Origin of the sequence: Streptomyces curacoi (assembly GCF_001513975.1) — a bacterium.
Classification (GTDB): domain Bacteria; phylum Actinomycetota; class Actinomycetes; order Streptomycetales; family Streptomycetaceae; genus Streptomyces; species Streptomyces curacoi.
In genome coordinates, this window is sequence record NZ_KQ947986.1 from 858957 (window position 1) to 906880 (window position 47924).

Genomic DNA, 47924 nt, shown 5'->3' on the forward strand with positions numbered 1-47924 from the left:
ACGGCTCTGGTGCCGTGGGCTGTGGGGCCGGGCAACCCCGCCGACAGACGCGGCACCGCGTGCTGAGAGGACATGCTTCTTCCTCAGGAATAGAAGGGGATGAGGGTCTCCGCGGAATTCGACACAAGCAGGGGCGATCAACCTGTTTCGCATTTGCTTCACAGCCCGACGGCCGGCGGGGGATCCCTCACCCCGGCACACCGCGGCCTCGTCGACGCAGTCGCGGACGAGGCACCGACGACGAAGGCATCGGCACTCCAGAAGGTCCCCTCTGGGCCCAGCGCTGTGTGCGGTTTCCGCGTCCGGTCGGATTGGCACGCTCGGGGACAGGACCTGAGGCTGCCCTGGTCGCTTCCGCCGCCTGGGTCGCTCGCGCCGGGAAGGGGCCTGGAGACAACCCCCGACGTCCATGTCTGTCCCGACGCCCGGCCCGCTGCTGTCCGGGTCGGCCTCTCCCCCGTCACTGGAGACCCCACGCGCCCCTGCACGACCTCAGTCCGTGCCACGCCGGTCGAGGGCAAACCACGTACTGGTCCCCTGCGCGGAGCGTCGGCTGCCCCATTCGGAAGCCAGGCTCTGCACCAGCAGCAGCCCCCGGCCGCCCTCCGCCAGGTCACCTGGCCTGGCCGACGCCTCGACCTGGGCGTTCGCGCATCCGCCGTCACAAACGACCACGACGAGCGACTCGTGCCCGTGAGTGATCCGCACGCCGATCGGCCGCGCCTCACGGTTGTTGCTGGTGGCGTGTTTGAGGGCGTTCGAGAGCAGCTCGCAAAGAAGCAGTTCCACGGTGTCCGCCTCGTCGCCCCAGCCCCACGCCGTCACGGCGCTCCGTACGCGGTGCCGTGCGCCGGGCACAGCACGCAGGGCGGCAGGCAGTTTGAGATGCAGAGCCCGGAAGCCGTCCGACTCTCCGCCTTCGTGGTGCTGGGACCCAGGCCCCGGCCCGTTCAGCGGCTTGCGCTCGACCGCTCTCGCCGGGTGCCGCATGCGTTGCGGCCCTGGCGCGGTTCCCCCGCCGTCGCAAGCATCGGTCCTGGGCCTCTCCGTCGCTGCGGAGCTGACGTGGTCGAGGAAGGGAGTCATGGTCTGCCTCCTGGGTCAGCTGGGGCGAGGCCTCTCGGGATGCCGCCTTCCGATGACCAGAGGACCGCACGTTTTATTACGGGTTCAATGCGGGGCAACCCCTATTAATCGAGGGATGAGAGAGCCCGCATTCATCAGGCGGGAGGGGTGTGCACCCTGCCGCCACGTACGGGCATGGGCATGGCATGGGGACGCGGCGCAGGTCCGCGGTGAGACTTGTGACGGGTGCGAGGGGCGCCGGTAGGGGCACCGACTACCTCCTCCGCGCACACCGGCCGGCCACCTGCGATTACCGGGTGAAACCAATGTCCTGGTACACGATGGATGAGAATCCCTGAGCTCCGAGGTTGGCGAGGGTGCCCCTCGACGCCACGAGGTCCGGCATCTGGAAGAGCGGGATGACCGCAGCATGCTGCCAAAGCAGGCGATCGGCCTGGTTGAGCTTCTCGACCGCCCGCGTTTCCTCCGTCTCGGCCACTGCCGCGTTGAGCGCGGCGTCGATCTGGTCCGTTCCGGTGCGGGAGAAGTTCAACTGGATGCCGCCCTCCTCCGGCTGCATATATCGGTCGCGGCTCCATGTCGCCGGGAAGTCGATACCGGACCACTCGAAGACAGTCATGTCGAAGTTCCCGGGAATGATGAACTTCTCGAAGAGCTGGTTGACCGGTACGAATCTGAGGTTGACGCGCACGCCCACCTCCTTGAGCATGGCCTGAATAATTCTCCCTCGGTTCCGTCCCTGGAGCGCATCGGAGGAAGCGAGGAAATCGATTTCCAGACGCACACCTCTCTTTGTGCGATATTCACCCCTGAGGAACCAGCCGGCTGCGTCGAGCTCTTTCCGGGCCGCCTGCGGGTCGCATTTTCCCACCTCTCCGGAGTTGTCCTGGTACCCTTTCTGTTGAGGCAGGAGAAAATGGTTTCCGAGCAGGTTCCCACTCCATCCGATTCCGCGGAGGTCGGCCTCCAAAATTTTTCGGCGGTCGATCGCACGCGCCAAGGCCCTGCGGACCCGTGCGTCACGGAGCACGTCACTCGCTCCGTTCATGGTGATGTGCCGGTACCCCGTCGCGCCGGCGCGCCGGATCTGCGCATCCGGATTCCTCTGTACGAGCCGGTAGGCAGGTTCCTCCGTGCCGATCGGGAAGAAGTCGATCTCGCCGTTGCCGAAGGCTCCGGGCTGCGCGGCCACGTCGAGCGCCCTGAACACGATCTTGTCGAGGAGGGCAGGCCTCCCCCACCACTGTTCGTCGCGGACCACGGTGAGCGTCTTCGTCGCCCGATCGAGGCCGGCGAACTTGAACGGCCCGCCCGTCACCGGAACCTTCCCTTTATATCCGTCATCGAATCCGTCCGGGGTGCCGATTACGGATGAAGGATAGAGAGGCGTGAACAGTGAGCGCCATTCCCCGAAAGGGCTGGCGAAATCAACGATCACATCGCGACCAGTAGCCCCCCTGGATACCCGAGAAAGCAGATCATACCCCGTCCGTCGAGCCGGACGATACCCTTCTGACTTCCCGTTCTGCGCCTTCCAGTTGGCCTGGAAATCACGGTACGTGATGGGCGACCCATCAGACCAACGAGCTTCCGGGTTGATCCGATAGGTGACGCGCTGATGCCCGTTGGCCATGGATACTTCGGCAGCTTCGAGGTAGTCGGGGTCAGGTCTTGCATTTCCTTGCGCGTCGCTTTTCATGATGACCGGCATCATGGATTTCATAATGCGTCCGGTGTCGGCGCCCGCACCATCCACATGCAAGAAGTTGAGATTCTCCTGGATGACGTAAACAGGCCAAGTGAGTATCCCTCCCTCGCGCAGCTCGGCTCGGTTGACCGGATTGACGTCACTCGCGGCCGGCACGCCCCGGGGCGAGTCGGTCCCCGCCGAGCACGACGGCAGGAGCAACGCGCATGTGACCATCATGATCACGCCGAAATAGGGAGGGAGCTTACGCATGAAACCTCCTGAGGTGCCGGCTTCGGTGAGCGACCATTGCACCTCCCTGACGCGGTGAAAGCACGGAACGCGCTGGGGACCTACGCTGGAAGTGTGCGATGACCACCAGGCGGCCGATCAACGCCGGAGACGGACGGGCGGGTGACAGGCGCATGGTCTCAATCGACGTCGGGCAGGTGCGCAGCTCCGGCTTCGCGCTGGTGGGCCGAGGCCGGGAGCTCGACGCACTTGTGGCAGCCCTGACCGATCTCCCAGCGGTCGTCCTGCTGGAGGGGGAGGCCGGCGCGGGCAAGTCGCGTCTGATACGTGAGGCGGGGGCTCTGCTGTCGGTGAAGGGCGGGCCCCGCGTGGCGACCGGGTTGTGCCATCCGCTGCGTGAGCCCTTGCCGTTCGGACCTGTCCTGCAGGCACTGGGAGCGGCGGTCCGCTGGCTGCCCGCGAACACCACTTTGCCGTCCCAAGCAATTCCGTTGGTGCTGCTCCTGCCGGGCCTGGAGCAGTTCATGGGCGACTACCGGCCGTCGGAGGACGGCTCGTTCCACCGGGCTCGGCTCGCGCTCGCCGTGCGTACCGTGCTGGAAGCCGTCCCGGGAGACATCGTATTGGTGATAGAGGACATGCACTGGGCCGACGATGCGACACGTGAGCTCCTCTTCCTGATCGCACGCGACCCTCCCGAGAACGTCGGGCTCGTGTTCACTTACCGTCCTCAGGACCTGCCTCGTGCCCAGCCTTTGCTGGGCAAGGCCTATAGACGCCCGCTCGGCGTCTCGGGAACCGACATCGCACTCACCCCCCTGACAGAAGCCGACATCGCCCAGCTGGTCGAGGGGGTCGTCGGTCCAGTCTTCTCGCAGAGGCTCCCCCGGGCCCTGCACCGGCGCAGCGGTGGACTGCCTCTCGTCGTGGAGGAGGACCTGCTCACTCTCTGTGAACGCCATGCACAGCCTGGTCCGCACCCCGTCGAGCAGGACCTCGCGGCCTTGGCGGCGTCCCCCGCTCCCCGTTCGCTCCAGGAGGCCGTGCACGAACGTCTGGCCGGTCTTCCGGCCGCCGCGATCCGGGTGGTGGAGGCGGCTGCAGTGCTGGGACTCCCCGCAGAGGAAGAAGTGCTGGCTCGGATCGCCGAAGTCGACGAGGAGGAGTCCGCGTCCGCGGTCACCGACGCTTTGCGGGTGTCGCTTCTACACGAGGCGGAGCCCGGGGCATACGCCTTCCGCCACGTCCTGGCCCAGCAAGCGATCTATGATCAACTTCCGGGTCCCAGACGCAGGGCGCTCCACAAGCGCGCCCATCGGGTGCTGCGAGAACAAGCTCACCCGCCTCTGGTACACCTGGCCCACCACAGCAAGGCTCTCGGGGCCACGGAGACGTGGTTGCGCGAGGCAGAGGAGGCCGCGCGCGAGGCCGCCGCAGTCGGGGACGACGGAGTTGCCACCCAGCTCTTCACGGCCATCCTCAAGGAACCGAAGGCCGACCCTGGGTTGCGGTCCCGGACAGTCCTCGCCTTGGCCGAGATCGCTCACAAGGCAACCGACTACCTCGCGAGCCTGGAGCTACTGCGACGTTTCATCGAGGACCCCGCACTCGACACCGAGTCCCGTGGCCGGGTGCGACTCAGGCTGTCCGGAATTCTGATGAACCACGCGGGAGACCCCCGCGGCATCGACGAGCTGAGAACCGCGGTGCAGGAGCTGGAGCCTTGGCCGCACCTGCGTATCCACGCGATGGTCCCATTGATCATCGACGAGCGCACACAGACGCCTCGCGAAATCGATCAGTGGATAGAGCGGGCCGAGCACATCACCCGGGGCACCGATGACGAAGTCGTCCAGGCGACACTCGAAGGCGCGAGGCTGCTCCTGCTGTCCAGGAGAGGCGACCCGTCCGTCTACGAACGGCTGGAGGCCATGGACGGCCACTCACCGGACCCGGAGGTTCGCCGGCAGCGGTGGGTCGCCCTGTACAACGTGGCGGTGCACGCCATCCACCGTGGCGAGGATGCTCGCGGTGAGGCCCTCATGAAGGAGCTCGTACGCCACACCGAGAACGGCGTGAACCCGTCCCTGGAATGCTATGCCCGCTGCCAACTGCTCCAGCTCGCCTGGCACAGAGGTCAGTGGGAAGGGCTCGAAGACCGCTTCAAGCGCTTGGAGGCCGCATTCCCCAACATCTGCGCGGTCGAGGTGGTGCAGGCTCTCGTACTCGGCAGCCTCGCGTGTTCCCGCGGCCAGTGGACCGCCGCCATGGAACATCTGACCACGGCTGTGACGGCCGCAGAGCGCAACTCTGAAGTGGCCCAGTCGCTCCGCGCAGCAGCCGCACTCACCGAGCTCCAGCTGGCACGGGACGAGACGCAAGCGGCATGGAAGACCGCCGAACCAGCGGTCGGGCTCCTGCGTCACGCTGCCACGTGGCCACGGACGTTGGGCCTGCTGTCCGCGGCGGTAGAGGCAGCGCTCGCCTGCGGCCTGAACGAGGAGGCCGAGCGGCTCACCGGTGAGGCCGAGGACAACCGGCACGACCGCGTCGCACCAGCCGCTGACGCCGAACTTCTCACCAGCCAGGGCCTTGTCCTCCGAGAACGAGCGCCCGACCTCGCGGTCGAGCGTTTCCTTGCATCCCGGGATGCCTACCAGCTCATCCGCCGACCGTACCCAGCCGCCCGCGCGGTCGAACTCGCCGCTCTGGCCACGGCCGCCAGTCAGCCGGATACTTCGCGGGCTTTCCTACGCCAGGCATGCGACACCTACAGCACGCTCGGCGCCACCTTCGACCTCGCACGTTGCGAGCGGACACTGCGGCGTTACGGACCTGCTCGCTCCTCGCGTGGGCGGCGGGGCTACGGGGACGCGCTTTCCCCACGGGAGATGGACGTCGCCACCCTTCTGGCGGCCCAGGCCACCAATCGGGACATCGCGCACGCGCTCTGCCTGTCGGTGCGTACCGTCGAGCACCATGTGTCTCGCACACTGCAGAAACTTCGTGTCTCCCAGCGCGAGGCCGTTGCGGCCGCCCTCGCCGCTTACAAGGAGAACAACCCGGCGGGCTCCGGCCGGACCTGAAGCCGGCGCCGCGCAACGGCGGCGGTGCGCGGCTCAGGCGTTGCCCCGAGGCGGGCCCGCGAAGTGACAGGCCGCTGCATGGTCCTCGGCCACCCCCAGGAGGTCCGGATCCTGGTCCTCGCACCGGCGCCGCTCGCCCGGGGACAACTCCAGGTAGCGGGGGCATCGGCTGCGGAACCGGCATCCCGTCGGCACGGCCGCGGGGTCGAGTGGTTCGCCCAACAGCGGTACGTGCTGTCTGGCGCGTTCTCGCTGCGGTTCGGGCAGCGGGGCGGCGGAGAGCAGGACATGGGTGTAGGGGTGGCTGGGCTGGGCGAACACCGAAGTCGCGGGGGCAAGTTCGACGATGCGTCCGAGATGCATGACGGCGACACGGTCGGCGAGATACCGGGCAACTGCGAGGTCGTGGGTCACCAGGAGGCAGCTGAGGGACAGCTCGGCCTTGAGTGTTCGCAGCAGGTTCAGCACCGATGCCTGGACAGAGACGTCAAGCGCCGAGACCGGCTCGTCGAGCAGCAGGAGGCGGGGTTTGAGGGCCAGAGCCCTGGCGATGTTGACCCGCTGGGCCTGACCGCCGGAGAGCTCTCGCGGGAAGCGGTCGGCGTGGGCGGCGTCGAGGCCGACGAGGTCGAGGAGTTCGCTGATTCTGAGGCCGATGTGGTCCCGCGGCCAGCCGTGTGTGAGCAGCGGCTCACCGAGGATGTCCCCGATGGGCAGGCGGGGGTCGAGTGAGGCGACAGGGTCCTGGAGCACCAGTTGGACGTCTCGGCACAGTCGCCGGCGCTGTCGGTGGGTGATGCGGTGGATGTCCCGGCCGGCGATCAGCACTCGTCCGGCACCAGGGTCCAATGTCTTCCGGGGGTCCGCGATCTCGTTCAGCAGGGTGCTCTTGCCGCTTCCTGATTCGCCGACGAGGGCGAGCGTTTCTTTCTCCCTGACGTCCAGGCTGACGTCGTCGACGGCCGTGACGGTGCCGACTCGCCTTCTCAGCACGGTGCCGCGGTACACGGGAAAATGCCGAACGAGGTGGTCGACCTCCAGCAGCACGGGCCGCTCGGCGCGCTTCCGGCGCTCGGTCTCCGTCCTCCGGCCGGTCCGGGGAACGGAAAACACCCGCGCCGGATCCAGTCCGTCCTCCCGTTCGAATTCATCGCTGCGGACACACGCCGTCGGGTGGGTGACGTTGCCCCGCGTCCGCAGGGCTGGTTCACCGTCCCGGCACACGTCGGCGGCCAGGGGGCAGCGGAGAACGAAGGGACAGCCGTCGGGCAGGAGCAATGGGCTCGGCGGAGTTCCTTCAACGGGTGTCAAGGCGCTCTGGTCGAGATCCGCGCGGGGCACGGCACCCAGGAGCCCGATCGTGTAGGGCATCCGGGGGCGAGCAAAGACGTCGTCCACCGGCCCTTCTTCGACGAATCGGCCTGCGTACATCACATGGACGCGGTCCGCGACGCCTGCGACCAGGGCCAGGTCGTGCGTGATGATGACGAGAGCGGCGCCGGTGAGGGTCCGGGCCGTCTTGAGTACGTCCAGGATCTGGGCCTGAGTGGTCACGTCCAGGGCTGTAGTGGGTTCGTCGGCGATGATCACCTTCGGGTCGTTCGCGATGGCCATGGCGATGGCGACCCGTTGCCGCATTCCGCCGGAGCATTCGTGCGGGAAGGCGTGAATCGTGCGGGTGGGTTCGGGGATGCCCACGGCGGTCAGCAGTTCGACGGCACGCTGCCGGGCGGTGGCCCTGTCGAGGCGCCGGTGGGCCCGAAGTGCCTCTGTGATCTGGTACCCGACGGAGTAGACAGGGGTCAGTGAGGTCAGCGAATGCTGGAAGACCATGGACAGGGCGTCGCCACGCACCCGGCACAGGTGGCTCTCTTCGAGGCCGATGAGTTCCCTTCCGGCCAACCGCACCGAACCTGCGACCTCGGCAGTCTCGGGGAGCAGCCCCATAATCGCGGCGGCGGAAACCGACTTGCCCGCCCCGGACTCACCGACAATGGCAACCACCTCGCCGGGCAGCACCTCGTAGGAGATGCCCCTCACCGCGTGAACCGTGCCGCCCTCGCCCGGCAGGGACACGCGGAGATCGCGGACCGCCAGTGCCGGCGGCGCGCCGGAGGCCGGCTGCAGCGCCGTGCGGGGCACGTCTGCGGCGACGGCAGCGCGCGAGGCTCTCCTTGTCCGGCCAGGACGGTTGCGCGCAGAGGCCGGATCGAGTGCGGCGCGTAGCCCGTCCCCGATCAGGAACAGGGACAGGCACAGCGACAGCAAGCAGCCGGCCGGGAAGTAGAAGAGCCACGGGTAAACCGTCGCGTACGGCGTACCGGAGGCGATCACCCCGCCGAGTGAGACGTCGGGGGGCTGGAACCCGAAGCCGAAGTACGCGAGCCCTGCTTCCGCGATGACGGCCGACCCGACCTGCAACGTCGCGTCGATGATGAGGAACGAGGCCAGGGCCGGGACCACGTGGCGGCGGACAACGGTGTGCCCCGGCACGCCCAGGCAGACGGCCGCGCGTACGAAGTCGTGCTGCTTGAGTGAACGGGTGGTATTGCGCACTGCCCGGCCGGTGATCATCCAGCTGAGTGCCGCAAGCAGCACGACGAGGAGCAGCCAGGTCGTTTCGTCGACCAGGGTCGACATGACCGCCACCAGGAGGAATCCGGGCAGCACGAGGAAGAGGCCGATAAGGGCGAGCGCCACGCGGTCCGTCCAGCCTCCCGCGTAGCCGGCCACGGTGCCGACGACGGTGGCGACCGTCGTACAGGCGAGCGCGGTGAGCAGTCCGACGAGAAGCGACTTCTGCAGTCCGCGCATCGTCACGGCGAAGAGGTCCGCTCCCGCAGCGTCGGTGCCGAACCAGTGGGTGCCGCCGGGCGGTTGCTGCAAGGCGGTGTAGTCGAGGTCGGTGTGGTCCCAGGGGTAGAGCAGAGGTCCGGCGTTGGCCAGGAGGGTGAGAAACGCCAGTACCGCGAAGCCGGCTACCGCCCAAGGGTTGCGCCGCAGGCGCATCAGCACGACCTTGCCGCGCCTCGCCGTCCTCTGGCCGGATCCGTCGGCCGCCAGCCCGTCACCGGCGGGCGACAACAGGGCCCCCGGATCGGGGACGGTGCTCATGAGGCCCTGCTCCTCGGGTCGAGTACGACGTGCAGCACATCCGCGAGGAGCCCGGCCACGAGGACGAGAGCAGCGGTGAAGAGTCCAACGGCCGCGACGACATTCACGTCGTCGGTGAGGACGGAGTCCACGAGCCACTCGCCCATGCCGTGCCATCCGAAGATTTTCTCGACGAAGGCGGTGCCCGTGAACATGAGCACCGCGTTGTAGGCCAGGAGCGGCAGGAGGGGAAGGACGGCCACCCGCAGACCGTGCCGCAGCAGAGCAGTCCGCCGGGGCAGGCCCTTGGCGCGGGCAGTGCGCACGAAGTCGCTGTGCAGCACGTCGAGCATCGTGTTGCGTTGGTAGAGGCCGAAGAGGGCCGCCTGGAACGCGACCAGCGCGATACTCGGCAGGACGAGGTGTTGTGCCCTGCTGAGCAGTCTGTCCCATGTGCCAGTTGCCCCGGGCGAGTACTCGCCGGTGTACTCGAAGACGGTGCTGCCGATCGCCTCGTTGAGGTTTCTCGCCCAGAGTTGCAGGGCGACGGCGGTGACGAACACCGGCGTGGCCAGGACGGCGAAGGAGAGCAGGGTGGCCACGCGGTCCGTCCAGCGCTCGTGTCGTACAGCGTTCCACGATCCGAGCAGGACCCCGCCGACCGAGCCCACGACGGTGGCCAGCAACAGGAGCCGGGTACTGGTCAAGGCGCGGCGGCCGAACTCCTCGGTCACCTCTTCGCCCGCCACCGTCCTGCCCAGGTCACCCGTCAGGACGTCCCCCGCCCAGCGCAGGAACCGGGAGACGACGGGGGTGTCCGGGTTGAGGTTGTAGGCGTCGAGCGTCGCCGTGATCTCGGCGGGCGACGGAGGCGGATTGCGGTTCACGTAGTTCGATCGCGGGTCCAGAGTCAGCGCCGCCAGGACGTAGGTGACGGCACCGGCGATCACGACCAGCATCAGGTTGGCTGCCAGTCCCCGGGCGAAATGGCGCACCACGATGGGGCCTCCTCATGGATGGAGCCGCACCCGGAACGCAAGGGCTACCTGTACCGCAGTCTGCCTCCGGACGGGAATGAGAGAGAATACCCCCAAAACCCCCCATACCATCTCAACACCATGCAGATAGCATCCGTTGAAGTGCGCCGTCGTGGAGTACGCGCCTGGTCGTGAGCGGCCCACCGGTGGCATTATCTGCGCGATGCCCCCTTCCCTTCAGATCGGCCCGTATACCGTCATCGCGCTCGCCGACGGCGCGGGCCCCTTCTTCTCCGCCAGGTCGGAGGCGTTCCCCGGCGCCACCACCGAGCAGTGGGCGGCGGCCGACCAGCTCGATCCCGGCGCGCTCGACGCCGACGGGCGCTGGCAACTCCAGTTCCGCGCGTTCGCGATCCGCAGCGACCAGGGCGTGACGCTGGTCGACGCGGGGATCGGCCCGGCCGACAGCCCGGCGGCCTCATGGGCGCCCGTGCCCGGGGTACTCCCGGCTTCGCTGGCCGCCGCGGGTATCGAACCATCCGAAGTGGACACCGTGGTGCTCACACACCTGCACACGGACCACGTGGGCTGGGCCGTCGTCGGCGGCGAGCAGAAGCGGCCGTTCTTCCCGAACGCCGAATACCTGCTGCAGCAGGCCGAACTCGACGCGATCGAGGACATCAACCCGCAACTGCGGTCCGCTGTGATCGACCCACTCCTGAAGACCGATCAGCTACGGCTGCTCCACGGCGACACCCCGCTGCGCAGCGGCGAGCGCGTCCTCGCCACGCCAGGGCACACGCCCGGGCACCAGAGCGTGCTCGTCGCGTCCGGGCGCGAACTGGTCGCCGTCACCGGTGACCTGCTCGTGCACGCGATCCAACTGCTCCACCCCGAACTCGCCTACGCCCACGAGATGGACCCTGAGCAGGCAAGGACCTCAAGGGAACAGGTACTGCACAGCCGGGCCGCCGGCACCCTCCACCTCGCGACCCCGCACCTGACCGAGCCGTTCATCGCCCGCTGACCCACCCGGCGGGGCCGGTCGCTGCGCGAGCGCGCGCAGCGGCTGGGCCCAGACCTGATCGGCCTCCTATGAGGCCGCGTTCTCGTCCGGGGCGGACGCGGCAGCAGAGCTCCTGTGCGACCGTCCCGACTCCAGTCGGTTTTCCCCACCTTCGTCCCGGCTGCCGCTGAACAGGCGGGCCGACTTGTCCTCTTGGGCGAGGCGGCGGAGGGCGAGCAGGGCCGGTTCCAGGAGGACGCAGACCAGAACGGCGCGTTCGGCCGGCTCCAGCAGGCCGGACAGGCCGTTCATCAGTTGGATGTCCAGCTCCGAGATGCGGTCTGTCAGCTGCGCGTAGGGCAGCAGGGACTGCCAGTTGATGTCCGAGTCCATGGCCGACAGGGCGTCCAGGACCTCGGCGAGGGTCTGAACGGCGGTGGTGCTGGGGGAAACCGCCCAGCCCATTTCGGCGATCAGCCTGCGTGCGTCGGCGACGCCGGGAGCCTCGCCCTGTCCGGCAGCTTGTTCCTGCCGCGCCTGTTTCTGATGCCGAGTGGCCGGCCGGGCGTCGATCACGATCCCGCCTGGTTGGTGGCCGTGGCCTGCCCGTGGGGCAGCAAACCGTCCCGGAGGTAGTACTTGATCGTGGGGATGGACACGCCGCTGCGGCGACTGAGTTCCGAGATCTTCATGATGCGACACCCGGCTCTCCGGCGAAGGTGAGAGAAATCCCGGCCTCCTCAGGGAGGCGACCCCTATCCGGCAGGCCGTAGTCACGAAACCTTGAAAGGAGAATGAAAGGAAATCCCCATGCCAACGGGCCGGAACATACTCTCCTCTCGCAGCCGTGACAGAGCCAGGTCCGGCGAGGCACCGTCCAGGAACTTTCTGCTGCATGACAGCAAGGAGAGAAAATGCTCAAGTCCAAGAAGTTTATCAGGCCAGCGGCAGCGGCCGTCGGACTTCTCGCCGCACTGGGTGTCGCTGCGACTTCTCAGGCCCAGGCGGCTCCATCAGAGCTTTCCACGCGAATCAGCGCCGGCGAACAGACGACCGTGCACTTCCTCGGGCGGATCACGGCCGTTGACAACGGCTCCATCACCGTCGCGACGAACGGCACAGTCGTGAAGGTCAGCATCACCGACAGCGCACGCTGGGTCGGCCACCTGGCAGTTGGCGCGCACGCCAGCATCACCGCATCGGTTGTCAATGGCGGCTACGTCGCCAAGGTCATCGCGACCTGGTAAGGAGGGGACATGGCCAAGCGCATGAATTCCGTCAGGCGGGCGTTGGTCTCTGCCGGCTTGGTGGGCATTCTGGGTGTCGCCGCGGCCGCTCCCGGGCAGGCGGCTGAGCCGACGCGGACAGCAACAGCCAGTGCCGTGAGCACACAGGCCCAGACCGCTCGGCAGTTGTTTGCCTGCCAGGGGACGATCAAGGCATTCAAAGACGATTACCTTGAGCTCTCGGTGTCCGGCGAAGTGGTGCGGTTCGACCTCACCAAGGGGACCTGGTATTACGGCCCCATGATGATGGGTGCCAGAGCAACGGTTTACGCCTACAAATCAAATGGCGAAAACGTAGCCGTGTTGATTGTCGCTACTCTCCGGTAGCCCGCAATATCGCAGCGCGCTCCGCTCGCGTCAGGTCACACCTGACGCGAGCGGAGACACCTGCGATCGCCCGCCGGCCGGACGGCGTGGATGAGCAGTTGCGCGGCGCCGGCGGCACCCATGGCGGCGAGCCGGCCGCGGTAGAGGTTGACGGCGTCCCGCGTCTCCCCGGCCGGCGGCAGAGCCGGGTCGTAGAGGACGGACCAGGCGTATCGGCAGCGCTCGACCGCGGCGAAGATTCGCCGCGAGGGTGTCGATGGCGTGACCGGTCGATCCGCTACGCGACCGGGCGGCGGCCACCGAGTCCACCAGGAGGGCGCCGACATGGTGGACGCAGGCGAGGTACAGGCCGTCCTTGGAGCCGAAGTAGCCCGAAGTAGCTGTAGATCAGCGGCTTGGAGTTCCGCGCGCGCCGGGCGACGGCGGCGACGGACACGCCCGCGCAGCCGTGTCTGCCGAACTCCTCCATGGCCACGTCGATGATCTGCCGTTCCCGATCGGCGCGGGAGACGCCCTTGGTCCCTGCCTTGCCCAGCCGCGGTGTCCGAGGCGATCACGGGGTGCGGCGGCACGATCACCCATCACCATGCGGTCGGCCGCGACCACCGGCCCTGGTACGACCGCCAGCGCCCCGCCCCCTTCTCCGCCGCACTCACCGCCGCCAAGTACGCCCTCGATCCGGCCGGCGTCCTCAATCCCGGAGTGCTGCTACCGGCGGGGTGAACACGGGGCGGTCGCGGACCGGCGCCTCGCCCGGTGCCGGGTCGTTGCCGTGGGCGAGCGGCGGACGGTGCTGCGCGATCAGCCCGTCGGTCATGGTGATCAGGTCGGCGCCCTTGAAGTACACGAGCAGGTCGCCTGAACGCCCATAAGTAGCGAAAATCGCATATATAGGCGGGCAAGGGAAACTCGAGCTGAAAACCGTTGATGACGCGCGGAGGAGTTCGATATGAGCCAGGTCAAGACGAGTACGTCGGATCTTCCTCAGCCGTTGCGGACCATCGGTGCCGGGCTTCGCCGCTTGCCCGGAGCCGGGCAGGTGACCAAGGTCGCCGACAGTGCGCTGGACCGGATCGGAGCGGTCTCGCCCCGTGGCCGCCGGATGGCGGTCTACACCGGGGCCGGGGTGCTCGGCGTGGCGGGCGTGGTGGAATGGCCGGTGGCTCTCACCGGCGTGGCCGTCGCGTGGCTCACCCAGCCGCACCGCCACCAAGGCGCGCAGGGAGAGACGGCCCAGGGCGACGCGGCGGCGAAGGACGACACAGCTCAGGACGGCAGGCAGCCCGATGCGGCCGGCTCCGGCGCTGTTCCCACGGGAACCGCGGACGCGCTCCCGGAGGGTCAGGGTCCCGGCGACAGGCTGGCCCCTTCCCCCTTCCAGCACGACCGCGCGGGGAACGCCAGGCACGATCAGCCCGCCAAGGTCGGCGACCCTGTCACGACGTCGGCTCTCAAGAAGGTCGCGGAAGCGTCCACACACCACGAGGAGCGGAACGCATCCACCTAGGGCCTGTCGTTCGGGTCAGGTCGGCTGAGAGAGACAGGGCCCAGCACGGCGGCAGGCCGCAACAGAAGGCTGGTGGCGCCGCGCCTGGCCGTCGGCGGGGTGCGGCGCCGCCGCTGGGCCGCAACAACGCCTGCCCGATGAACCCCATGCCGCCTCAGTAGTCGTTGCGGCGCCGCAGGCTGAAAGGGCGGCCGTCGGGGTCGACGAGGAGGCGGTGCAGAGGCGTGCCGAGCGTCTTCGCCGTACGCGAGAGGCTCGGCGGGCGGTAGGTGCGCAAGCGCCCGGGGGGTCTGGGGCCGCGGCGGCCCTCGTCGTGCCAGGCGTCCAGTGCGGTGGCGCTCGCCGCGAAGGCGTCGAAGGCGTTCAGGGGGTCACACAGCGGGTCCGGCGCGTGCTGGGTCCGGGGCGCTTCCTGGTCCAGGTGCTCCCGCGAGAGTTCCAGGCGCAGTTCCCTGGCGAAGCCGCGCGCGCCGTCACCGAGACCGCCGGGGTCGCGGGGCTCGCGTGGGTCTGGGGTCTCGTCCAGGACGGCGCAGGTGAGTTCGGAATCGTGGGTCCAGGAGCGGAGGTTGATGTTGTCCGATCCGACCGAGGCCCACACGTCGTCGATCACGCACACCTTGGCGTGTACGTACACCGGTGTCCCGGCGTGGTTCTCCAGCCCGTACACCGCGACGCGCCCGCCGCCGGCCCGGCGCAGCCCGTCCAGGGCGGTGACCCGGCCGATCAGGTTCATCGGCCGGGTGAGCCGACCGTCCTGTTCGGGGACGGAGGGGATGACCGCGATCAGGCGCAGGCCGGGGTGGGCGGTCAGCGCCTCGGCGAAGCATTCCACCACGTGCGGAGACCACAGGTACTGGTCCTCCAGGTAGATCAGGGTCCGGGCCCGCCGCAGTGCCTTGCGGTAGCCGCGCGCGATACTGCGCTCGCCGTCGGGGGCGAAGTCGTAGCCGCGCAGCAGCCGGTTGGGGTACGTGCGCAGGGCCTGCACGATGTGTGAACCGCAGGGCGAGGGGTCGGGTGCCTGGGGCGGCAGCGGGTCGGCGCGTGTGTCCTCGCGGTGGGCGAGTTCCCGCAGGCGGACCAGTGGGCTGCGGGTGAGCGGCGCGGGGTCGTCCCAGCGTTCGCGGAAACCGGCCTCGATGTCGCCGACGGCCGGTCCGCGTATCGCGAGCTGGATGTCGTGCCACGGCGGGTGCGGTCCGTATGCGGCGGCGATGGGCAGTGACTGCGGATCGCCGTTGTGCGCCGCGTCGTCATGGCGGTTGTGACACAGGTCGATCCCGCCGACGAACGCTGTGTCGAGTTCCGGGCGGCCGGGATGCCGCAGGACGACGAGTTTCTGGTGATGCGAGCCGCCGGGGCGTACGCGCATGTCGAGCAGGCACTCGCCGCCCGCCGCTTCGACCTCCTCGCCGAGGTGGCGGTTCTCGGCCTCACTGAACTGGAACCGGTCCAGGTGGGAGCGCCAGACGAGTCCTTTGACGATCACACCGCGCGCGGCCGCCTCGCACAGGACGGTGCCGATTTCAGTGCCGGGTCCGCCCAGGCGCTCGTCGGGGTCGCCCCGCCAGTCGGTGAACAGGAGCAGGTCCCCGGCGCGCTGCGCGCGGATCGCGCTGAGGAGCGCGGGGAAGTACGTCGCGCCGTGGACGAGGGGGCGCACCAGGTTCCCGTGCGACCAGGCCGCCCGATCCGGTCGACGGCTGTCCAGACGTGTGGCGCTGTTGCCGCGTTCGTCCGAGGTCAGCAGCCAGTCGGTGAGTTCCACAGCACAGCCTCCAGACAGCACAGACGGGTACCCGGTTCGTGCCTGCTCACCCCCGCAGGGCGGCCGTACGGCTCCGGGCTCTGTGAGAGCGCGCGGAGTCGCCCTGGGTGAGTCCAGTTCTTGTCGTCCGGTCACGGCAGGATGGGGTCGACGTACCCGCCGTCCACGCGCGGCGCGCCACCGGTGGTGGCCGGGGCTTGGCCGGAGCTGAGGTGGACGTGGGCCTCGTCCCAGGGAAAGTCGCGGTCCACGAGTTCGCAGCCGCCTGCTTGGCGAAGCCCCGGCTCACCGCGAGCAGCGCCCTCTTGGACATGCGGCTGCGGCCGTTGACGCACGCCCGAGCCCCGGCGCGGGCCAGTCCGGCAGCGATGGCCGTACCGACCCCCTCAGATGGGCGCCGGGCGAGGGTGCCGTGCCATGAAGTCCTCGGCCACCCGCAGCAGGGAGTCGTCCGCGGTGAACAGGGAGATGTGGTCGCCGTGCGGTTCCACCCTGAGCTGCCCGTGGGGAAGGCCGTCGGCCACCCGCTGGGAGCCGACCGGGTGGGCGATGTCGTCGTCGCGACTGGTGACGACCAGGGTGGGCGGCTCGACCCTGGCGAGGTAGGGCTCCACGGGGGCGCCGGTGATGCCGAGGTTGAGCCGGCAGTAGCGGTAGAGCAGTTCCGGGCTGGCGTAGGGGTACAGCACGAGATGTGCCACGTCGGCGGGCGTGCTGGTGAGGATCGCCTGGCAGAACGCGGCGTGCACGGCCTGGGCGGCGGACCGGCTGCGCGCCGCGGCGGTCATCAGTTCGATCAGCCCCTGCTGGTGCGATGTCTTCGGGTAGTCCTCCGCGAACCCGTAGGCGCCGTGCCACAGGCTGAGCGAACGCATCCTCGACGGCTGTCCGGCCGCGGCGACCAGCGCGATCGCCGCGCCCCCGCACAACCCGATCACGTGCGCGTCGCGCACGTCGTGGTGGTCCATGACCGCGAACAGATCGGCCGCCTGGGCGTGGATGTCCGTGTCGTGCTCCGCGCTGTGCCCGGCAGCGCCGAACAGACCGCGGCTCTCCCAGGTCAGCACGCGGCGGTCACGGGTGAAGAAGCGCACCCAGTTCTCCGCGAGAGCGGCCGGCATACCGCAGGCGGGGACCAGGACCACCGTCTCCTCGCCCTCGCCCGCCGCGTACACGTTCAGCGGCACGCCGTCCGGCGATGTGACGGTCTCCTTGCGGCAGTAGGCCTCGAACGTGTCCGCCAGGGCGTCGGTGACCACCCGGTCCACCTCGCCGAGCCGGTCCACCGGTACCACGCCCACGGAGTCCAGCACGTCCGCGAGCGCCAGCCGTTCGCTCACCACACGTTCGAAGACCCGCAGGTCGTCGAAGCCCTCCCCGCCGGACAGCAGGAGTCCGTCGACCCCGGCCCGGCGGGCGACCCGGTCCAGCAGCGCGCGCAGCGCACGCCACTGGCCGGGGGACCGGTCGACGGGGGACGCGACCGCGGTGCGGGCGACCGGAACCACCCGCACCGGGGCGGCGATCCCCTCGACGAGCGGTTTCACCGACAGCACGGCCGTGGCCAGGCGGGCCACCGCCGCTCTCGTTTCCGGTCCCAGCATGCGTTCGCCTCCTTCGGTCCTACGACGTCACCGCTTGGGGAACTCGTGTCCCTTGGTGGTGCGGGTGACCCGCCGGTTGTGGTCGTAGGTGTCGGTGCCCGCGACCAGGACCGTGCCGTACTCACTGAGGCTCACCCGGCCGCCGTACTCGTCGACTTCGTCGGTGTCCGGGTACACCGCCACGGAGGTCGGCACATAGCGGCCGGCGAAGCCGAGCCTCATCTCCTTGTCCGGCGCGGAGTGCGGCTTGGAGGCGTGCATCATCGTGGACCAGAACATCACCGCCTCGCCGGGACGCATCACCATGGAGACGGCCCGCTCCTGCGGGGGACTCCAGTCGGGGTCCTTCTGCAGCTGTCGGTAGTCGTAGCCGTAGAAGCCGCGGGTGACGCCCTCCTTGTCCTGCTGGTTGATCTTGTCGGGCTGGTAGTGCATCTCCTTCGACTCGTCGTAGTACATGGTGCGCTGGGTGCCGGGGATGAACTGCAGGCAGCCCGTGTCCTCGGCGGCTTCGGTGAAGGCGGTCCACACCGTGATGGTGCCGCCGAAGTCCTTCTCCGACTCGGGCCACACGATCTGCGGCTTGCCCGAGGCGAAGGCGAAGGTGTCGGCCTGGTGCCAGTCGGTGCCCTCGTCGCCCGGGTACTTGGGGAAGAACTCCGAGCGCCAGCACAGCACGTTCGGCCCCAGCACCGCGGTCACCCGGTCGACGATCTCCGGCCGGCATATGTGGTCGGCCAGGAACGTGGAGTCCAGGTGGCGGTCGTAGTTGGCGATGTTGGTGTTGCCCGCCTGCGCGTCGCCCTCGTCGTAGACCGCGCCACTGCGGTCCATCAGCCGCAGCCGCTCGCGGCGCCACAGCCGCCGCATCTCCTCCTCCTCGTACACCTTGAACGGGCCCAGGTAGCCCAGCTCGTGGAACCGGGCGACCTCCTCCGGGGTCGGTGTGAACGTCTGCTGCACCGCGTTCGTCATCGTGAAGGCCTTTCCTGCGTCAGTGGTCTTTCCCGGCGGTCTGCGTGTCGACGAGCGCGGCCAGCGCGTCGATGCTGGCTTCCTCCAGTTCGGCGACGTCGAGTGTGATGGCGTACTTCTCGTTGAGCTGGGCGACGATCCGGATGAACGCCAGCGACGTCACGCCCTGGTCGAACAGGTCGACGGCGGGGTCGACGCCGTCCCGTTCCAGCACCGTGCTGACGATCTCCTCCACCGACCGGCGGATTCCGGTCGCGGACACATCGGGCGACACGGTCATGACGTCGGCTCCTCTCCATGGCTGGACTTATTTGCCGAGGGCATCGCGGTTCACCTTTCCTTGCAGGGTCATGGGGAACTCCGAGACGACGTCGTAGCGGGACGGCCTCAGATGTCTGGGCAGTTGGCTCCTGGCGTGCCGTTCCGCCGCGGCGGTCAGCCGGGCCGCCTCCGGTCCGGCGGGGTCGACCGGACGTACCGGCAGCAGGTAGGCGACCAGCCGGACGTCACCGTCCCCGAAGTCGCGGGGCGCGGCGACGGCCCGTGCGATGTCCGGCAGGCGGACCAGGCATTCCTCGATCTCACCGGGTTCGATCCGGTACCCGCGTATCTTCAACTGGTCGTCCATCCGGCCGAGATAGACCAGTTCGCCGTCGGGCAGCCGCATCGCCCGGTCGCCCGTGCGATAGAGCCGGTCCTCGTCGACCCCGCTCGCCGACGGTACGAACCGTTCGGCGGTGAGTTCGGGCCGGTTGAGGTAGCCGCGGGCGAGCCCTGCTCCGGCGACGTACATCTCCCCCGCCACACCGTCCGGTTGCGGTGTGCCGTGCTCGTCGAGGACGTACACGCGAAGGTCGGGCAGCGGCACGCCGATCGGGCTGGCTCCGGTGCCGCCGGTCACGTCGGCCGCGGTGATCCGGCGGTATGTGCAGTGCACGGTGGTCTCGGTGATGCCGTACATGTTCACCAGTTCGGGCGTGCGGTCGCCGTGCCGGTCGATCCACGGCGCGAGCATCCGCGGGTCCAGGCGCTCGCCGCCGAAGACGACCAGACGCAGGGCGAGACCGGCGGTATCCGGCGCGCCGTCCCGGCCGGAGAACAGCACGCCGAGCAACTGGTGGAAGGCAGACGGCGTCTGGTTCAGCACGGTCACCTTCTCGGCCCGCAGCAGTGCGACCAGGTGTGCGGGCGACCGGGAGACGGTCTCCGGCAGCAGTACCAGCCGGCCGCCGTGCAGCAGGGCGCCCCAGATCTCCCATACCGAGAAGTCGAAGCTGATGGAGTGGAACAGCGACCAGGTGTCGCGGTGGTCGAAGCGGAACCAGGGCCGGGTCTGCTCGAACAGGCGCAGGACGTTGTGGTGAGTGACGGTCACGCCCTTCGGCGCTCCGGTGGATCCTGAGGTGTAGATGACGTACGCCAGGTCGGCCCCCGAGGGCTCCGTCCGCTCCCCCGCCGACGCGGTCGCCGCGCGCTCGGCGAGGACGCCGTCGGGGGCGGTCGGTCCGAAGTCGGCGCATACGTCGTCACCCTCGACCCACACGATGGCGGGGTGGCGCCCGCTGAGCACGTCGGTGGTGTCCCGCGCGGCCACCACGACGGGCACCGCGCTGTCGGCGAGCAGATAGTCGATGCGCGCCGCCGGATAGCCGGGGTCGATCGGCACGTACGCCCCGCCCGCCTTGAGGATGCCCAGCATGCCGACGATGGCTTCCGTGCTCCGGCGCGCGCACAGCCCGACCAGGACGCCCGGCCGCACACCGAGGCGGGCGAGCCGTTCGGCCAGCCGGTCGCTGCGTGCGTCGAGGTCGCCGTAGGAGACCGGTCCTGCCGGGGTGGACAGGGCGACCCGGCCGGGTGCCGCCCGGGCATGTTCGGAGAAAATTGCGTGGAGGCAGTCAGCCGGCATCACGAGTTCCGTTCGTGTGGCGGGAGAGCGACGAATGAGCGACCGATATCCAAGGGGCGGTCGAGAATCGCGAATAATCAGATGCTAGCGACCGGGGGCGGTACACAGAAGCTCGTGCGGGGTGTCCAACCGCCGGTTTTTCGCACTTGGACGGCGCGCGCTCAATCGGTCAATGACGACTTTTGCGCAATGCGTGCGGCGACGTCATTCCACATACGTGCTGATTCGCGTGCCGCCTGCTCGACCAGGTGCGCGCAGTGGGCCGGCACATGGTCGACGATCTTCTGCCACTCCTCATCGCCGAGCGACTGCAGGCGCAGGATGCGCAGCAGGACCCGGCCGGTGTCGGTCTGCCGGACCGCGGGGTCCGCGGTCAGGCGCCGCAGCACCTCGTCCTGGTCCGCGGGCGGCGGTACCTCGTGCCGCACCGGCGGTTTCGGAGTGCGGTCCGGCACTGGTCGCCTGCCGTAGAGCAGGCGGTTGCGGACCGCGCGCACGGTCTCCGGCGATATCCCCGCGACCTGGGCGACCTGCCGCAGCGACAGGTCCGGGTTCTCGGTCAGCAGCGCGGTCGCGAGGCTGCGGCGCCGTGCCGCGTCGACCGGCCGGGCGCGGCCGTCCTGTCCGATGCGGGTCCCGGAGGATTCGTCGACGGACTTTCTCCGACGTATTTCCGCGACGGTGCGGGCAGAAATACCGGCGGCCGACGCGATCATCCGGTCCGCCCATTGCGGGTGTGTCGTGACAATGCGTTCGGCGGCCGAAATCCTGTCCTTGAGGGAAAGCGGAAGTCCGTGTCCGACATTCGCGCGGACAGCCAGGACGAAGGCATCCTCAGCGCTGCCGCGGAAATAGCGTGCCGTGATGTGTTCGCTCCCGCGCAGCCGTGCGGCACGCACCCGGTGGGCCCCGTCGATCACCCGCATCGTCGTCTCGTGCACGATGATCGGCGGCAGTTCCTGCTCCGCGGCGACCAGGGACCGCACATGCTCCTCGTCCTCGCCCTCCGCGCGCGGGGAGCCCTCGATCACCAGCGCCGCGACCGGGAGGCGCACCACCTCGTCGTCCGGTCCGGCGCACCGATCCGGACCGGGGCGGTCGCTCATCCGCCCGCCCGCTGCGTCGGCGGCGGCTCGGCGGGCCGCAGCTCCAGGGTGCAGCACTTCACCCCGCCGCCGGCCTTGAGCAGTTCGGACAGGTCCACCCCGATCGGCTCGAACCCCCGCTCGCGCAGCTGTCCCGGCAGCCGCCGGGTCGCCTGGGCGAGCACCACGTGCCGGCCGTCGGACACCGCGTTCAGGCCGAAGACCGCCGCGTCCTGTTCGGTGGCCAGGATGGCGTCCGGGAACCGTTCGGCGAGCGCCGTGCGGCTCTGCCGGCTGAAGGCCCCCGGGTAGTACATGATCTGCTCGTCGTCGAGCACGGCGAGCGCCGTGTCCAAGTGGTAGAAGCGGGGGTCGACCAGCGTGAGGCCGAGCACGGGCCGTCCGAGGAACTCACCGGCCTCCGCCACCGCGGCCGGCTCGCTGCGGAACCCCGATCCGGCCAGCAGCAGTTCCCCGGCGAGCAGGAAGTCCCCCTCGCCTTCGTTGATCCGGGTCGCCTGCCGGACCTCGGTCCAGCCGCGCGCCCGGAACCACTGGGCGTACGCCTCGGACTCACCTGACCGCTGCGGGTGCCGGAACCGGGCGACCAGGACTTTGCCGTCCACGACTACCGCCCCATTCGCCGTGAACACCATGTCGGGAAGTCCAGGATCCGGCGGTATCAGCTCGATGTCGTGGCCGAGTTCCGCCAGCACGTCGTGCAGTCGCTTCCACTGCGCCAGGCCGGTCTCCGTGCTCGTCGGCACGAGCGGGTCCATCCACGGGTTGATCGAGTAGTTCACCGTGAAATGGGCGGGCCGGCACATCAGGTAGTGCCGAGACCGGACCGCGCCGCCCGACGCGGGAGTCCGCCCGGTTGCTGTTCGCGACACTCCACTCCCCCTTCGTCTCAGGTCCGCGCCGTGCGACGGCCGGTCACGTGGAAGCCATCCGCTCGGCGACGCGGCGGACGAGCGCGGCCTCGTCCTCGACCAGGTAGAAGTGACCGCCGGGGAACGTGCGCACATCGAATCCGCCGGTGGTCAGCTCGCCCCACGACGCCAGCCCGGCGTGGTCGACGTCCGGGTCTGCCACGCCGCCCGTCGCGAGCACCGGCGCGCGCACCGCGGGCGGGTCGCCGGGCTGGTAGATCTCGAACAGCCGGTAGTCATCGCGGATCATGGGCAGCAGTACCTCGACCAGGTCCGGGCTGGCCAACAGGTCCGCGAACGACTCGTTGTCCCGGGCGACCTCGGCGGCGAACTCGGGGTCCGGCAGCCGGTGCACCTCGCCCGGCTGCTTGCGGTGGGGCGCGATCACGCCCGAGACCACGAGAAGATCCACGACCGGGCCGTGCCGGCGCTCCAGTTCCGCGGCGACCTCGTAGGCGACATAGGCGCCCATGCTGTGGCCGAAGACCGTCAGGGGGTCGTCGGTGAACGGCTCGAGGGCCGACGCGATCTCGTCGGCCATCTTCTCGATGCCGTCCGCCGGGGGCTCGCCGTAGCGGTCCTGGCGCCCGGGATACTGCACCGCGTACACGCCGACGTCCGGCGGCAGCAGTGCCGGCCAGGAACCGTAGGTGTTCGCGGTACCGCCGGCGTGGGGCAGACACACGAGCCGTCGACGGGGCCGGGGGACGGCCTCGCCGCACGGGCGCAGCCAGAGATCGGCCTCGGTCGCTTTCCTGGTGTGCATGGGTCTCCCCCTCATCCGAACAGGCCGGCGATCGCTTCCGGATCCAGCGAGACGGGTGTCAGCCGGTACCCGTCCGGCGGTTCGGCGCCCCTCACATGGCGGACCAGGAAGTCCCACCGGCGCCGGTTGACGTAGTGGTCGTAACCGACGAAGGCGTGGTCGGAGCCGGGCACGATCAGCAGCTCGAAGTCCTTGTCCGCCGCGATCAGGCGCTCCACCAGACGCATCGTCAGGTGCGGCGAGAAGCTGTCGTCGAGGCCACCGTGGACGAGCAGCAGCTTCCCGGTGAGCCGGTCCGCGATGTCGACGTTGGAGGCGGCGGCGTAGGCCTCGTCGTCGAACGGGCCGTTGTACATCTCGGCGACGCCCTGTTCGGCGTAGCGCAGGTCATGGACCCCGCACTCGGCGACGCCGGCCTTGAACACGTCGGGGTGGTCGAGCATCGCCCGCACTGCCGCGAACCCGCCGGAGGACATGCCGAACACCCCGACCCGGTCGAGGTCCATCCACGGGCGGCTGCGGCTCAGTTCACGCAGGGCCGCCACATGGTCGTCGAGGCCGGCAGCGTCGCCGACCCGGCCGTAGGAGGCGTCGTGGAAAGCCTTGTCGCGTCCCGGCGAGCCCCGGCCGTCGATCGCCACCACGACGAACCCCAGAGCGGCCAGGGCCTCGGCGTCGTACCCGTAGTAGCCGGGGTCGAAGCAGGGCACGACGCGCGTCGCGCTCGGGAAACCGTACGGGTGGTCCAGGACCGGATACCGGGCAGCCGGATCGAAGCCGTGCGGCCGGTAGAGCATGCCGTGGATCTCGGTGTGCCCGTCGGCCGCCGTCACCCGGAACCGCTCCGGCGGAGTCCACCCCGTCTCCAGCAGGCGCGAGACATCCGCGCGGGCCAGCTCGACGCGTACCCGCCCGTCCCAGCCGCGCACGGTGGTCACCGGCGGGAGGGCGTTGGTGGAGGCCGAGTCGATGAAGTACCCCGCACCGGGCGGCACCGTCACCACGTGGTCGAGGTCGTCGTCGGTGACCTTGGCGAATCCGGAGCCGTCCAGCCCGGCCCGGCACACCGTCCGCCGGTAGGGGTCGTCGGCGACCAGGCCGGACGCCAGGAAGTACACCACCCGCCGGTCCTCGTCGACGTGCAGGATCTCCTGGACGGCCCAGTCCCCCTGGGTCACCCGGGCGCGCAGCTCGCCGTCCCGGGTGCCGTGGAGGTAGAGGTGGCCCCAGTTGTCGCGCTGGGAGTACCACAGCACCTCCGTCCCGTCGGACAGGACCCTGACCATCGGTGCAGCGCCGAGGAGTTGGGTGGGCTCCACCCGGGTCGGCCCCGATTCCGTCAGTACGGTACGCACCTCGCCGGAGGTCGGATCGAGTCGGTGCAGGCTGAGCGTTCCCATGTCCCGCGTCGAGCTGAGGTAGTACACCGCCGAGCTGTCCTCGGCCCACCAGGCCCAGCGGCGGGAGATCGGCGACATCAGCGGCATCGCGACCGGTTCGGCCAGCGCGGGCACCGTCTTCCCGGACTCGACGTCCAGCACCACGAACTCGGCCAGCGGCATCCGCTCGTCGCCGGGGTGAGCGAACCGCTGCGTCCGCAGCTCGGGCGGCCCTCCGTCGGCCGGCAGCGCATCGACGAGATGCGTCTCGCGAACCCCGCGCATATCGGTCCGGTGGGTGAGTACCCGCCGGGAGTCCGGCGACCACAGCGCCGCGGGCGGCAGGTGCGGAATGCCGAGCTTGCCGAGCAGCGTGGAGTACATGAAGTAGTCGGGGTTGGCGCCGTAGTCACGATCCGCCGAACCGTCGTCGGTCAGCGTCCAGTCCCGCCCGTCGGCCAGGGACCGCGCCCGGAGGTTGTAGTCCTGCCGGAACACCGCGAGCCGGCCGTCCGGCGCGACGACATCAAGGAGTTCGCGGGGCGGTGGCCCCTCGACGCCGACGCAGTCGTAGTCGTCCAGCGCGCACCTCCAGCGGGCACCGAACGCGTCGAACTCGATCGCCCCCTCGGTCAGTTCGAAGGCGGCGAAGGGCAGCGCGGTCGCGTCGACGTTCCGGCCCGAGGCGGCCGTGAGCGCGGCGGCGAGCCGCGCGTGGTCGAACGCGGCTTCCCGGGTGCCCTCCGCGGGGTCGACGAGCAGGAAGCGTGGGCCGTCCGGGGCGTCGCTCGGGTACCAGAAGCGTGCGCCGCCGTCGATCCACCGGGGCCGGATCCTTCCGTCGAGCACGAGCTCGCCCCGGTTGTGCCGAAGCAGGCGTTCCGCGGTCCGGTACGTCCGGGCGTCGAGGCTGGTCGGGTTCATGGGAGTGTCCTCCAGACCGGCGGGTCAGCCGACGACGACGGGCAGCCGGGCCGCACCGTTGAGGTTCGGATTGGCCATGAACGTCGGCGGGTTGTCCGGGTCGCAGCGCAGTTCCGGGAAGCGGTCGAACAGCGCGTTCATCGCGATACGGCCCTCCCGCCTGGCCAGCGCCGCCCCGATGCAGAAGTGCACGCCCCGGCCGAAGGCGATGTGCGGGTTGTGCGCGCGGGTGGGGTCGAAGACGTGCGGGTCGGCGAAGACCCGTGGGTCGCGGTTGGCGGTGGAGATCGACAGGCTGACCATCTGGTCGGCCCCGATGGTCACGCCGCCCACCTCAGCCGGGGTGTTGGTCACTCGCACCATGGACGCGATGGGGCTCAGGTAGCGCAGCGACTCCTCCAGCAGGCCGGGGACCTGTGCGCGGTTCTGCCGGACCGTCCGGTCGACGTCCGGGTGGGCGTCGAGGCACAGGACGGTGCTGCTGATGAGGAGGGTGGTGGTGACATGGCCGGCGACGAGCATGACGTTGGCGAAGTTGGCCACCTCGTTCTCGGTCAGCCGTTCACCGTCCACCTCTGCTTCGACGAGCCGGGTGAGCAGGTCCTCGCGCGGGGCGGAACGGCGGTCCCTGACGTGTTCGCGCAGGTAGTCGGTGATGTGACGGACCTGCTCCATCGCGAACTCCACCTCGTTGCCGACGCTCTCGTCCCGCTCGCCGAGCGAGAACTCCGAGGTGATGCTCATCATCTTGTCGACCCACCCGTTGAGCAGGGCGTGGTCGCTCGCGGGGATGCCGAGCAGTTCGGCGATCACGGTGATGGGCAGCGGGTACGCCAGTTCGGTGATGAGGTCGAAGCTCTTGCGGTCGGCCACCTTGGCCAGCAGGTCCTCCACAATGGCGTGGACCCGGGGTTCGAGCTCGTCGATCGCGCGGGGGGTGAACGCGTGGGTGATGAGCTTGCGCAGGGCCGTGTGGCGTGGCGGATCCAGCTGGGTGATGGAGCCTTCGTCGAACTCGCGTCGCTCCGGGATCAGCCGGCCGGTGTCGGACGAGAAGATGTGCGGGTTGTTCGCCACGTGCACCGCCTCGACATGGCCGTACACGGTCCATATGCCGCTCGCCTCGTCGAACACGACCCGCTGCGACGACCTGTCCTCGCCGTACATCCAGAAGTATCGCTGTCGGTCCAGTTTCCATTTTTCGGCCAGCGCAGACATGACACTCCCGTCATCACTGATTCGCTGATACAGGTCATCTAAATTCCGGGGAATTCGTCCAGGGATTTTCCGCACCGGAATCAATACCGGCCCGATTCTTTCAGACCGGCGTTGCGCCTGTCGACGGTACGACAATCCGGCAGGCGTCCTGTCGCCGGGACAAGTCCCGGTCACCAGGACAAGCGGGGGAGCCGCGGCGCCGGGGCGCGGCGTCGACGGGTGGCGCGGCGGATGGCGCAGCGGATGGCGCCACTCGCGAGCCCACGCGGCGTCTCCGCGGAGTCCACGCTTGCGGTGGCGCCACCTAGGCGCCATACTTGCGCCATGGATCTCACACCCTACGTCGACGGCCTCCACCGTGAACTCCTGGCCTCCGCCGGCGCGGGCGACGGCGAAGCCATGGCGCTGGCGGAGCGGCTGGCCGCCTCTGTGGCGTCGGCGACCAGGCTCACCATGCTGGACGTACTGTCGGCCGCCGCGGACGAGATCACCCGGGACCTGGTGCCCGGGTCGGTGGAGGTCCGGCTGCGCGGACGCAACCCGCACTTCGTGGTCACGTCCCCCAGCTTCCACGAGGCACTCGACGACGACGTCGAACACCCTCAGGACGAACCCGCGCCCGAGCAGGTGCCCGCGCCGCCGAGCGGTGCCGAAGGCGCCGTGGGCCGTATCAACTTCCGACCGCCCGAGCAGCTCAAGGCCCGCATCGAAGCAGCGGCCGCCAAGGAGGGGCTCTCGGTGAACGCATGGCTGGTCCGCGTCACCACGGCCGCGCTGGACGCCGGCGCCACCCAGCCCCGCCCAGGCCGCCGCGGCCCCGGACCGACGCGCCACTACGTCGGCTGGGTCGGCTGAGCTCCCGCCAACCACGAGACAGGACGGCTACCCCATGCCCGAGTTCACCACCCCCGAGCCCATCACCGTGGCACTCACCATGAACAGCGGCAAGCTGTCGCTCGTCGCCGGCGACCGTACCGACACGGTCGTACGAGTCCGCCCCCGCGACGAGTCGGCCGCGGCCGACGTCAAGGCGGCCGAGCAGACCGAGGTCGACTACGCCGCGGGCAGGCTGCTGGTGAAGGCGCCCGACCCGCACTGGCTGGGCGGCATCCTGGGGAACTCCCCCTCGATCGACGTGACCATCGAACTGCCGACGGGCTCCAGCCTCCAGGCCGAGGTGGTCAAGGTGCAGATCCATTCCGAGGGCCTGCTGGAGGAGGTCCGCCTCGACAGCGTCTCGGGCCATGTCCATCTCGACAGGGTCGGCACCCTGCACGCCGAGACCGTCTCGGGACACATCACAGTCGACGACGTGTCCGGGTACGCCAATGTCAACGGAGTGTCGGGCAAGGTGCGGGTGCGCCGGGTCCGCGGCAGCGCCGTGGTCAAGGGCGTCAACGGTGACATCTGGATCGGCGACGCCGGCAGCGACCTGCATCTCAGCGCGGCCGGCGGCGACATCTTCGTCGACAGCGCCGGACCCGGCGTCACGGCCAAGACGGCCGGCGGCAGCATCCGCATCGGCCACGTGACGGCCGGCGAGGTCGACTTGCTGACCTCCTCGGGCGAGGTCGAGATCGGCATCGGGGAGGGATCGACGGCCTGGGTCGACGCGCGGAGCGTGACCGGGTCCGTGCGCAACTCCCTGCAGGCCCGGGACGCCCCCACCCAGCACGCGGACATGGTCAAGGTGCGGGCCAGGTCACGACACGGCGACATCATGATCCATCGATCCCCGCAGCCCGGCCCGTCGGCGGACGACTGACCGGCCCGAGACGAGCAAAGCTCCGTCGCCCCAGCGCCGCCCCCTCCCGCGTGGCGGCCTCACACTCCATCGATCGCGGCCCTCGGCCGCGACCTTTTCCACCGGTATCGACCGCGGGCTTCCACACGGCGCCCGCTCACCAGCCGGTCGGCGGCCGCTCACAGTCCGCACGTGCCCGCTCGCAGGCGTCAGCGCCCGCGCATCGGCCCGTAGCGCGCGGCTTGGCCATCTTCCCTGGACAGCGCCCCACGCTGCCGCTCAGTCGTAGACCTGGGCCGCTGTCGACCGCATCGCACATCCACACAGCTGCCGCTGGGCCGGCCTGACGTCGGCGGCCCTTCAGCCGTACCGCCATCACGCACCCCCCCCCGCCACCCCGCCCGCGCATCAAGATGGCGCCAAAGGTCCACCGATGCCACTTGAGATGGCGCCATAGTTGCGCCACACTGGCGTCACCGGAAGGCGACGTGCTCACCGTGTGTCCCGGCGACAGGACACAGTCCCTGATTCCAGTGCATCGGGACAGGCATTTCGTCCGCGCGAGAGAAATTCCCATCGTCGAAAAGGAGAGGGACATGACCCCAACCAGCCCACCCGCCATCACAGCAACCGGACTGCGCAAGTCGTACGGGGACAAGCTGGTTCTCGACGGAATCGACTTCGAGGTTCCAGCAGGCCGCATCTGGTCATTACTCGGGCCGAACGGCGCCGGTAAGACGACCCTGGTACAGATCCTCTCCACGCTCATCCGGCCGGACGCCGGGACCGTGCAGGTGGCCGGCCACGACCTGTTGCGCGAGCCCGAAGCGGTGCGGCGGGCGATCGGGGTCACCGGACAGTTCGCGGCGGTCGACGAACTGCTCACCGGCGAGGAGAACCTGCTGCTGATGTGCGACCTGCACCGGCTGCCCCGGCAGGAGAGCCGGCGGCTGACAGCCGAACTGCTGGACCGGTTCGAGCTGGCGGGCGACGACGCGAAGAAGCTCGCCGGAACCTACTCGGGCGGCATGCGCCGCAAGCTCGACCTGGCGATGACCCTCGTCGGCGGCCCCCGGATCATCTTCCTCGACGAGCCGACCACCGGACTCGACCCACGCAGCCGGCGCACCATGTGGGACATCATCCGGGACCTGGTCGGCGACGGGGTCACGATCTTCCTGACCACGCAGTACCTGGAGGAGGCGGACGAACTCGCGGACCGGATCGCGGTGTTGCACCACGGCAGGTTCGTCGCGGAGGGCACCGCCACCGAGCTCAAACGCCTCGTCCCCGGCGGCGACATCCGTCTCACCTTCGACAGCCCCGAACAACTGGCGACGGCAGCCGAGGCGTTGGGGGCCTCGGACATCGACGAGGAGGCGCTGAGCCTGCGGGTGCCCAGCGAGGGCGACATGGGCTCGATGCGGCGGGTCATCGACCGGCTCGACCGGGTCTCGGTCACCGCGTCCAGCCTCTCGATGCACAGCCCCGACCTCGACGACGTGTTCCTGACCCTGACGTCCCAGCCCGCCACGACGGGCGAAAAGCAGGAGGCGGCCCGATGAGCACCCTCTCCCTCGCCCTGCACGACTCCTCCACGATGCTGCGCCGCAACCTGCGGCACGCCACGCGCAACCCGTCGACGCTGCTCGGGTCGGTGGTCATGCCGTGTGTGCTCATGCTGTTGTTCGTCTTCGCCTTCGGCGGCACGATGGGCAACGGTCTGGGCGGTGCCGCCCAGGGCATCGACTACGTCGACTACCTCGCCCCGGGCATCTTCCTGCTGGCCCTGACCGTGGGAGCGATGGGCACCTCCATCGCGGTCGCGGTCGACATGACCAAGGGAATCATCAACCGGTTCCGCACCATGGCCATCTCCCGCGCGTCGGTCCTGACCGGACACGTCGTGGGCAGCGTGATCCAGTCGATGGTCAGCATCGTCGTGGTGATCGGCATCGCGCTCGCCGTCGGTTTCCGCCCCACGGCGGGGGTGCTGGGCTGGCTCGCCGCCTTCGGCCTGATGGCTCTGGTGAGCTTCGCGCTGACCTGGGTGGCCGTCGGCTTCGGCCTGCTGGCCAAGACCGTCGACTCGGCGAGCAACATGCCGATGATCCTTCAGGTACTGCCGTTTCTGTCCAGCACGTTCGTACCGGCCGAGTCGATGTCCTCCGGTCTGCGCTGGTTCTCCGAGAACGAGCCCTTCACGCCGATCACCGACACGCTGCGCAACCTGCTGCTCGACCGGCCGGTCGGCAACGACTGGATCATCGGCGTCGCCTGGTGCCTCGGCATCGCGCTGGTCGGCTACCTGTGGTCGAAGAAGCTCTACAAGCGCGACCCGAGGCATACCTGACACACCCTCACACACCGCCCCGCCCCAACCAGGAGGCTCCCCATGTCCACGGAAGCACCCGACCTGCCGGACGTCATGTCCGACGCGATGATGACGGACCCCTACCGCGGCGCAGAATTGCTGCGCGAACAGGCACCCGTGGTGCGCGGCCAGCTCATGGGCGCGGTGCCGGTCTGGTACGTGACCCGGTACGAGGAGGTGATGACCGTCCTCGGTGACCGCAGGTTCGTCAGCAACATCGCCTCGGTGTCCGGCTCCCAGGGCAACGACGCCCGCACGCAGATGGCCGAGCGGCTCGGAGTACCCGCCGAGGACTATCCGTACCTCGCCAACGGCATGCTCGGCCAGGACGCGCCGGACCACTCCCGGCTGCGCAAACTGGTGATGCGTGTCTTCACCGTCCGCCGGATCACCGAGTTGCGCCCGCGGCTGGAGGCGATCACCGCATCCCTCATCGACGCGTTCGACGACTCCGGGCGGGTGGACCTGATCGCCGCCTTCGCCTACCCGCTGCCGCTCACGGTGATCTGCGAGCTCATGGGCATCCCGGAGTCCGACCACGCGGACTGGCACGCCTGGAGCAGTGGACTGGCGTCGCTGGAGCCGGGCGTCATGCCGCGCGCGCTGCACGACATGGTGACGGGGGTGCGGGAGCTCGTCGAAAGGCGCCGTGACTCGCCGGCCGACGACCTGCTGACGACGCTGATCAGGACCCACGACGAGGACGGGGACCGGCTGAGCGTCGACGAACTGATCACCTTCGTGATCACCCTGATGACCGCCGGCCACGAACCGTCCGCGCACGCCCTCGGCAACAGCATCGCCGAGCTGCTGACCCATCCCGACCAGCTCGCCCGGCTCAAGCAGGACCCCGAGCTGTGGCAGACGGCGGTCGACGAACTGGTACGCCGGTGTGGCCCGACGCAGGTCTCCGTGCCGCGGTACGCGGCGGTCGACGTCGAACTGGGCGGCGTCCTGATACGAGCCGGAGACGTCGTCCAGCCGATGCTCACGGCCGCCAACTACGATCCGCGCCGCTACGCCGATCCCGACCGATTCGACGTCGGACGCCGCATGAAGGCTCCCGGCCACGGCCACCTCGGTTTCGGGCACGGCCCGCACTACTGCCTCGGTGCCTACCTGGCGAAGCTGCAGCTGGGCACCGCCCTTCCGGCGCTGTTCGGCCGCTTCCCCGGGCTGGCGCTGGCGGTGGCTCCGGCGGACCTCCCGTGGCAGAAGCTGCCGGGTCTGCGGCGGCTGGCCGAACTGCCGGTCGTCCTCGCTCCCGCCGACCGGTGACGCGACACCCCGACATCACGTTCAAGGACGGACTACATGCCCACCTTCTCGACCCCCGGCGGGGTCTCCGTCACCGTCAATCTGCCGATCGGCGACCTTCTGCTCGTCGCGAGCGACCGGACGGACACCGTCGTGCAGCCGCACGCCGGTGAGGACGACTCAGCGGGTCTCCGTGTCTCCTACGCCGACGGCAGACTCGTCGTCGACGGCCCGCAACCGCGCAACGGCTTCGCCAGTTGGCTGGGCTTCGGTGAGTCGATCACAGCGAGGATCGACCTGCCCGAGGGCTCGTGCGTGAGGGGCGTGGCCCTGGAGGGTGGCTTCCGCAGCATGGGCAGGCTGGGCGAGTGCACGTTCCGGACCGACTACGGCGAGATCGTGCTGGACGAGACCGGCCCCCTGACGGTCACCACCGACAGCGGCGACATCGCTGTACGGCACGTCGTCGGTGACGCCGAGGTGACCAGTGACTCCGGCGTGATCCAGATCAAGAAAATCCACGGAAGCGCCACCGTCACCAACGAATACGGCGAGACGGAGATCGGCGAGATCACCGGCGTGCTGCATGTGCACGGCCGCGATTCCGACATCCTCGTCGGCCGCACCCACGGCGACATCGAGGCGTACAGCGAATCCGGTGACATCCGTATCTCGGAAGCCGCCCGCGGGACGGTCAACACGATGTCCGACTCGGGAAGCATCGAAATCTCCGTTCCCCAGGACGCCGCAGTGGCGGTGGACCTCGAATCCCCGAACGGACGCGTGCGCAATCTGCTGGACCGGAGCGAAACCGCCGGGCAGCCGGACCGGAGCATCTCGGTCCGGGCCCGCTCGCACCACGGGGACATCACCATCACCCCGTTCCGGCCCCGGCCGGGTACCTGACGCTCCACCTCCTCGTCATGTGCGCGGGCGCGCGCCGGCCGTAAGGCGTCCGCCCGCGCACGGGTGTCCTGTCGACCGGACAGCGGTCAAGTCACTCGAACGCAAAAACAGCCGCGCCGGGGGAATTGCGCCCGGCAGGAATTCCGCCGTGGACACCGGTCGGCCGACGGACCAAACTGGCAGCCGATTCCGGCGATTTCTTTCCCGGCCCTCCATTTCCCCTCGCGCGGCACCGCGGCAACACGGCGCTTCCTCCCCCGTGCTCTGCCACACCACGAATGCGCCCAGCGAGTGCCGGTCGCCGTGACAGATCCCAATGGCAGGAGGTTGGCATGACACGACTGCTCAAAGCCGCCCGGCCCGTGCGGAGTCCGGAGACACCCGACGAGCCGACAGCACCCGACCAGCGGACGGACATCCCGCCGACGGCCCCGTGGAGCCTCGCCACGCGAGTGGCGTTCCGGTTCTTCCTGGCCTACGTGGCCCTGTTCTTCCTGACCGAGATGCGGATCGTCTACCCGCTGCTCGGTGTCTTCGGAAACGACCTGCCCGCGGGGGCCATGGTCTGGCAGTACCACCTGGTGCGCCCGGTGGTGACCTGGGTCGGCGAGCACCTCCTCGGTGTCGACGCGGCTCTGATCGAGCCCGTCCAGAGCGGCGACCAGAGGTTCTTCTGGGTACTGGCCTTCTGCTGGTTCCTCGGCGCCCTCGTGGTCACCGCGGTCTGGTCCGCGATCGACCGGCAGCGCACCGACCATGTGTGGCTGCACAAGTGGTTCCATGTCGTCGTCCGGCTGTGCCTGGCGGCCCAGTTGTTCTCCTTCGGGTTCGCGAAGGTGTTCCCGCTGCAGATGTCGCTGCCGCTGACCAGGCTGGTGGAGCCGTACGGCGACTTCGGGATGCTGAACGTGCTCTGGTCGCAGGTGGGCAGCTCCCAGCCGTACGAGATCCTCCTCGGCTGCGCCGAGGTCACCGCCGCCGTCCTGCTCGTGATCCCGCGGACCGCGACGCTGGGGGCGCTCCTGGCGTCGGTCGAGCTGACCCAGGTGCTCATCCTCAACGTCACCTACCAGGTACCGTTGAAGATCTTCACCTTCCATCTGCTGCTGCTGAGCCTGATCCTGCTGGCCCCGTACGCTGTCCGGCTGGTCAGGTTCTTCGTGACGGACCAGGGCGTGGATCCGGTCAGGCGTCCGCCACTGTTCCGCACCCGTCGGGCCGTCTCGGTCGCGCTTGCCGCGCAGATCCTCTTCGGGGCGTGGCTGGCCGGCTCCCAGGTGCACGAGGAGTGGAAGCTGTGGGACGCCATCGGCACTTCGGGGCCGAAGCCGCCGCTGTACGGCATCTGGAACGTCGTCGCGTTCTCCGTCGACGGCACCGACCGCCCGCCCCTGACCACGGACGAGGAGCGCTGGAACCGGCTCATCGTTGACACCAGCCACTCCTACCAACCGGGGCCCGTGTCCAGCCAGCGGATGGACGGTTCCATCGTCGACTACGCGGCCACCTTCGATGCGAAGAGCCGGACGATGGCCCTGGCGCGGCTCGACGATCCGACCTGGTCCGCGCGGCTCGCCTTCACCCAGTCCACGCCCGACCGCCTGTCGCTGGACGGCGTGCTGGACGGCCACAAGGTCCGTATGCGGCTGGAGAAGGTCGACCTCTCGTCGTTCCCGATCGCTCAGGACGGTCCGCGTTGGGTGCAGGACGGGCCCTACCAGCCGCGTCTGGAACTGCGGTGACCTGCCGGAGCCCGTCAGCCGGTTGACGCGCGAGAACCTCCGGCCGGCGGACGCCCCGCACCGGACCAGGCCGTCGGCCGGAGCCGCGCCTGAGCCCGGTGGGCGGCGGGCGGCGGGCGGCGGGCGGCGGGCGGCGGGCGGGGCGGGGCGCCTTGTTCAGCCGCGCGCCACCATCGCCTCGATGCCCGCCACCAGCAGCTCCAGCGCGTACCGGAAGTCCCGCTCGCGCATCTCCTCCACCGTGTCGCCGCCCCGGGCCGCCATGATCTCCACCGCCTCCCGTACCACCTCGGCGGCCTCGGGCGCCTGAGTCATCGCGCTCATCGCCTGCCGGTGACCGGCGTCCTGGGTCAGGCCGGCGTCCGCGCACCGGGCGAGGAAGTGCCCCTCGATCGTGCCGAACCCGTACACGAACTGGAAGACGGCGGAGACGGCGGCCATCTGCCGGTAGGCGGGCAGCCCGGTCCTGCGGACGACTCCCTGGACGGCACGCGAGAACGACAGCGCATTGGGGCCGATGTTGAGATACGTGCCGGCCAGAGGCGGCAGCCAGGAGTGGCGCACCAGGAGCACGCGGTACTCGGTGGCAAGCGCACGCAGCTGCTCGCGCCACTCCCCGCCGGCGTCCGCCTCGGGCAGCCGCAGCTCGCCGAAGGCGGTGTCCAGGGCGAGTTCGAGGAGGTCGTCCTTGGTGTCGACGTACCAGTAGAGGGACATGGCCGTGACATTCAGCTCGGCGGCCAGCCGGCGCATGGAGAACCTCGCCAGCCCGTCGGCGTCCAGCAGCCGGACCGTCGCGGCGACGATCCGCCCGCGGTCGAGCCCCGACGGCTGCCGACCCCCTCCGGCCTCCCGGCGCGCCCGCCCCTCAAGCCAGACGCTCCGTACCGCCCGCCCGGCCCGCGGGGCTGCCCTCTCCATGGGGCACCTCCTCTTCTCCCCCACGCCGGTCATGCTAGGCGCCCTGCCGTGGCCCCGCGGCTGTGCCGACGTACCGCCGGCCGCGGTCGGTTCAGCGGCCGGGGTACTCCTCCAGCGCGATGGCCTGCACCGGACAGGACCGGACCGCGTCCCGCGTCAACGGGTCGCCGGCGCCGTCCTCCCGTCCGGGCAGCACGGCGCCGTGTCCGTCGTCGTCCTGGGTGAAGACACCCGGCGCGGTGAGTGCGCACATACCCGCACCCACGCATCGGTCGGTGTCCACCTGGATCCGCATGGTCGTCTCCTCTCGCCCAACGGCGGTTCTCGGCGGCGAGGCGGGGCCGGGGCCTACGGCCCGGCCCCGCCTCGGTCATCGCCGCAGCGCTCGGTCGATCGCCGAGCAGATCTCGGCCGCGTACTCCGGCTGGGACATCTCCCGGTGCTTGCAGGCGATCCTGTGTTCGTCGAAGCGGCCGCTCACGTACGGCGGCCACTGTGCGGCGAAACCGTGGTCGTCGACCGTGGCAGTGAAGAACAGCACGTCACCGTCGAAGACCGGGGTGGCGAACTCGTCGAGGAGCTTCGTGTGACGCACGGTCACGGCCGCCACGGTCTCGACGACGGACTGGTAGTCGGCCTCGCCCGCCGACCTGCCGAGGTAGTCCCTGACGAACGCCTGGGTGCCGGCGTCCTCGATGACGTCGGCCTCCGCGAGGTCGTTCTCCAGCCCCAGACCGCCGGCGACGGCGCTGTCCAGCATGGCCAGCAGACCCACCTCCTTGCCCCGCCGCCGCAGCTCCACGGCGATCGCGTGCGCCAGGGTGCCGCCGCCCGACCAGCCGAACAGCAGGTAAGGCCCGTCCGGTTGGAGGGCAGTGATGTGCTGCAGGTAGTGGCCGACCATGTCGTCGACGGAGATCGCGTGCGGCTGCGTCGGGTCGTACTCGCGTGCCTGGATCCCGTACATCGGCTGGTTCGGCAGATGGCCGGCGAAGCTCATGTACGCCCAGCACAGCCCGCTGCCCGGATGGATCATCCACAACGGCGGCCGGTCGCCCTCCGTCCGGATCGGCAGGACCGCGGCGAACGGGTCCTCGGGGGCACCCGTGGCGACCGTCCGCAACTGGGCGGCGAGGTCGGCCACCACGGAGTGCCGGAACACCGTCCGGACCGGCACGGACACCCCAAGGACGGCGGCGATCCGGTTGACCAGCCGGACCACGAGCATGGAGTGGCCGCCGAGCAGGAAGAAGTCGTCGTCGGCGCCGACCCGTTCGACGCCGAGCACCTCGCCGATCAGGTCGGCCAGGGCCCGTTCGTCGGCCGTACGCGGCGCCAGGTACTCGTCGGCGGCGAAGTCGGGGTCCGGCAGGGCCGTGCGGTCCAGTTTCTGGTGCGAGGTCAGCGGCAGCCGGTCCAGGAAGACGATCGCCGACGGCACCATGTACTCCGGCAGCCTGCTCATCAGGTACGGGCGCAGCTCGTCGGAGGAGGTGCCGTCCGCGACCACATAGGCGAGCAGGTGGGTACCGAGGTCGCGCAGCTCACGGGCGATCACCACGGCCTGCCCCACGGCGGGGTGCTCCGTGAGCACCGCCTCCACCTCACCGGGCTCGATCCGGTATCCGCGGATCTTGACCTGGTGATCCGCTCGGCCGCGGAACTCCAGGATCCCCTGGGAGTTCCACAGGCCCAGGTCGCCGGTCCGGTACATCCGTTGCCCCGGCTCCCCGAACGGGCACGCCACGAACCGGCCCGCGGACAGCCCCGCCCGGTTCAGATAGCCTCGCGCCAGCCCGTCGCCCGCCATGTACAACTCCCCCGGAACGCCCGGCGGGACGGGGCGCAGCCGGTCGTCGAGGACGTAGACGCGCATGTTGTCCATCGGCAGTCCGACGGGCACGTCGGTGCGCACCGGGCCGGGGCCGATCTCGTGCACCGTCGAGTTGCAGGTGATCTCGGTCGGCCCGAAGGCGTTCACGAACGTCGTGTCCGGGCACGCGGCCACCGCTCGGTCGACGGCAGCGGGCGAGAGGCGCTCGCCGCCGATCCACACCTCGTTGAGGCGGGCGAGGCAGCGCGGGTTCTGTTCGACCAGATGGTTGAAGACCGGGGTGATCAGCAACGCGCTGGTGACCCCGTGCCGGGCGACGAAGGACTCGAAGACACCGGCGTCGAGGTCGTCGGGCGGAGCAAGGACGACGCAGTCGCCGCGCAGCAGCGTCGGCCACAGTTCGTACGTCATGGGGTCGAAGGTGTGCCGGGTCCGCAGCAGCACCCGCTCGTTGCCCTCGCGGCGGCACCACTTGTCGACTGCGAACTGCACGACGCCGCGGTGCGAGATGGCCACGCCCTTGGGGCGTCCGGTCGACCCCGAGGTGTAGATCACGTAGGCCAGCTGGTCGCCGGAGACGACCCGCTCGGAGAGGCCCGCGGGCGCGCCTGGGCCGACGAGGTCGCCGTAGGTCACCCGCGGGCAGTCGTCCCGGGTCGGCCGGCTGGTGAACTCGTGGTCGCCCACGATGATTTGGGGCCGGGCGTCATCGAGCACGAACGCCAGCCGCTCGGCCGGGTACTCGGGGTCGACCGGCAGATAGGCGGCGCCGGCCTTCAGTACGGCCAGCAGGGTCACGACCATCTCCGGGGACCGCGGCAGCGCGACGCCCACCAGCGACTCGGCGGTGACACCGCGCTGGACCAGCGCCGCCGCCGCACGGCCGGCCGCCGCGTCCAGGTCCCGGTACGTGAGCGAGGCCCCGTCCCCGGTCACGGCGATCGCGTCCGGTGTGGCCGCGGCCTGCCGCGCGAACAGTTCCGTGATCGTCTCCCCCGGCAGGTCCACGGAGGTGTCGTTGACCTGGTGGACGAACCGGTCGAACTCGCCGGGTTCGAAGACGTCGACCGCGCTGAGCGGCACGGCCGGGTCGGCGACGACCTGGTGGACGACGACGAGCAGGCGGTTGACCAGCTTGCGTACGGTGTCCCGGTCGAACAGGTCGGTGTCGTACTCGGCCAGGCCGAGCGCGCCCGCGCCACGAGGGTCGGGGCCCAGCGAGAAGGCGAGGTCGAACTTGGCGGTGGTCGTCCGGGCGAAGGGCTCGACCTCGATCACCAGGCCGGGCAGGTTCAGCTCCGCCTCGGGGCTGTTCTGCCAGGCGCAGATGACCTGGAACAGCGGATGGTGGGCCGCGGAACGGCCGGGGTTGACCAGTTCGACCAACCGGTCGAAGGGCGCCTCCTGGTTGTCGTACGCGGCGAGCGCCTTCGTCCGGACCTGGTCGAGCACGGTCTCGAAGGTGGGGTCGCCGCCGAGGCCGACCCGCAGCACCCACGTGTTGACGAAGAAGCCGACGAGGTCGGCCATGGCCTCGTCCGTCCGGCCCGCGATCGGCGATCCGATGGTGATGTCGTCGCCGCTGCCCATGCGGTGGAGCAAGGTCGCCAGGGCGGCTTGGAGGACCATCGACACGGTCACACTGCGCCGGCGTGCCAGTTCCTCGACGGCGGCCAGGAGATCAGGTCCGAGGGCGAACTCGATCCGGTCCTCGCGGCGTTCCCCGGCCACCGGCCGCGGGCGGTCCAGCGGCAGCGGCAGTGGTTCCGGAACACCGGCCAGCTCACGGCGCCAGTAGTCGACCTCGGCGGCCATCACGCTGTCCGGGTCGGACTCGTCACCGAGCATGGCCCGCTGCCACAGCGCGTAGTCCGCGTACTGCACGGCAAGCGGCCGCCAGGCCGGCGCACGACCGTCCCGGCGCGCGGTGTACGCCGTCGTGAGGTCCCTGACCAAGGGGGCCGCCGAGCTGCCGTCGCTGGCGATGTGATGGATGACAAGGGCGAGCACATGGTCGTCCGCGGCGCAGCGGAACACCTTGGCACGCAACGGGATCTCCGTCGACAGGTCGAAGCGGTGGGCGGCCTGCGCGGTCAGGGCGTCGCCGAGGGCCGAGCCCGCGATCTCGGTGCAGGGCACGTCGGGCGTGACGTCGTCCGCGGGCAGGATGCGCTGGTACGGGGTACCGTCGCCGTCCTCGACGATCAGGGTGCGCAGGCTCTCGTGCCGGTGGACCACGTCCACCACGGCCGCCCGGAGCGCGGACACGTCCAGCTCGCCGCGCAGTCTGAGCATGGTGGTCGTGTTGTAGGTGGTGGACGGGCCTTCGAACCGGTGCAGGAACCACAGCCGCTGCTGGGCGAAGGACAGCGGCACCCGCTCGGGCCTGTCCCGCGGGGTCAGCGGTGACCGTGCCGTCTGCGCGGCGGCCAGCCGCGCGGCCAGTCCGGCGACCGTACCGGCCTCGAACACGCTGCGGACCGGTGTCTCGACGCCGAGTTCGGCGCGGATGCGGCCGACGAGCCGGGTGGCCAGCAGGGAGTGGCCGCCCAGCCGGAAGAAGTCGTCGTCCACGCCGACCTGGTCGAGGCCGAGCACCTCGGCGAACAGACCGGCCAGGATCTCCTCGTACGGTGTCCGGGGGGCCTGTCCGTCGGACGCCGTGGTGAACTCCGGCGCGGGTAAGGCACGCCGGTCCAGCTTCCCGTTGGGCGACAGCGGGATGCCGCCGACGGCCACCAGGGCCGAAGGCACCATGTACTCGGGCAGTCGCTCCCGGACGTGTCCGCGCAGGGCGGCGAGCAGTCTGCCCAACCCGCGCACCCGGGTGGGGTGGTTGGCGAGCGTCCGGCCGGGCGCCCCGGCGGCGTTGAAGCCGCCGTCGAACACCCCGGCCGGCGCGGGCCCGTCGGGCAGCAGCACGGCGTCGAACCGGTCCACGGCGCCGGACCAGGTCACCAGCGAGCCCCAGCCGCGGTCGGCGGTCCACTCCTGGAACCGGTGCGGATCGACGGCGGCGGAGGGTGCCGGTTCACCGGTCGCGGCTTCCGTGGCCAGGCGCGCGTTGGGGATGCCCGCGATCCGCACGGGGGTGCCCCGGCGGATACGGCCCGGCTGTTCCAGGTCCGTCAGTTCGTCGACGTCAAGGCCCCACACCAGAGTGGGCAGATCGGCGAGCGAGACGACGTCCGCCGGTGCCTTGTGCAGGACCACCTCGTAGCGGTGCCGGGTGAGCTCGTTGTGGGCGCTGCCGGACTTCAGCCGGATGTCGACGGCGGCCTGCGCCCGCTCGCCCCACCGGGTGAACCACTCGGGGTCGAGGACCAGTTCCTTCTCCAGGAAGACGGCGTGTTCCACGGCTGCCCGCAGGACGTCGGGGGCGGCGCCCGGCCGCCGGGCCCGCTGTACGGCGTGGTGCAGCAGGCGCAGTGAACCCGCGTGCCGCACGTCACCGACGACCAGGCGGCCGCCCGGGGCCAGGTGGTCGAAGGCCTGGCGCAGTACGCGGTCGAGGTAGTCCGCGTCCGGGAAGTACTGCGCCACGGAGTTGAGTACGACCGTGTCGAACGGCCGCTCGGGCAGTCCCGAGAGGTCGTCGGCGGGCCGGCAGCGCAGGTGCACGCGGTCCGCCCAGCCCGCCGTCTCGACCTGGTCCCGCAGCCGGTCGACGGTGACGGCGGAGAAGTCCGTGGCCCAGTACTCCTCGACGTGCGGGGCGACCTGAGCGAGCAACAGCCCGGAGCCGACGCCGATTTCGAGGACGCGCCGCGGGGCCCAGCACAGCACCCGCTCGACCGCGGCGTCCCGCCACTCGCGCATCTCGGTGCGGGGTATGGGCTTGCCGGTGCAGCTGGAGTTCCAGCCGGAGAAGTCCTCCCCGAACCCGGCCTCGGGGGTGGCGTACATCCGCTCGTAGACCTGCTGCCACTCGTCGACGTGCGCGTCCGCGGAGCCGGAGCCGGCCTCGCCGGGATCCGGCACCACGTAGGCGACCAGGCGCCGGTCGCCGCCGTGGTCGTCGCGGGCCACCACGACCGCCCGCGCCACGGCGGGGTGCCCGGTCAGCACCGCCTCGACCTCGCCCGGCTCGATCCGGAACCCGCGCACCTTCACCTGGGTGTCCGCCCGGCCGTGGAAGACAAGTTCGCCCGCCCGGTTCCAGGCGGCCAGGTCCCCGGTGCGGTACATCCGCTGCCCCGGCCCGTCGAAGGGACAGGCCACGAAGCGTTCGGCGGTCAGCCCCGCCCGGCCGAGGTAGCCCCGCGCGAGGCCGGCTCCGGCGACGTACAGCTCCCCCACGACGCCGGGTGGCACCGGCCGCAGCTCGCCGTCGAGGACGAAGGCCCGCATGTTGTCCATCGGCCGGCCGATCGGCACCTGCTCCACCGGCTGCCCCGCCGGGACTTCGTGGGCGGTGGCGAACACGGTCGTCTCCGTGGGCCCGTACCCGTCGACGACGTTCAGCCCGGGGCATGCGGCCCGTACCCGCGTCACCGCGTCCGGGGAGACCACGTCGCCGCCCACCCACAGCTCGCGCAGTCCGCTCAGACAGCCGGGGTCCTGGTCGGCGACCACCGTGAACAGCCCGGCGGTCAGCCACATGGCGGTGAGGCGCCGGTCCTTCACCAGGGCGGCCAGGGCCGCGGTGTCCAGGTTTCCCGGTGGGCCGACGACCACACGGCCGCCGCGCAGCAGGGGCACCCACAGTTCGAAGGTGGAGGCGTCGAAGGTGTGGGGCGAGTGCAGCAGCATGCGGTCGTGCGCGTCGCTCCAGCGCCGGTCCAGGGCCAGGCCGGCGACGTTGCGGTGGGTCACGGCGATCCCCTTGGGGACTCCGCTGGACCCGGACGTGTACATGGCGTACGCAAGGTGGTCGGTGTGCCGTACGGCGGGCAGCGGGTCGTCGGCGGCACCTGTCAACTCGGCCAATCCGACGCCGGTCATACCGCCGGGCGGGGTGAACGTGCCGTCCGTGATCACGAGGGCCGGCGCCGCGTCGGACAGCATGAAGGCAAGGCGTTCCACCGGGTAGGCGGTGTCCACGGGGAGGTAGGCGCCGCCCGCCTTGAGGACCGCCAGCAGTGCGACCACCAGGTCCGCCGACCGTGGGAGCGCGACCGCCACCAGGGTCTCCGGGCCCACGCCCCTGCGCACCAGGCCGCGTGCGACGGCTGAGGCCCGGCGGTCGAGCTCGCGGTAGGTGAGGGTCGTCGTCGCGGACTCGACCGCCACGGCGTCGGGGGTGGCCGCCGCCTGCCGTTCGAACAGGGCGTGCAGCGGCCGGTGCGGCAGCGGGGCGTCGGTGTCGTTGAACGCGCGCAGCAGCAGCTCCCGTTCGCCGTGGTCCAGGACGTCAAGGGAGTCGATCCCGGCCTCGGGGTGCGCGACGACCCCGCGCAGCACCGTGCGCAGCCGCGCGGCGAGCCGCTCCACGGTGGCCCGGTCGAACAGGTCGGTCGAGTACTCGATGACGCCGCCGGCGCCGTGGCCCGTCGGGTCCGGGACGATGTTGAAGAACAGGTCGAACTTCGCCGTCCTGGTCGCCACCGGTTCGGCCGTGACCCGCAGCCCGGGCATCTCCAAGTCGAGCCGAGCGCTGTTCTGCCAGGCGAACATCACCTGGAAGAACGGGTGGTAGGCCAACGAGCGGTCGGGGTTCAGCAGTTCGACCAGCCGCTCGAAGGGCGCGTCCTGGTTGTCGTAGGCGGCCAGGGCCTTGTCCCTCACCTGCTGGAGAACCTGGTCGAAGGAAGGGTCGTCGGCCAGCCGCACCCGCAGTACCCAGGTGTTGACGAAGAACCCGACCATGTCGGTCAGGGCTTCGTCCGTGCGACCCGCGATCGGTGAGCCGAGGGTGATGTCGTCACCGCCGCCGAGCCGGCGCAGCAGGACCGTCAGGGCCGCCTGGAGGACCATGGCCACGGTGCAGCCGCGGCTGCGGGCGAGTTCCTCGATCGCGGTCAGCAGCGGCGGATCGATGGCGAAGTCCACGACGTCGCCCCGGTAGCTGGCCATCGTGGGCCGGGGGCGGTCCAGCGGCAGCGGCAGCGGTTGCGGCAGGTCCGCCAGTTCGCTCCGCCAGTACGCCACCTGCCGGGCCAGCAGGCTGTTGTCGGCGGACTCGTCGCCCAGCAGCTCCCGCTGCCACAACGTGTAGTCCACGTACCGCACGGGCAGTGGGGACCAGCTCGGCGCGCGGCCGTTCGTCCGGGCCTCGTAGGCGAGGGCGAGGTCGCGGGTGAACGGGGCGGAGGAACCACCGTCGGCCGCGATGTGATGGACGACCAGCACGAGCACGTACTCGTCCGCGGCACACCGCAGGAGCTGTGCGCGTACCGGGATCTCGACGTACAGGTCGAACGGGTACTCGATCGCCTGAGCGACCGCGGACTCGACGCCGGACCGGTCCACGGGCACCAGCGGCACGTCCAGGGTCGTCTCGTCCGGCGCCAGCACCCGCTGCGCGGGCGAACCGGTGGCGTCGTCGGCGATGAGCGTGCGCAGGCTGTCGTGGCGCAGGACGACGTCCCGCAGCGCCGCGCGGAGCGCTGCGACGTCCAGCCGGCCGTGCAGTCGCAGCACCGCGGGGATGTTGTACGTCGGCGACGGCCCGGTGAACTTGTACAGGAACCACAGCCGGCGCTGGGCGAAGGACAGGGGGACCATGTCTCACTCCTCGGTCATCTTGCGCAGGCGAGGCCGGACGGAGGTGGTCAGTTCCGTCCACCGGGTACTCAGGGCGGCGACCGTCGGGTGGCCGAAGAAGGTCCTGACCGGCACGTCGACGCCCGTCTCGGCACGGATGCGGCCGATCAGGCGGGTCGCGAGCAGCGAGTGGCCGCCGGACTCGAAGAAGTTGTCGTCGATGCCGATCCGTTCGAGGCCGAGAACCTCGGCGAACAGCCGGCACAGTGTCTCTTCCCGCGGTGTGCGCGGCGGGCGTGCGGCGACGGGGGTGTGGTCGGGCGCGGGCAGCGCACGCCGGTCGACCTTGCCGTTGGGCGTCAGGGGGATCTCGGGGAGGACGACGACGGCCGACGGCACCATGTAGTCCGGCAGCCGCGCCGCGACATGCTCGCGCAGTGCGGCGGGCAGCGTCGCCGTGCTGCCCTCCCCGGCCCGGCCGCCCGCCCGGGAGACCACGTAGCCCACCAGCCGGCGGTCGCCCGGGCCCGCGTCCCGGGCGGTCACCACGGCACGCGCCACCTCGGGGTGCGACAGCAGCGCCGCCTCGACCTCGCCGAGTTCGATGCGGTAGCCGCGGACCTTCACCTGGAAGTCTGCCCGGCCGAGATAGTCGAGGGAACCGTCCGGCCGCCATCGCACGAGGTCGCCGGTGCGGTACATCCGCTGCCCCGGCACGAACGGGTCGGCCACGAACCGGCCCGCGCTCAGCCCCGGCCGGCCGACGTATCCGCGGGCGACGCCCGCGCCGGCGATGTAGAGCTCGCCCACGACGCCCGGGGGCACCGGACTCAGGCCCTCGTCCAGGACGTAGACGCGCGTGTTGGCGATGGGCCGGCCGATCGGCGGCGCGCCGTCGGCCGTGGTGACCCGGGCCGCCGTGGACCAGATGGCCGTTTCGGTGGGCCCGTACAGGTTGGTGACCTCGGCCGCGGACCGGCCCAGTGCCTCGGCCAGGTCGGCCGGGAAGGCCTCACCACCGACCAGCGCCCGTACGCCGCGCAGGCAGCCGGGGTCGTGGGACACCAGCGTCTGCCACAGCGACGGCGTGCCCTGCACGAGGGTGACGCCGTGCCGCTCGATCAGGCCGGCCAGGGCGGCCGGCTGGGCCACGTCCTCCTTGGTGGCCATCACCACGGCGCCGCCGGACAGCAACGGCAGGAATACTTCCAGCGCCGCGATGTCGAACGCCATGGTCGTGACCGCCAGCATCCGGTCGTGCGGCCGCAGGGGGAACCGTTCCCCCATCGCGCTGAGGAAGTTGACCAGGGAGGCGTGCGCCACCGCGACGCCCTTCGGCGTCCCCGTCGAGCCCGACGTGTAGATGACGTAGGCGAGTTGGTCCGCCGAGGCGTGCCGGACGTCCGGCGCGGTGTCCGGGTAGCGCGCGAAGTCCCGCGTGAGCGCTTCGGTATCGACCACCAGGGCCGGCTCCGCGTCCCGCAGGACGAACTCGGTCCGGGCCGCGGGGTGGTCGGGGTCGACGGGGACATAGGCGCCGCCGGCCTTCAGTACGGCCAGCACCGCCACCACCAGGTCCGCCGACCGTGGCAGTGCCAGCGCCACCGACTGCTCCGGGCCGACGCCGTGCTCCACCAGCCAGTGCGCGACCTGGTTCGCCCGGGCGTCCAGCTGCCGGTAGGTGAGCGTGACGTCGTCGAAGATCAGCGCGGCCGCGTCCGGTGTGGCCTTCGCCTGGCGTTCGAACAGGTCCGGGATGGTGTCGGCCGGCACCGGCCGCGCGGTGGCGTTGTACTCGCCGAGCAGCAGGTCCCGCTCGGCCGGGCCCAGGATCTGCACCGAGCCGATCGGAGCGTCCGGGTCGGCCGCGATAGCGCTCAGCACCCGGGCGAGCCGGCGGGCGATGTCACGGGCCCGTTCCTCGTCCACGTGCTCGGGCCGGAACTGCAGGCCGACCCGAAGGTGAGGGGCCGCGTCGGCGGCGACGATCAGCGGGTAGTGCGTGCCGGTCGAGGGCCGGATGCCGGTGATGGCGATACCCGCGGCCGTGTTCGCCTCGGTGAGCCCGGTCCGGTCGATGGGGTACGACTCGAACAGCACCAGGGTGTCGAACAGGGTGCCCAGGCCCGCCTGTTGCTGGATCTCGGGCAGACCGCAGTGATGATGGTCCAACAGGGCGGCGTGCCGGTCGTGCAGCGCCGTGAGCAGGCCGGTGAAGGTGTCCCCGGGCGAGTACCGCACCCGTACGGGCAGCGTGTTGACGAACAGCCCCACCATCTCGTCGGCCTCGGCCACCGCGTGCGGCCGGCCGGAGACCGTGGCCCCGAAGACGACGTCGCGTCGGCCGGTCAGCCGCCCGAGCAGGACCGCCCAGGCCGCCTGTACGACGGTGCTCATGGTGACGCCCAGCGCGGCCGCCCGCCTCGACAGCGCACGGGCGACGTCCGGCGGCACCGGCACTTCGAGCTGGGCGAGGCCGCCCCGGGCCGCTTCGGCGTCGGCGCCGGGGACGAGCATCGTCGGCTCCTCCAGCCCGTCGAGCTCCCGCGCCCAGGCCCGCAGCGACTCCGCGCGGTCCCGTCCGGCCAGCCAGGTCAGGAAGTCGGAGTAACCCCGCGTCCGCGGAAGCCTGGAGGCGTCTCCTCCGGTGCCGTACAGCCTCAGCAGGTCCTTCATGAGCAGGGGAAGGGACCAGCCGTCGAACAGCGCGTGGTGCGCGGTGAGGACGAGTTCGGCGCGGTCGGCGCCGGTGTGGACCAGGGTCATCCGCAGCAGCGGCGGTACGTCCGGTCGGAAGTGGCTCGCGTGGTCCTGTGCCAGCAGCCGTTCGAGCGCGTCCTGCGCGTCCCCCGCGTCCGGCGTGCGCAGGTCGTACTCGCGCCACGGCAGCTCGACCCGCTCCAGTACGAGCTGGACCTGCTGTCCGGACGAGTCGGTGACGAATGCCGTACGCAGGGCGGCGTGCCGGTCGAGCAGGGCCTGGCCGGCCGCCCGCATGCGGTCCGCGTCCACGGTTCCCTCCACGTGGAGGACCAGTTGGACGTGGTAGGCGTCGAAGGAGGATCCGGCGAGCAGGCTGTGGAACAGCAGGCCGGACTGCATCGGGGTGGCCGGCCACACGTCGACGAGCGCCGGATGGCGCCGCTCCCACCGGTCGATGTCCTGCTGGCTCACCTTGACCAGCGGCAGGTCGGAGGGGGTCAGGCCGCCCGCCCCAGGGGCACTGACGTGCCGGGCGAGCCCTTCCAGGGCGGCCACCCACAGGTCGGCGAGGTCCCGTACCTCCGCCGGGGACAGCACCCCGGAGGGGAAGCTGAACTCGGCGGACAGCCGAGGCTCCTCCCCGGTGACCGCGGCGGAGATCTCCAGCGCGGCCATCGCGGGCAGGTCGCTGTCCGGGGCAGGGCTGCCGACCGTGGTGATCGCCCGCCAGCCATCGGCGCGTCCGGGCATGTCGGCCTCGGTGAACTGGCCCAGGTAGTTGAAGGTGATCTGCCCGTCCGGCAGCTCCGCCAACTCACTCCCCGTCTCCGCGTTCAGGAACCGCAACAACCCATAACCGATCCCCTTGTCCGGCACCCCGGCCAACTGCTCCTTGACCGACTTCACCAACCCACCAACAACAGACCCA

The 47924-nt window shown here is 70.3% G+C and carries 35 protein-coding genes and 2 pseudogenes (1 of these 37 only partly in view); 13 read left to right on the forward strand and 24 right to left on the reverse strand.

Annotated features, from left to right (window positions below; all coding sequences use genetic code 11):
* The 3 genes from AQI70_RS13470 to AQI70_RS36845 form a co-directional block, all read right to left on the reverse strand.
* Positions 1-74: the beginning of a helix-turn-helix domain-containing protein gene (locus AQI70_RS13470; protein ID WP_079051272.1), read on the reverse strand. The gene continues 529 nt to the left of window position 1, outside the view; the window shows 74 of its 603 coding nt (coding positions 1-74); its start codon is at positions 72-74; the stop codon falls past the left edge of the window.
* A gap of 418 nt (positions 75-492) precedes the next feature.
* A complete protein-coding gene (locus AQI70_RS39120) occupies positions 493-1086 on the reverse strand; it encodes an ATP-binding protein (RefSeq protein WP_079051273.1) in 594 nt (197 codons plus the stop codon).
* A 289-nt stretch (positions 1087-1375) separates the two neighbouring features.
* A complete protein-coding gene (locus AQI70_RS36845) occupies positions 1376-3046 on the reverse strand; it encodes an ABC transporter family substrate-binding protein (protein WP_079051274.1) in 1671 nt (556 codons plus the stop codon).
* Between the two features lie 98 nt (positions 3047-3144).
* Between AQI70_RS36845 and AQI70_RS13485 the strand changes: the two genes are divergently transcribed.
* Positions 3145-6111 (forward strand): ATP-binding protein, encoded by a 2967-nt coding sequence (locus AQI70_RS13485; RefSeq protein WP_062148144.1) that lies wholly within the window; start codon positions 3145-3147, stop codon positions 6109-6111.
* Positions 6112-6144: 33 nt separating this feature from the next.
* Here the strand turns inward: AQI70_RS13485 and AQI70_RS13490 are convergent, their stop codons facing one another.
* Together AQI70_RS13490 and AQI70_RS13495 are read right to left on the reverse strand one after the other, a co-directional pair.
* Complete coding sequence (locus AQI70_RS13490; protein WP_208607353.1) at positions 6145-9225, reverse strand: dipeptide ABC transporter ATP-binding protein; 3081 nt, start codon at positions 9223-9225, stop codon at positions 6145-6147.
* The gene (locus AQI70_RS13495) at positions 9222-10202 is read right to left on the reverse strand and encodes an ABC transporter permease (protein ID WP_244181604.1); all 981 of its coding nucleotides are present in this window, start codon (positions 10200-10202) and stop codon (positions 9222-9224) included. The genes AQI70_RS13490 and AQI70_RS13495 overlap by 4 nt, the downstream gene beginning before the upstream one ends.
* A gap of 202 nt (positions 10203-10404) precedes the next feature.
* On the opposite strand from AQI70_RS13495, the gene AQI70_RS13500 reads away from it, so the two are divergent.
* Complete coding sequence (locus AQI70_RS13500) at positions 10405-11208, forward strand: MBL fold metallo-hydrolase (RefSeq protein ID WP_062148147.1); 804 nt, start codon at positions 10405-10407, stop codon at positions 11206-11208.
* Positions 11209-11274: 66 nt separating this feature from the next.
* Here the strand turns inward: AQI70_RS13500 and AQI70_RS13505 are convergent, their stop codons facing one another.
* On the reverse strand, positions 11275-11763 hold the full coding sequence (locus AQI70_RS13505) for a hypothetical protein (protein WP_062148150.1): 489 nt from the start codon (positions 11761-11763) through the stop codon (positions 11275-11277).
* On the reverse strand, positions 11760-11879 hold the full coding sequence (locus tag AQI70_RS37345) for a MerR family DNA-binding transcriptional regulator (protein ID WP_079051275.1): 120 nt from the start codon (positions 11877-11879) through the stop codon (positions 11760-11762). The genes AQI70_RS13505 and AQI70_RS37345 overlap by 4 nt, the downstream gene beginning before the upstream one ends.
* Positions 11880-12101: 222 nt before the next feature.
* On the opposite strand from AQI70_RS37345, the gene AQI70_RS39125 reads away from it, so the two are divergent.
* Positions 12102-12434, forward strand: a complete 333-nt coding sequence (locus tag AQI70_RS39125; RefSeq protein ID WP_159042656.1) for a hypothetical protein — start codon at positions 12102-12104, stop codon at positions 12432-12434.
* A gap of 9 nt (positions 12435-12443) precedes the next feature.
* Positions 12444-12800 carry a hypothetical protein gene (locus tag AQI70_RS13515; protein ID WP_062148156.1) on the forward strand — a complete coding sequence of 119 codons (357 nt, stop codon included), beginning with the start codon at positions 12444-12446 and terminating at the stop codon, positions 12798-12800.
* A gap of 277 nt (positions 12801-13077) precedes the next feature.
* Here the strand turns inward: AQI70_RS13515 and AQI70_RS40900 are convergent, their stop codons facing one another.
* Positions 13078-13275, reverse strand: a complete 198-nt coding sequence (locus AQI70_RS40900) for a helix-turn-helix domain-containing protein (RefSeq protein WP_079051276.1) — start codon at positions 13273-13275, stop codon at positions 13078-13080.
* Between the two features lie 59 nt (positions 13276-13334).
* On the opposite strand from AQI70_RS40900, the pseudogene AQI70_RS13520 reads away from it, so the two are divergent.
* A pseudogene (locus AQI70_RS13520) lies at positions 13335-13523 on the forward strand (FAD-linked oxidase C-terminal domain-containing protein); the annotation flags it as partial.
* Here the strand turns inward: AQI70_RS13520 and AQI70_RS39135 are convergent.
* Positions 13492-13647, reverse strand: a complete 156-nt coding sequence (locus tag AQI70_RS39135; RefSeq protein WP_159042658.1) for a hypothetical protein — start codon at positions 13645-13647, stop codon at positions 13492-13494. The pseudogene AQI70_RS13520 and the gene AQI70_RS39135 sit on opposite strands and share 32 nt — an antisense overlap.
* A 102-nt stretch (positions 13648-13749) precedes the next feature.
* Here AQI70_RS39135 and AQI70_RS39605 point away from each other — a divergent pair, with 102 nt between their 5' ends.
* Positions 13750-14307 carry a hypothetical protein gene (locus tag AQI70_RS39605; protein WP_062148162.1) on the forward strand — a complete coding sequence of 186 codons (558 nt, stop codon included), beginning with the start codon at positions 13750-13752 and terminating at the stop codon, positions 14305-14307.
* 154 nt (positions 14308-14461) lie between these two features.
* Here the strand turns inward: AQI70_RS39605 and AQI70_RS13530 are convergent, their stop codons facing one another.
* From AQI70_RS13530 to AQI70_RS13570, 11 genes and pseudogenes are all read right to left on the reverse strand, one after another.
* The gene (locus tag AQI70_RS13530) at positions 14462-16078 is read right to left on the reverse strand and encodes a phospholipase D family protein (protein WP_062148165.1); all 1617 of its coding nucleotides are present in this window, start codon (positions 16076-16078) and stop codon (positions 14462-14464) included.
* A 131-nt stretch (positions 16079-16209) separates the two neighbouring features.
* Positions 16210-16469: pseudogene (locus AQI70_RS37355) on the reverse strand (hypothetical protein); the annotation flags it as partial.
* Positions 16465-17682, reverse strand: coding sequence for an alpha/beta fold hydrolase (locus tag AQI70_RS13535; RefSeq protein WP_062148169.1), 1218 nt, complete (start codon positions 17680-17682; stop codon positions 16465-16467). The pseudogene AQI70_RS37355 and the gene AQI70_RS13535, both read right to left, overlap by 5 nt.
* Positions 17683-17709: 27 nt before the next feature.
* Positions 17710-18657 (reverse strand): chlorinating enzyme, encoded by a 948-nt coding sequence (locus AQI70_RS13540; RefSeq protein WP_107116967.1) that lies wholly within the window; start codon positions 18655-18657, stop codon positions 17710-17712.
* A gap of 19 nt (positions 18658-18676) precedes the next feature.
* Entirely contained in the window at positions 18677-18937 is a 261-nt protein-coding gene (locus AQI70_RS39790) for an acyl carrier protein (RefSeq protein WP_208607354.1), read from the reverse strand.
* A gap of 27 nt (positions 18938-18964) precedes the next feature.
* Entirely contained in the window at positions 18965-20566 is a 1602-nt protein-coding gene (locus tag AQI70_RS13545) for an amino acid adenylation domain-containing protein (RefSeq protein WP_208607355.1), read from the reverse strand.
* Positions 20567-20727: 161 nt separating this feature from the next.
* Positions 20728-21672 (reverse strand): ParB/RepB/Spo0J family partition protein, encoded by a 945-nt coding sequence (locus AQI70_RS13550; protein ID WP_062148171.1) that lies wholly within the window; start codon positions 21670-21672, stop codon positions 20728-20730.
* Entirely contained in the window at positions 21669-22544 is an 876-nt protein-coding gene (ddaH, locus tag AQI70_RS13555) for a dimethylargininase (protein WP_341845951.1), read from the reverse strand. The genes AQI70_RS13550 and ddaH overlap by 4 nt, the downstream gene beginning before the upstream one ends.
* Before the next feature lie 43 nt (positions 22545-22587).
* Positions 22588-23349, reverse strand: coding sequence for a thioesterase II family protein (locus AQI70_RS13560; RefSeq protein WP_062148175.1), 762 nt, complete (start codon positions 23347-23349; stop codon positions 22588-22590).
* A gap of 11 nt (positions 23350-23360) precedes the next feature.
* Positions 23361-25652, reverse strand: a complete 2292-nt coding sequence (locus tag AQI70_RS13565) for a S9 family peptidase (RefSeq protein ID WP_062148177.1) — start codon at positions 25650-25652, stop codon at positions 23361-23363.
* Positions 25653-25676: 24 nt separating this feature from the next.
* The gene (locus AQI70_RS13570) at positions 25677-26870 is read right to left on the reverse strand and encodes a cytochrome P450 (RefSeq protein WP_062148179.1); all 1194 of its coding nucleotides are present in this window, start codon (positions 26868-26870) and stop codon (positions 25677-25679) included.
* 324 nt (positions 26871-27194) lie between these two features.
* Between AQI70_RS13570 and AQI70_RS13575 the strand changes: the two genes are divergently transcribed.
* The 7 genes from AQI70_RS13575 (at position 27195) to AQI70_RS13605 (ending at position 34893) form a co-directional block, all read left to right on the forward strand.
* Positions 27195-27725, forward strand: coding sequence for a toxin-antitoxin system HicB family antitoxin (locus AQI70_RS13575; RefSeq protein ID WP_062148181.1), 531 nt, complete (start codon positions 27195-27197; stop codon positions 27723-27725).
* Between the two features lie 34 nt (positions 27726-27759).
* The gene (locus AQI70_RS13580; protein WP_062148183.1) at positions 27760-28635 is read left to right on the forward strand and encodes a DUF4097 family beta strand repeat-containing protein; all 876 of its coding nucleotides are present in this window, start codon (positions 27760-27762) and stop codon (positions 28633-28635) included.
* 575 nt (positions 28636-29210) lie between these two features.
* Positions 29211-30179, forward strand: coding sequence for an ATP-binding cassette domain-containing protein (locus AQI70_RS13585; protein ID WP_062148185.1), 969 nt, complete (start codon positions 29211-29213; stop codon positions 30177-30179).
* Positions 30176-30967 (forward strand): ABC transporter permease, encoded by a 792-nt coding sequence (locus AQI70_RS13590; protein ID WP_062148187.1) that lies wholly within the window; start codon positions 30176-30178, stop codon positions 30965-30967. The genes AQI70_RS13585 and AQI70_RS13590 overlap by 4 nt, the downstream gene beginning before the upstream one ends.
* Before the next feature lie 42 nt (positions 30968-31009).
* Positions 31010-32266 (forward strand): cytochrome P450 family protein, encoded by a 1257-nt coding sequence (locus AQI70_RS13595; RefSeq protein ID WP_062148192.1) that lies wholly within the window; start codon positions 31010-31012, stop codon positions 32264-32266.
* A 36-nt stretch (positions 32267-32302) separates the two neighbouring features.
* Positions 32303-33151 carry a DUF4097 family beta strand repeat-containing protein gene (locus AQI70_RS13600; RefSeq protein ID WP_062148194.1) on the forward strand — a complete coding sequence of 283 codons (849 nt, stop codon included), beginning with the start codon at positions 32303-32305 and terminating at the stop codon, positions 33149-33151.
* Between the two features lie 332 nt (positions 33152-33483).
* Entirely contained in the window at positions 33484-34893 is a 1410-nt protein-coding gene (locus AQI70_RS13605) for a hypothetical protein (RefSeq protein ID WP_062148198.1), read from the forward strand.
* A gap of 156 nt (positions 34894-35049) precedes the next feature.
* Here AQI70_RS13605 and AQI70_RS13610 read toward each other — a convergent pair whose 3' ends face one another.
* The 4 genes from AQI70_RS13610 to AQI70_RS13625 all read right to left on the reverse strand — a co-directional run.
* The gene (locus tag AQI70_RS13610; RefSeq protein ID WP_062148201.1) at positions 35050-35814 is read right to left on the reverse strand and encodes a TetR/AcrR family transcriptional regulator; all 765 of its coding nucleotides are present in this window, start codon (positions 35812-35814) and stop codon (positions 35050-35052) included.
* 91 nt (positions 35815-35905) lie between these two features.
* Complete coding sequence (locus tag AQI70_RS13615) at positions 35906-36109, reverse strand: ferredoxin (RefSeq protein WP_062148204.1); 204 nt, start codon at positions 36107-36109, stop codon at positions 35906-35908.
* 75 nt (positions 36110-36184) lie between these two features.
* Complete coding sequence (locus AQI70_RS13620; RefSeq protein ID WP_062148207.1) at positions 36185-44314, reverse strand: non-ribosomal peptide synthetase; 8130 nt, start codon at positions 44312-44314, stop codon at positions 36185-36187.
* Between the two features lie 3 nt (positions 44315-44317).
* The coding region (locus AQI70_RS13625; RefSeq protein WP_159042660.1) for a non-ribosomal peptide synthetase at positions 44318-47924 on the reverse strand (3607 nt) is incomplete at its 5' end.

Coding starts and splice junctions, on each gene's coding strand:
- AQI70_RS39120 (WP_079051273.1), bottom strand. CDS start 1,086: ATGACTCCCTTCCTCGACCACGTCAGCTCCGCAGCGACGGAGAGGCCC.
- AQI70_RS36845 (WP_079051274.1), bottom strand. CDS start 3,046: ATGCGTAAGCTCCCTCCCTATTTCGGCGTGATCATGATGGTCACATGC.
- AQI70_RS13485 (WP_062148144.1), top strand. CDS start 3,145: ATGACCACCAGGCGGCCGATCAACGCCGGAGACGGACGGGCGGGTGAC.
- AQI70_RS13490 (WP_208607353.1), bottom strand. CDS start 9,225: ATGAGCACCGTCCCCGATCCGGGGGCCCTGTTGTCGCCCGCCGGTGAC.
- AQI70_RS13500 (WP_062148147.1), top strand. CDS start 10,405: ATGCCCCCTTCCCTTCAGATCGGCCCGTATACCGTCATCGCGCTCGCC.
- AQI70_RS37345 (WP_079051275.1), bottom strand. CDS start 11,879: ATGAAGATCTCGGAACTCAGTCGCCGCAGCGGCGTGTCCATCCCCACG.
- AQI70_RS39125 (WP_159042656.1), top strand. CDS start 12,102: ATGCTCAAGTCCAAGAAGTTTATCAGGCCAGCGGCAGCGGCCGTCGGA.
- AQI70_RS13515 (WP_062148156.1), top strand. CDS start 12,444: ATGGCCAAGCGCATGAATTCCGTCAGGCGGGCGTTGGTCTCTGCCGGC.
- AQI70_RS39605 (WP_062148162.1), top strand. CDS start 13,750: ATGAGCCAGGTCAAGACGAGTACGTCGGATCTTCCTCAGCCGTTGCGG.
- AQI70_RS13535 (WP_062148169.1), bottom strand. CDS start 17,682: ATGCTGGGACCGGAAACGAGAGCGGCGGTGGCCCGCCTGGCCACGGCC.
- AQI70_RS13540 (WP_107116967.1), bottom strand. CDS start 18,657: ATGACGAACGCGGTGCAGCAGACGTTCACACCGACCCCGGAGGAGGTC.
- AQI70_RS39790 (WP_208607354.1), bottom strand. CDS start 18,937: ATGACCGTGTCGCCCGATGTGTCCGCGACCGGAATCCGCCGGTCGGTG.
- AQI70_RS13545 (WP_208607355.1), bottom strand. CDS start 20,566: ATGCCGGCTGACTGCCTCCACGCAATTTTCTCCGAACATGCCCGGGCG.
- AQI70_RS13550 (WP_062148171.1), bottom strand. CDS start 21,672: ATGAGCGACCGCCCCGGTCCGGATCGGTGCGCCGGACCGGACGACGAG.
- AQI70_RS13560 (WP_062148175.1), bottom strand. CDS start 23,349: ATGCACACCAGGAAAGCGACCGAGGCCGATCTCTGGCTGCGCCCGTGC.
- AQI70_RS13565 (WP_062148177.1), bottom strand. CDS start 25,652: ATGAACCCGACCAGCCTCGACGCCCGGACGTACCGGACCGCGGAACGC.
- AQI70_RS13570 (WP_062148179.1), bottom strand. CDS start 26,870: ATGTCTGCGCTGGCCGAAAAATGGAAACTGGACCGACAGCGATACTTC.
- AQI70_RS13575 (WP_062148181.1), top strand. CDS start 27,195: ATGGATCTCACACCCTACGTCGACGGCCTCCACCGTGAACTCCTGGCC.
- AQI70_RS13580 (WP_062148183.1), top strand. CDS start 27,760: ATGCCCGAGTTCACCACCCCCGAGCCCATCACCGTGGCACTCACCATG.
- AQI70_RS13585 (WP_062148185.1), top strand. CDS start 29,211: ATGACCCCAACCAGCCCACCCGCCATCACAGCAACCGGACTGCGCAAG.
- AQI70_RS13590 (WP_062148187.1), top strand. CDS start 30,176: ATGAGCACCCTCTCCCTCGCCCTGCACGACTCCTCCACGATGCTGCGC.
- AQI70_RS13595 (WP_062148192.1), top strand. CDS start 31,010: ATGTCCACGGAAGCACCCGACCTGCCGGACGTCATGTCCGACGCGATG.
- AQI70_RS13600 (WP_062148194.1), top strand. CDS start 32,303: ATGCCCACCTTCTCGACCCCCGGCGGGGTCTCCGTCACCGTCAATCTG.
- AQI70_RS13605 (WP_062148198.1), top strand. CDS start 33,484: ATGACACGACTGCTCAAAGCCGCCCGGCCCGTGCGGAGTCCGGAGACA.
- AQI70_RS13610 (WP_062148201.1), bottom strand. CDS start 35,814: ATGGAGAGGGCAGCCCCGCGGGCCGGGCGGGCGGTACGGAGCGTCTGG.
- AQI70_RS13615 (WP_062148204.1), bottom strand. CDS start 36,109: ATGCGGATCCAGGTGGACACCGACCGATGCGTGGGTGCGGGTATGTGC.
- AQI70_RS13620 (WP_062148207.1), bottom strand. CDS start 44,314: ATGGTCCCCCTGTCCTTCGCCCAGCGCCGGCTGTGGTTCCTGTACAAG.